This is a genomic window from Riemerella anatipestifer (assembly GCF_009932355.1).
Classification (GTDB): Bacteria; Bacteroidota; Bacteroidia; order Flavobacteriales; family Weeksellaceae; genus Riemerella; species Riemerella anatipestifer_E.
The window spans coordinates 1-57,671 of the sequence record NZ_LEKU01000022.1 but is presented as its reverse complement, the minus strand read 5'-3'; the positions used below and the strand labels follow the sequence as shown (position 1 = coordinate 57,671).

Sequence of the window (57,671 nt, the reverse complement as noted above, 5' to 3'; positions counted from 1 at the left end):
ATTTTCACCAATGTTAAGTTCATAATCTGCCTTAGCAATAATGGTTTTATTTTTTGAAGATTGAGAATTATCATTAGTTTGAAAACTAAGATGTGGATTAGCTAAGTCTGCCAAAAACAAGGCATCAAAAATATTATTAGATTCTTGACTAATGATGGTATAAGCATCGTTTTTACTTTTCTGATAACTCAACGATAAGGAAAGGTTATCTTTATCGCTAAACTTATGGTCTAAACCTAAATCTCCTTGAAACGCCAAATTATCACTAGTCCCTTTACTATTTCTCACCGTGTAAGGTGTTGGCAAAGTAATATTGTCGTAAAGATAGCGGAAATTGGTAAAAGCGTCTTCCGTGCCTTTAAAAGTTCTTATCGCCCCCGAAGCATTGATAGAAGTATTTTTACCTAAATCATAAACCATACCTACAGTAGCATTGTAGGTATCCATTGCGGTATTTCTCTCTCCGTTTTGCCTAGACTCTAACAACTGATTAACTTGAGCATCGTTTTTCTTATAAAAGTTGTTATTTCTCGTAGTTCCTTTAGATTCTCTATAACCGCCGCCACCATTGATAAACCAAGTAAAATTACCTTTTCTCCAGCTCAAATTAGCATTAAGGTTAGTCTGTGGTAGATAACCAATAGACCCAATAACACTACCATTAAACCCTGTTTTTTTATTTTTTTTCAGAATAATATTGAGAATCCCAGAAGTTCCCGAAGCCTCAAATTTGGAAGATGGATTGGTGATAACTTCTATTTTTTCTATTTGTTCCGCAGGGATTGATTGTAATGCATTAGCACCATCATCTATACCCAACATAGACGACGGCTTACCATTGATTAAAAACCTCACATTAGAGCTTCCTCTCATAGAAACTGTCCCATCTGTATCTATATCTACCGAGGGTACATTTTGCAATACATCTTGCAAACTCCCACCCTTGCTTACCAAGTCGGAAGAAACATCATAAGTCTTCTTGTCTAGCTCTACTTTATAAGGCTTAGGAGCATTCACGGTAATGGTAACGCCTTCTATTTCCTTAGTCTTAGCGTGAGTTACAGTCGTTTCTTTTTCTATTTTAAAATCACCTAAACTTCCTCCTGAAAGAATTTCTTTAGTGAGGATTTTTTGTTTAAAATCTATAGCTTCGATAGTAATTTTATAAACTCCCGCGTTAAGTGGTAATTTATAATTTCCTTTTTCATCTGTTAAAGTAGCATCACTATAAAGTTTATTAGACTGGTGCTCAAAACTTACAGAAGCATAAGGTATTGGCTGGTTATAGGCATCTACTACCCTACCCAAAACCATATTTTTTTGTTGAGCAAAAGCAAAACTCGCCACTCCTACCGTAAGGGTAAGAGCCAAAGTTTTCTTTCTAATTATACTAACGATTTCTATATTATGAGTGTTCATTTTCTAAAATTTAATTATTATAAGAACTTAACTTACTTTATTTGTTTTTCGTTAAGCCAATCTTGATATGCTTTTGCGTTTTTTGCATGCTCTACATCGCTACTTGTAAACTTATGAAAACCTATTTTCTGTGGGTCTGCACACATATAGATATAATCATGATTTTCAGCATTTAACACTGCATCTACTGAGTTTTTATCTGTTACACAAATAGGTCCAGGAGGAATTCCGACATTAGCATAAGTATTGTAGGGTGAAGGCGTTTTTAAATCTTTGTAATATACCCTTTTAATAACCTTATTAAAACCACTTGATTGGTTAATAGCGTAAATTACCGTAGGGTCAGACTGTAGTTTCATACCTTTTCTATAACGGTTAAGATATAGCCCTGCAATGGTTTTTTGTTCATTTATCCTGCCACCAGATTCTTTATACACAATAGAAGCCAAAGCATATATTTGATTTCTATCTAAACCTAATTTCTTTTCTTTCTCTAGGCGTTCAGCATTCCAAAAATCATTGTATTGTTTCTCAAAAACGCCAAAAAATTCTTTCGGACTTACCGTCCAAAAAAACTGATAAGTATCTATAAAGAAATACTTTTTTAAGTCTTCCGCCTCTGATAAACCTTTAGCTTGGGCAATTTGGTTAAACTCTTTTATAAAGGCTAAAGAATCTACCTCCGTTTTTTTGGCTACACGCCCCATCATTTGGTAAACATTATCAAAAGCGATAATCCTAAAATTATCAGGCGACTGATTTCCTGCTTTTATCATATTTACCAAAGCGGTATTATCCATACCTTCGGTAATTTTATAGCGTCCCGTATGGAAAAAACGATTCATATTTTTGCTCAATGCTACCTTTTTGAAACTTTCTTTATCTTTAAGGTAAGGAGCAATAGAATCTAATATTTGTTCAAAATGAGCCTCTTTTGGGATATAAAAAACACCTTCTTTTGAAATATTATTCCCGTAGTATTTCTTATAAAAACTATATCCGAAATAACCGCCCACCACAAGGACAATAGCAAATATAAATCCGATTATTTTTTTCATTTTTTAATTTCAAATAGTTCCTTTAAAAACCTGTACTGCAGGACCTTCTAACCACACATTACAAAAACCTGCATCTTTCTTTTTAGCATAAACTTTGAGATTACCTCCTAAAGTTTTAATATTTACAGAATTTCTATTCTTATCCTGAATAAAAGATAATGCAGATGCCGTTACTCCTGTACCACAACTATAAGTTTCATCTTCCACGCCTCGTTCATAAGTACGCACAAAAAGATTCTCATCATCTATTTTTTCAACAAAATTAACATTGATACCTTCCTTCTGATATTTTTCAGAGTATCTCACTTGTTTACCTTCGTTATAAACATCTAACTTCTCTACCTCCGAAACAAATCTCACATAATGAGGCGAACCTGTATTAAGCACAAAATCAGATGTATCTCTACTGATATTAGAAACATCTATCATTTTAAGTTTTACTACATTTCCATTTACTTCAGCCTCGTGCAACCCATCTATGGCATTGAAGGTACATCTCTTTTCAAAAACACCTAGAAAATATGCAAAAGCCACCAAACAACGCCCTCCATTACCACACATTGTACTTTCTGCCCCGTCAGCGTTATAATACACCATTCTAAAATCAGTATCAGGACAATTTTCTAGCAAAATAAGACCGTCTGCTCCCACTCCAAAACGCCTATGGCAAAGATGTGCTATATTTTCTTTGCTTTTATTAAAATCCATTTGGCGGTTATCCACCATAATAAAATCATTACCAGTCCCTTGATATTTATAAAAAGTAAGCATAAAGATATTTTAATACTGCAAATGTAACCTTTTTATAGCAATCAACATAAAATAAGATAAGGCTGACTTCTATTAAAATAATAGATGAACAGCCTAATCTTTCTTCAGCATTTGTGTTTTGAAAAAACTATTTATGATGAAGTTCAATATACACAATCTATGCCAAAACTATACACAAATAAGAAAAAACAAAGTTTTTAACTCACAAAAAATTTCTAAATTTGCATCTTAAGTTATTACAACCCTTATGGAAGAAAAGAAATCACTCAATTTTATTGAACAAATTATAGAAAACGATTTAGAAAACGGACTCCCTAAAGAGAAACTAAGATTTCGTTTTCCGCCAGAACCTAACGGTTATTTACATATTGGGCATACTAAAGCCATCTGCATCAATTTTGGTTTAGGCGAAAAATACAACGCTCCCGTAAACCTAAGATTTGATGATACCAATCCAGAAAAAGAAGAGCAAGAATTTGTGGATTCTATAAAGAAAGATGTAGAATGGCTAGGCTTTAAATGGGATAAGGAACTGTATGCGTCTGACTACTTCCAACAACTCTATGAATGGGCAGTAGAAATGATAAAACAAGGCAAGGCTTATGTAGATGAGCAATCTTCGGAGGAAATTACAGCTCAAAGAAAAACCCCTTTTGAAGACGGAGTAGAATCCCCTTACAGAAATAGACCAATAGAAGAGTCGTTAGACTTATTTGAAAGAATGAAAAACGGAGAGTTCCCAGAAGGTAGCATGAGTCTTCGTGCTAAAATAGATATGACTTCTCCAAATATGAACATGAGAGACCCTGTGATGTACCGTATCTTGAAAAGACCACACCACAGAACAGGCGAGCAGTGGAAAATCTACCCTATGTATGACTGGGCTCATGGTGAAAGTGATTATTTGGAGCAAATCTCTCACTCGCTATGTTCATTAGAGTTTGAAAATCATCGCCCATTGTACGAATGGTATTTATCTAATGTCTATGAAGAAGGAAAAAATGCTCCTAAGCAAAGAGAATTCGCTAGAATGAATGTCTCTTATATGATTACTTCTAAAAGGAAATTACAGCGTCTAGTAGCTGAAAAAGTAGTTACTGGTTGGGACGACCCTAGAATGCCTACCATCTCTGGTATGAGACGATTAGGCTATCCACCTATTGCCATTAAAAACTTTATTGAGCGAGTAGGCGTTACCAAAAGAGAAAATTTAATTGATGTACAACTACTAGAATTTTTTGTACGAGAAGAGCTCAACAAAAAAGCCAAAAGAGTGATGGCAGTGGTAGATCCTGTAAAACTCATCATAGAAAACTACCCTGAAAACGAGGAAGAATGGCTAGAAACAGAAAACAACCCTGAAGATGAAAATGCAGGAACTAGAACCGTTCCTTTCGCTAGAGAACTTTACATAGAAAGAGAAGACTTTAAAGAAGAAGCCAATAAGAAGTTCTTTAGACTAAAATTAGGAGGCGAGGTGCGTTTAAAATCAGCTTATATAATTAAGGCAGAGCGTGTAGAGAAAGATGAAAATGGAGAAATCACTACGATATACGCTACTTACGACCCTAAATCAAAATCTGGAAGTGGCACAGAAGAAAGCCTTAGAAAGGTAAAAGGAACACTACATTGGGTTTCCGCAAAACATGCATTGCCTATTGAAGTGAGAATTTACGACCGCTTATTTACTACGGCACAGCCAGATGCAGAAAAAGAAACCGATTTCTTAGAATACCTTAATCCTGATTCTCTAAAAGTAGCACAAGGTTATGGCGAACCATCACTAAAAGAAGTAGATACGGAAGCTCCACTTCAGTTCCAAAGGATAGGATACTTCACTAAAGACCAAGATTCCACAGAGGAGAAACTGGTTTTCAATAGAACGGTTACTCTTAAAGATTCTTATAAGCCCGAGTAAAATAAATATTTTTAAATCATAAAAAAGGTCAAATGCATATAATTGTAATTGACCTTTTTATATAAAATTTAAAACAAATTGTTTATAAAATTGTGTTTTTAAGCAATAAATGCTTGTTTAAATTATGAACGAAAAAGAAACAAAACAAGAGCTTGAAAGAGTATTGCGAGAAGACTCTAACAATTATAGTAAAATTCTAGAATTATCTACAAGGCTATCAAGTTTTGATAATGATAACATTCGTTTTAGTGTAGATGCTGGTGTGATTGATAGATTAGGTAGTGAATTAGTAGCAAGACAAGAAACAGCGGTCTCTGAATTAGTTAAAAATTCTTACGATGCGGATGCAACTCAAGTTAATATAAGATTTGAAAACTCAGATAACATTGGAGGTACCTTGTATATAGAGGATAATGGAACGGGGATGACAAGAGAGCAGCTAGCAAATGGTTTTATGAGAATATCTTCTACAGACAAGTTACATAATCCTGTTTCTAAAAAATTTAAACGAACACGAGCGGGACAAAAAGGAATTGGGCGATTTGCTGTTCAGAGGTTAGGAGAAAAACTCACTATTATAACTCAAACAGAAGAAAATACAGAGGCACTTGTCGTAAATATTAATTGGAACGATTATTCAAGTGACACTGATTTACTATCTATAAACAATAGAATTGAAACACTATCTCCAAAAAAACAATCTCACGGTACAATTTTAAAAATTGAAGGCTTAAAAGACAAGTGGTCAGAGGCATCAATCCGGAGAATATATAAGTATGTTGGTGATATATTGCAACCCTTTCCATTATCGGAAATAAACGAAAATGTAGAAAATACAAATATTGATCCTGGATTTAAAGTTTATTTCTCAAAAGTAATTAATAATAAACAAATCAATATTGCAGATGATAAAACAATGGTTTATAATCATGCTACTGCAATTATTGAAGGTTCTGTAGATGAAAATGGCTTTGGTTTATATTCTGTAGAGAGTAAAAAGTTAGAGGTTAATGAGATTGGAGAAATAAGCAGCGATCCAGATAATGAAAATATTCCTTTTTCTGAGTTAAAAAATATAAAGTTTAGAGCCTATTATTTCATTTATAATTCGGGACTTATTCCTAAAATGCAAGAATCTAGTATCAGAAAATTAGCCAGAACACAAGGCGGAATTAGACTATATAGGAACGGATTTAGAGTATTACCCTATGGAGAGCCTAATAATGATTGGATCAATTTAGATGCATCTACTAGAAAAAGGTCAATATTACCTGTTCATGCGAATATTAATTTTTTTGGATTTGTAGAATTAGCAGATAAAAATCATGAATTTAATGAAACATCAAGTAGAGAAGGATTAGTAGAAAATGAGGCTTTTATACAACTTCAGAATTTTGTATACAGAACAATTATAACTGCAATTATAAAAATCGCTGAAATAAGAAATATAAAAATCGTTTCTGGGCAAAAAGAAATAGATGGAATCTACGAAGCTGTAGATGTAAGAATTAAAAATATTGCATTTACAATTGAAGAGTTGGATAGGGAATTAGAAAATGATTCTAGCAGCATAGAAGTCAAAAGGAAAAGAAAGAAAACAATACAAAAAGTAAAAAAAGAGTTAGAAGAACTGCAAAAAGCTCAGGAAGAGGAGAAAGAGCTGAATCTAAAAGAAAAAGCAATGCTTCGTGTACTGAGTAGTGTTGGTTTAACTATCGCCTTATTTATTCATGAAGTTAAGTTTTATATTTTGAATATGAATACTGATATTACTTTTCTATTAAATAAAATAGAATCAGATAGAGAAGTAATAAATCGATTATTAATACTTCAATCCAATGTTGAAACTTTTCAGTCCTACACTTCTTATTTTGATACTATTATTTCCCAAAATGTAGTTCGTAATCTAACTCCAATAGAGTTACAAAATAAGGTAGAAGAATTTTGGGAAAGTATAAAAAATGATATAAAAAGGAGTAATATAGAGTTTAATAAGCCTATAAGAAATGGCTATTATCTATTTACCATTCCTATGCATCCATCTGAATGGTCCTCAATTTTATTTAATTTATATACAAATGCAAAAAAAGCAATTAAAAGAACAACGGCTAAAGGAAAAATTGATATTGAGTGTAAAAAAATAGATAATAAAATATATCTAAGATTTTCTGATACTGGCGATGGTATCAATGATGAAATTAAAGATCGTATTTTTGAAGAATTTTTCACTACATCTTCCCCGAGCACTTTAGATGACTTAAATTCAGGAAATGAAATAACAGGAACTGGATTAGGGTTGAAAATAGTAAAAGATATTCTTTCTAGTTATAGAGGAAAAATATATGTTGATACTCCTAAAGAAGGTTTTTCAACAACTATAAGTATAGAGATACCAAAAGCAACAGATAAAGAGTTAGATAAATATGGACTATAAGATTTTTTATATAGAGGATTTAGACCCCACAAGTATCATAGAAACACTAAAGAGTGAAAATTTTAACATAACTCAATATAGGCCTGATATTAGTATTGATAATATTATTAATAAAATTAATAAAGAAAATCCTGATATAATTTTAATGGATTACAAACTAACAGAAGAAACAAAGTTAATATATTGTAATGCTCCCACAATAGCATCAACTTTAAGAACAAAATATAAGGATATAAAAGAAAGACCAATTATATTAATGTCTACAGATAATAATATAATTAATTTATATAAAAAAGATTATACTAATCAAGACTTATTTGATTATGTCATAAGTAAAGAAAAAGCCTTAGGAAATCCTGATTATTTCAGAAAAAAATGTCTATCATTTTACAAAGCATATAGAAAAATTTCAGATAGTGATTTTAACCTGAATAAGATTTTAGGGTTAGATGATAATGAAGCAGATTTAATTCATTCAAAAATTAAAATATATTTAAATAAAGATATTAGAGTCATTTATGAGTATAGTAGATTTATATATGAACACTTAATCAGACATTCAGGGTTATTAATTGGAGAGGATATTTTATCTGCTAGATTAGGTGTAAATAAAGAATGTTCTAGTTGGAATACTCTAAAATCTAAGCTTTTACATTGTAAATATACTGGAATTTTTTCAGATATTTATGACAGATGGTGGATGTCCAAAATTAACTTATGGTGGGAGAAAGAATTAAATATTCAGTATCCTCTGAGGCAATATGAAGCATTAGAAAGAGTACAATTGCTAAAAAATAAATTAGAAATAAATGATTTAGTTTTAGCAAAAGGTAGTTCTGAAAATATTAGTTCTAATTATTGGACAATATGTAAAGAAACAAAACTTCCTTTAGATCCTTTCGATGGGATAGAATTATTAGATAAAGAATATAAGTCTTGGCAGGATAAAGAATATATATCAATAGAAGGAGCATTGCTTAATCTTGATAAATATAAAAAAATAATAAGTGAATCAGATAGAAAAGAATTGCGTAATTTCAACAGTTAATGGAAATTTGGGATAAAAACCGATATAAAAAAGATCTATCTTTATTTAAAGAAATTTTAGATTCAGAAAAAGAGATAGAAGGAGATTTCAAGTCAATTAGTGATACAATTGATGAGATGGATAGAAAAGATATAGTTGAATATGATATAAAAAACTTATGCTTTTATATAAATGGCAGAATAGCTGGATCAGTTCCTGATAATTTAAATTATTGTCAAATATTTTTTGATAATAAGATAGCTTTAAAAGATTGCCTGAATGAGAATTATGATCCGTTTCATATATATGCTTTAAATATTAATATTCACTTGTATAAAGGAAAGAAAGATACAAGAAAAGCATATTGCAGTTCTTGGCATCTAGATAAAGAAGACAAAGAGGTAACTTTTAAATATAGTCACCCTTATTATCACTTTCAATTTGGAGGCAAGAAATTTGAATATTTGGATTCAGAAATGGGGCTTTTAAGTTGTCCTAGAATCCCCCACCCTCCAATGGATATTTTTTTAGGTTTTCATTTTATATTAAATAATTTCTATAATAAAAAGCAATTTAAGTTTATTAATAGAATTATAGAAAATCCAGATTATAAAATAATTATAAAAAGAGCTCAAGAACGACTTTGGACACCTTATTTTAAAGCCTTTGATTCGTCAAATAATCACAATGATTTTAAAATTGAAAAAATATTTCCATTATACATATTATGAATCCAAATATTTTAAAATATCTTAGGAAATATTCTTATAAAGAGAAAGATATAAATCGGTTGTTGGTTTCTTCATTTGTATATCTAAATAATATTGATGAAATACAGAATGAATTCATAAACAGTTTTCTTATCAAAGATCAAGATAAAGAAGAAAAAAAACAATTAGATAAGTTTATTGCTTTCTTTGATTCAAAATTTGATATTGAACTGCTGTTGGAACTTTTTGAGTTTGTTATTTCTCCTAAAGATAAAGAGATAAATGGAGCAGTGTTTACTCCTAAATACATTAGAGAATATATTGTAAAACAAATTTTAAAAGATTTTAGAAATAAAGGAAAGGATATTAACCTACTAAGATTGGGAGATATTGCTTGTGGATGTGGTGGCTTTTTCAAAACTATTGCAGAAGAATATCGAATTAATACAGAGAAAAGTTACTTTGATATCTATAAAGATAATATCTTTGGTTTAGATATTCAAAATTATAGTATTACAAGAACAAAAATATTATTAATACTTCATGCTCTAGTTAATGGCGAGGATAGGCGGAGCTTTAATTTTAATTTATTTAAAGGAGATGCATTAGAATTCAACTGGGAACAAGTTCCACTTATATTAGCTAACAATGGTTTTGATGCCATTGTTGGTAACCCACCATATGTAGGATCTTCAAGTTTAGATGAAAAGACTAAAGTTTTAATGAAAAAATGGTCAGTTTCTTCAACTGGAAAGTTAGACTTATATATTCCATTTTTTCAAATAGGATTAAACTGGTTAAATGAAAATGGTATATTAGGGTATATTACCGTAAATAATTTTTATCGTAGTTTAAATGGGCGAGCTTTAAGAAGTTTTTTTGCAGATAAAAATTATAAATTTAAACTAATTGATTTTGGAAGCGAACAAGTATTTAAGTCAAGACTAACCTATACATGTATTTGTTTAATAGAAAAGTCAGTAGGAACTCTTGTATATACTAATACCACTCCTCGTAAAATCAACAATTTAAGAGATAATGATTTTATTGAATTTAGTTATAATAATTTGGATGATTTTAATGGGTGGCAATTAGAAGATGCGAAAAACAGGTTAAATTTAAAAAAACTTGAAAATGCAGGTAAAAAATTGGGGGACTTATTTAGTATTAGAAATGGATTCGCAACATTAAGAAATAATATTTATTTATTTACACCTTCTAGGGAAGATACGAAATTTTTCTACTTTGAAAAAAAGGGTCGAAAATTTAAAGTGGAAAAAAATATTTGTCGCGATGCGATTAAACCTAATATACTTAAGAAAGAATCTGATTTAGAAAGACTAATGGAAAAAATAATCTTTCCATATACCACTGTAGTTAATAATGAAAGTGACTTATTTAAAAATCAGCCTAGTGTCAGCTCTGTAAAGATTATTGAAGAGAATGTATTTCGAAATAAGTATCCAAAAGCATACGACTATCTATCCTCTCATAAAAATGAATTATCAAAAAGAGATAAAGGACAAAGAGAATACGAGAAATGGTATTCTTATGGAAGAAGTCAAGCTCTTAATATATATGGACTTAAGCTACTTTTTCCTTACATTTCCGATACTCCTTATTTTGTATATACTGATGATAAAGAGTTGTTGTTTTATAATGGATATGCAATAGTTTCTAACTCAGAAAACGATTTAAAATTTATTCAAAAAATTTTAAAAACTAAAGTATTCTGGTACTATATACAGAAAACTAGCAAACCCTATGCAAATAACTATTTTGCCTTAGCAAAGAATTATATAAAAAATTTTACTATTCCGATTTTTACTCAAAAAGAAAAACAAAAATTTATGAAATTAAAAAATGAGAAATCCATCACTAATTTTCTTCTTGATAAATATAATATAACTGATATTGAATTTTAGATACTCCATAATAATCTTTAATTTCTCATATATTTTTAGAGTTATAGTTTTCGGGAAGTAGTCTGCCCACGCTCTGCTCTCTTGCGAGGTTGTTTTGAAATTTTTGGTATCATTAGCTTAAGACTAGGAAACAATGATTAACTTTGTTGCCAAGTCTTAAGCCTTTATGAACTTACACTATCCTTTCAAAAATACCATTGAATAACATAAAAACCACGCCTATAAAAATCCACACTCTAAGCACATTTATGAGTCTAGACATTTTAGAATATCTAAAAAAATACAGCGAAATTCCAGCTAATAAATAAACCAAAATAGATGCTGAAAAATAATAAGCAACTAGATTAAAATATTTTAACTCGTTTACTATTAAATAAGAAGTCAATGAATTAATTATCAATAATAAATATAACAAATATACTGTTTTAGTTTTCCCAAATAATACAGGTATAGTAGCATACTCAAAGAGTTTATCAGCCGCTCTAGTTACAATATCTTTAATAACATCTATTATCAAAAGTAACACAAACAAAAAAACCGACATCAAAAACAGCAAATCTGAAAAATGCTGATAGTAAACCAATAATCCAAAAAAAGGATACAACGATAATGATACATAAGTTAAATTATTCACTACCGCTATTCGACTTAATTTGTGGCTATAGAACCATATTAGAAATTGATAAGTAAGGAAGAAAATCAAAATTCGGTAAGAAAAAACCAACGCAATCCCCAACGACAATACATTAAGCAATAAGTAAGAGTAAAGAATATATTTCTCTTTAACAAAAGACTGAAAATAACTTCTAAAAGGTTTGGTAATTTGGTCTTTTTCCTTATCGTAAAACTGATTGATAAGCCCTCCTGCCGCTATAGAAAGCAGAGAACAAGCAATAATCCCGTGTACTTTATAATCAAAGACAAAGGCTCTAAGACTTTCTTCTTGATTAAATAAAAAACAGGTGGATACATAAAGTGTAAACACATAAAAAGCCAAAACAAACACTCTAACCCCAAGCATTAGGCTAACCATCTGAGAGGCTCTATAAAACCATCTGCGGCGCTCTAGTTTAGATCTTAATTTTTGAAAATCAGAGTTGGATAGCTGCATTTAATTACCATTACTCATCAAAAACGATAAATTACTTCTTTTTTGAAACCTTCCAACATTTTCTCCGCCTTATCATAATCTTGAGTAAACCCTAATATATAGCCACCACCGCCACTACCACAAAGTTTGAGATAGTAAGTATTGGTATCCAAACCTTTTTTCCATACATTAAATATACCTTCTGGAATCATTGGTCTAAAGTGTTCGTAAGCCCATAAGGACAACTTCCTTAAATTCTTAAAAAACGGATTCATATCCTTTTTTAGAAAGGCTTCTATACAAGCATTATTATAACGGATAAACTCTTCTTTTAAAGTCTTCCTAAATCCTTCTTGCTTTAACTTTTCAAAGAAAATCTGAACCATTGGTCCCGTTTCACCCACCACACCAGAATCTATAAGAAAAATAGCTCCTTTACCTTGCTGTTCTTTAGGAATAGAAACTCTGTCTACATTTTCTTTGTTTTCTATGAGGATAGGCAGATTCATATAACAGATTAGTGGGTCTATCCCCGAACTTTTACCATGAAAATAGCTTTCTAGTTCTCCAAAGACTTTTTTCAACTGCTTTAAATCCTTTTTGCTAATGTATTCTGGATTGTATTTTTTAAGAGAATAACGCTCAAAAATAGCCGCCACCAAAGCTCCTGAACTCCCCACACCATACCCCTGCGGAATATTAGAATCAAAGAATAGACCTTTATTTATATCTTTTTTAAGCTCAGATACATTTAGTTCAAAGTCTTTTGGCAAAGTTAAACTCTGAAGATAATCAGCATATTTTAATAACGATTGGTTAGATTGGCGTTCAAAATCAGAAGATAAATCAGAAAACTTTAAAGTCCCCTTATAAAAACTGTAAGGTAGCGTAAGCCCCTGAGAATTTTCTATAATGCCATATTCCCCAAAAAGTAAGATTTTAGCATAAAAAAGTGGGTTAGCCATTCGTTATCATATTTTGTGATGCAAAGATATAAATTTATTAAAAGTTTTTAAATAAATCTTAAAATATTATTAGCGTTTGCCATTTAATCTATCCCTAAAATAAAATAAGCCACTGCTTGTACCCTTGCCAAAAACTCCCGAGTATGATTTCTATAAAAACTTTCTGGTTTAGTAACATCTTGAGCACCGAAGGCCAACGCATTCATATTCAAGTTTCTTGCGATGAATAAAGCCCTCAAATTATGAAACCCTTGAGATATAATAATAACCTCATTTTTCTTATAATTATTCTTACATCTTACAATACTTTCCTTTGTACTAAAGCCTTTAGGATCTTGTATGATAACACTTTCTGGGATACCTTCGGTTCTAATAAGATAGTTAGCCATCGCTTGAGGCTCGTCGTAATACGGACTTTTTTCGCCACTTACTATAATTTTCTTTATTTTCCCATAGTGATAAAGTGCAGAAACAGCCTCCATTCGTTTTGTAAAATAAGGGTTAGCAATTCCCGACCTCATCTTAGGCGAAGTCCCCAAAACCAAAGCTACCTCTCTAGCTGGGATTTTACTAACCTTAGTATAAGTTCTACCGTTGGTAAGAGCATACACCCACAGATTAGCAAGCATCATAGCCAACACCATTAGCTCTGCCAATCCCAAAATAGTTTTAAATATGCCCTTTAGTAGCCTCAAGACTAATCAAAATTAAGTTTTATTTTATCTGACAGAACAACCGAAGTACAAGTTAATATCTTTCCTTGTGAAAGTTCTTTATCGGTAAGATATTCATTTTCGGTCATTTCTACTTCGCCTTCTTCCAGCATACATCTACACGCCCCACATCTACCCGACTTGCAAGAATATGGCAAACGATAACCTTTATCTAAAATCTGTTGCAATAGCTTCCCATCATTATTTTCTAGCACCACTTCAGAGAAAGAATTTCCATCTATTTTCCATTCCACCTTAATATTTTCTACTTTAGGGAAAGTTTCTTCTTCGGGGAAGATTGTTCCTTCATAAGTATTGAAAAATTCAAAATGAATATTCTTCTTACGAATGCCATTTTCATAACTTCCTGTAGCCACCTCCTTTATCATTTCCGCAGGACCGCAAATCAAAATTTCGTCCACAGCGTCCCAAATAGTAGATTCTTCATCATCTTCGTCCAAATGTAATATTTGATTGATGATAAGATTCATTTTATGTCTATCTATTCTGCCAGAAAATAAGGCATTGGCATCTTCTTCTTGGGTATAGAAATAGTAAACTTTCAATCTATCTCCGTAGAATTGCTCCAGAGCCTCCAATTCTTTCTTAAGAATAACCTCCGACTTGGTTTTATTAGAATAGAAAAGGTAAAAACGAGTGCCTTTCTCTGTATGTAAAATATGCTTTAAATGCGAAATAATAGGCGTAATGCCTACCCCACCTGCATAGCCTAATATAGTACGCTTTTCACTGGGTTTATCTGCCAAAGTAAAGCGTCCTTTGGGTGCAGAAACCTCAATAATATCCCCAACCGAGTAATGGTTAAATATCTTCCGTGCAAAAGATTGAGGTGTATTGATTTTCAGCACTAATTCCAACTTATTTTCATAAGGAGCGTTAATGATGCTATAATCATTTTCTTCGCCTTCGTGCCTTAGCTTTACATACTGCCCAGATTTAAAGCGGAAATGCTCTTTGTCCCCATATTCTAACGCCAAAAGAAAGGCATTTTTGGTAATTTCTTCTTTTTTAATTACCTTTAGCCCTTTAAAATCGGGGGTTTTAGTCTTCGAATTTAATTCATTCATAATAGTGGACAAATTTATAAAAAAATTATGAGAAAAATCTTAGTAACACTCGCACTTACGGCTCTAGTAATAAGCTGCAACGACAAAAAAACAGAAACTGTAACCACCTCTTCTTCTAGCGATAGCACCAAGGTAGAACAAACTCTTAAAGAAGTTTCTAAAGACGAACTTAGCCAACTAATAAAGGCTAAAGAAAACGACACTATCTATGTAACTAATTTCTTTGCAACTTGGTGCGGACCGTGTATGATGGAAATTCCTCATTTCAAAGAAAAAATGAAGGAGCTAGATGGCAAGCCCGTTAAATTTACTTTTGTGAGTATAGACGATAAAAAAGATTGGAACACAGAAGTTAAAAAATTCGGGGAAGAACAACAACTTTCTAAACATATCCTTTTGTTTGACGGACAACAATTTGATGATGCTTTTTTCAGTCAGAATTTTAAAATTTGGCGTGGAGAAGGCATTCCGTTTACTCTAGTTAGAAAAGGTAACAAAACCGAAGAAATAGAAGGCAGTATGTCTAAAGAAGACCTAGACCAGCTCCTTGCTACATTCTTAAAATAAACTGATGCTTAGAGGCAAATTCGGTATTTTAATGGTTAGTATTCTATTGGCGATAATCGTTTTGGTTATCGTCAATTTGAATGTAGGCTATCTAGATTTAAGCCTAAAAGATTTTTTCCAAAACACACCTCAATCAGATATTGCTTCGTTGAGAATCAATAGGACTTTAGCCGTCCTCCTCGCTGGTATGGCGATACCTACTTCTGGCTTTCTGCTGCAAGAATATTTCCAAAATCCGTTGGCAGGACCATCGGTATTGGGCATTACTTCCATCGCTAGTTTGAGTGTGGCATTTTATATCTTTTTTTCGCATCAACTTCTCATTCCCGAGTTTTTACAAAACGGATTTATCAGCCTCGTAGCCATTATAGGCAGTTTGGGATTGATGTTCTTCCTCATACTCCTCTCTAATAGATTTCGAGACAACACCTTTCTTGTGATTTTTGGATTTTTAATCTCCGCTTTGGCAGGAGCCATTATTTCCATTTTGCAAGTGTACGCCGAAAATCAAAGCCTAAAAAACTACATTCTTTGGAGCTTTGGTGCAAATAACCAACTCAACCATAACCAAATTATAATCCTCGTTACCCTTATCGGTATTGGGCTAATCTTTAGCTTCCGAAGTATAAAACCGCTCATCGGTAGCACTCTAGGAACTGCTTATGCCAAAAGTTTCGGCATCAATACCAATGCTCTTAAAGTATCGGTGATTTTAGCCTCATCTCTACTTTCTGCTAGTGTAACGGCTTTCCTTGGACCTATCCTCTTTATAGGTATTGTAGTGCCTCATTTTTGTAGAATGATTTTCAGTCCTGCTCTACTTTGGCATCAGTGGGTGCTTAACCTCACGCTAGGCATTGCTATTATGGAGTTGTTTTCTATCCTGTCCGAAATCAGTAAATTGCCTTTAAATATCATCACTTCCTTATTCGGAATCCCAGTGATTTTAGTAATGATGATGAAGCAACACTCTAAGTATTAAACTATGTTTTTGGAACTTCGCAACCTCAATATTGGCTACCAGCAGCCACTCATCCAAGACATCAACGCCCAAGCTCACCTAGGCGAAGTGGTTCTCATTATGGGAAACAATGGCATTGGTAAAACCACTTTAATAAAATCTATACTCAACCAGCTCAAGCCTTTAGCGGGGCAGATTTTCATCAATCATAGTGCTATTGCCACTTTAGCTCCAAAGGAAATGGCACAGCTAGTTTCCATTGTTTTTTCTAAATACACCCTTCCCGAAAATTATACTGTAACCGATTTGGTGGCTTTAGGCAAACTCATTCACTACCCATATTATTTTCAACTGACCTCGCAAGACCAAGCCGAAATACAAAACATCATTACCCACCTTGGGCTGGAGCGTTATAAAAATCAAAAACTAACCACCCTATCCGATGGCAACCTGCAGAAGGCTTTTATAGGCAGAGCTTTGGCTCAAAACACACCTGTAATGATACTAGACGAACCCACCACCCATCTGGACGAATACAACAAAACGGCTATCCTGACGCTCCTACGAGAGTTGGCTCAACAGCACCGTAAACTTGTTTTATTCTCGTCCCACGATTGGCGATTGGCAAAGGATTTCTCTGACCAAATTTGGTTTCTAGAACACGGCAAACTAACGGCAGGTATGGCAGAAGATGTCTTGTTAAAGCTACCACTACACACTCCACTAGCCGAAACTTACGCAATGCCACTCATCAACGCCCCAGAAAGAGAAAAAGAACTGCTATTGAGTTTCATTAAAAAACACACCAAAGCCAACCTTTCTTGCTATGAGTTTACCTATACCTCTACCGAATGGCTCATCACTACCCCACTTGCCACGCACCGCTGCGGCTCCTTTGCAGAAATGTTACCACTATTTAAAGCCTAGATTGAGGGCTTTAATCCTAAACTTCGCTTAAAATCAAAAGAATTTATAGGGTCTAATTTACGGTCTAAAGGGTCTAATTTAATACCTAAAACCTCTACTTTAATACCTAGAGGGTCTAATGTAAAACCTAAAGGGTCTAATTTAATACCTAAAACCTCTACTTTAATACCTAGAGGCTCAAATGTAAGACCTAAAGGGTCTAATTTAATACCTAAAACCTCTACTTTAATACCTAGAGGGTCTAATGTAAGACCTAAAGGGTCTAATTTAATACCTAGAGGATTGATTTTAATATCTAGTAGAAATTGTCAAATAGCCCAAGGGATTTATTCTAAAATCTAATTGAATTAAACTAAAAAAGCGAGGAAATTCTCCTCGCTTTTGGTTCATTTACATTGCCTGCATCTTAAAACTCATAGACTCAATCACCTTTAGGATAGCTTCCACCGTATCCATAGAAGTGAGGCAAGGCACCCCATTTTCTACCGACATACGGCGAATCTGGAACCCATCTCGCTCCGTTTTCTTACCTATGGTAGTGGTATTAACCACATATTGCACTTTTCCTTTTTGGATAAGGTCTATCAAATTCACTTCCTCCTCGCCTATCTTGTAGCCTATTTTGGCTGGTATGCCTTTAGCTTCAAAGTATTTCGCCGTTCCTTCCGTTGCCCAGATTCTAAAGCCTACCTCGTGGAACCTCCTCGCAAAAACAGCCGCTTCCTCTTTGTGCTTATCTGCTACCGTAAAGAGTATCGCTCCGTGGGTTGGCACTTTTCTACCTGCAGCTATCATTCCCTTATAAAGGGCTTTTTCTAAGGTAACATCTTTCCCCATCACTTCACCTGTGGATTTCATCTCTGGTCCTAAAGAAATATCCACTTTAGTCAGTTTAGAGAACGAGAATACTGGTACTTTCACAAAAACGCCGTCCTTATTCGGCACGAGCCCATTAGTATAACCTTGCGAGGCTAAAGATTTGCCCAATATCGCCTTAGTGGCAAGGTTTGCCATAGGCACATCGGTAATTTTAGAGAGGAAAGGCACCGTTCTGGAGGAACGAGGATTAACTTCAATCACAAACACCTCTCCGCTTTGGTCTATCACATACTGAATGTTCATCAATCCCACAACATTAAGCCCCTTCGCTAATCGTATAGTATAGTCTTCTAAATCGTGGATTTGTTTTTCCGTAAGATTTTGTGGTGGATACACCGCAATAGAGTCGCCAGAGTGTACCCCTGCCCTTTCGATATGCTCCATAATCCCTGGTATTACCACCGTTTCGCCATCAGAAATGGCATCTACCTCTACCTCTTTGCCCGTTACATAGCGGTCTATAAGTACCGGGTGTTCCGGGCTGGCATCTACGGCGTGTTCCATATAATGGGTAAGCTCTTGCTCGGTATAGACAATCTCCATCGCCCTACCCCCCAAGACATAGCTCGGACGCACCAAAACAGGATAGCCAATCTCATTCGCAATGGCAATCGCCTCCTCTTTAGAAGTAGAAGTTTTACCCAAAGGTTGAGGAATACCCAATTCTTGAAGGGCTTTTTCAAACTTATCTCGGTTTTCTGCACGGTCTAAATCTTCCAAAGAGGTTCCTAAAATTTTAACCCCGTGAGCCGATAGTTTGTCCGCTAAGTTAATTGCGGTTTGTCCACCGAACTGAACCACCACTCCTTTAGGCTTTTCAAGTTCTATAATGTTCATCACATCTTCCTCTGTGAGGGGTTCAAAGTAAAGTTTATCCGAAATAGAGAAATCGGTGGATACGGTTTCGGGATTGTTGTTGATGATAATGGCTTCGTAGCCCATCTCTTTAATCGCCCAAACGGAATGCACGGTGGCATAGTCAAACTCCACCCCTTGCCCAATACGGATAGGTCCTGAACCTAAGACCACAATACTCTCTTTTTCCGTTACTACGCTTTCGTTTTCCTCCTCGTAAGTACCATAGAAGTAAGGCGTTTCGCTCTCAAACTCTGCCGCACAAGTATCTACCATTTTATAGACTGGCATAATGGCGTTTTCTTTTCGGAAATTGAAAACTTCCCTTTGGGTAACGCCCCAAAGGTGTGCAATGTTTAAATCCGAGAAGCCTAACTTTTTAGCTTCTTTAAGCGTTTCGGCATTGAATTTATTTTCGGCAATGACTTTCTCAAAGTCCACCAGTTTTTTAAGTTTCCAAATGAAGAATTTATCAATCTTGCTCCATTCTACAATTTGCTCCCAATCGTAGCCTCTCCTCAAAGCATCACCAATGATGAACAATCGCTCGTCATCGCAAACTCTGATGCGTCTTTCTATTTCTTCTGGCGTAAGCTGTGCCGCTTGTTTGGTTTTTAATCCTAAGTGTCTGATGCCTGTCTCCAACGAGCGAATAGCCTTCTGTAAAGACTCCTCGAAGTTTCGCCCAATCGCCATTACTTCGCCTGTGGCTTTCATTTGAGTGGAAAGGCGGCGGTCTGCCGTTTCAAATTTATCAAATGGAAATCTTGGGATTTTGGTAACCACATAGTCTAATGCCGGTTCAAAACACGCATAAGTTTTGCCCGTAACGGGGTTCATAATTTCGTCTAAGGTAAGCCCCACCGCTATTTTAGCCGCTATCTTGGCAATTGGATAGCCCGTTGCCTTACTCGCCAACGCCGAAGAACGGGATACTCTCGGATTAACCTCGATGATATAATAATTGAACGAATGTGGGTCTAAAGCCAACTGGACATTACAGCCGCCCTCAATCCCCAAAGCTCTAATAATCTTTAGCGAGGCGTTTCTTAACAGTTGATACTCTCTATCCGAAAGCGTCTGCGAAGGTGCGACCACAATAGAATCACCTGTATGTACACCTACTGGGTCTATGTTCTCCATGTTACAAACCACAATGGCGTTATCGTTGGCATCACGCATCACTTCGTACTCTATCTCTTTAAATCCTGCAATGGATTTCTCAATCAAACATTGGGTTACAGGGCTGTATTTAAGCCCATTCGCCACAATTTCTTTAAGCTCTGTTTCATCGGAAGCGATACCACCCCCCGTTCCGCCCATCGTGAAGGCAGGGCGAACAATGACTGGATAGCCAATCGTATTAGCAAAGTTAAGGGCTTGTTCTACCGTATTCACAATATCCGATTCTGGGACTGGCTCTCCGAGTTCTCGCATCAGTTCACGGAATAAGTCTCGGTCTTCGGCTTGGTTAATTGCTGAAAGTTTCGTTCCTAAAACTTCTACTTTGCACTCTTCTAATATCCCTGATTTTTCTAATTCTACCGCCATATTAAGCCCTGTTTGTCCGCCCAATGTAGGCAACAAAGCATCTGGTCTTTCTTTGCGAATAATCTGGCTGACAAACTCCAAGGAAATAGGCTCAATATAGACTTTATCGGCTATTTCTACATCGGTCATTATGGTTGCAGGATTAGAGTTGATGAGTATCACGCGGTAGCCTTCCTCTTTTAGGGAAAGACACGCCTGTGTTCCCGAATAATCAAACTCGGCGGCTTGTCCGATGATGATTGGTCCTGAACCAATCACTAATATTGTTTTTATATCTGTTCTTTTCATTTTTATTTTTTTAGATTAAAATTATATTTTTTCTATCTTCTACCCCTGCGAGAGACTATTCTATTCATTTTTTACCCAGTCACATTACGAATAGGTTACTTTCGGTTGTTTTTTGAAGCTTTCGCCATCTGAGAAAGGGCTTTTTTTCTTTTTTTGCTCCCATCGCCTTTTGCGAAAGAATCTAAAACTAAACTTTAGCTCTCCACTTCTATTGCGACAGAATGATTTTAATTTTTTGAAGTTATTACCATTTTCAGGAAACTATTGTAATTTCTACTATCTATAATTTTAAACCTCTATCTTACTAATATCTAATAAGCGTTTTACTTTTTTAAAAATCAAAAATGGCGTTAATATCATACCCACAAAACTTGCCAACACATATTTTACACAAAAATAAATTAGCCACCCAATAAGTGGAAGCACCAAAAACATATTAGGTGTGATATTACTTAAAAATTTCCAACCATTATAGATAGACAATCCTGCATAAAATGCAGTAAACCACAGAGAAATATAAACATTACCTGTAGAAGGCATAGATGATGTAAGGACATAAGCTAATACCAAAGCAAACATAAACATCCATACAAAATCTTTAATAATTTCTCTTTTTTCTTTCTTTATTCTATTCGCATTACAATACCTACATATAGGGATTGTATAAAGATTGGAGCAATCTACACATAGCCCTCTATTACAATCTATACAAGCTGCTACACTTGTAATTTCAGAATGATTATAACAATTCATATCATATACTTTATTTGCTCAACTATATTTACTTTTTCCATTCTTTCATCATCTCCACAAACTCATCGAACAGATAGTTGGCATCTTCTGGTCCCGGACTGGCTTCGGGGTGATACTGCACCGAAAAACAAGGGTATTTTTTATGACGCACGCCTTCGTTGGTTCTATCATTAAGGGCGATATGGGTTTCTTCTAAATCGGTATCTTTAAGGCTTTCTTGGTCAATAGCGTAGCCGTGATTTTGGGAAGTCATCGCCACCTTATTGGTTCTCAAATCCAAAACAGGGTGGTTGCCTCCCCTATGCCCAAATTTCAGTTTGAACGTTTTAGCCCCACAAGCCAAGCCAACCACCTGATGCCCCATACATATCCCAAAAATAGGCACTTTACCCAAAAGTTTTCGCACCGTTTCGTGGGCGTGAGGCACATCTTGCGGGTCGCCCGGACCATTGGAAAGCATAATGCCGTCCGGTGCCATTAGTAGGATTTCTTCCGCCGTAGTATCGTGAGAAACCACCGTAATATCGCAGTTTCTTTGGGATAGCTCTCTAATAATTCCCAACTTGGCTCCGAAGTCGATTAGTACTACTTTAAACCCTCGCCCCGGTGCAGAAAAAGGTGTTTTGGTGGATACCGTTTCGATTTGGTTGGTCGGAAGCGATTGGGCTTTTAATTCGGCTATTATTTGGTTTTCGTCGGCCTCCACATCTACAATTCTGCCTTTGAGTACGCCGTGATTGCGGATAATTCGGGTCAGTTTTCGGGTATCAATCCCCGAAATACCTGCAATGCCTTTTTTACTGAAAAACTCCTCTAAAGCCATTTGAGAACGAAAGTTGGAAGGCAAATCACACACCTCCTTCACAATAAGTCCTTTAATAGAAGGCTCTATGCACTCGTAGTCATCACGATTGATGCCGTAATTTCCGATAAGCGGATAGGTCATACACACTATTTGTCCGCAATAAGACGGGTCGGAAATTAGCTCCTGATAGCCCGTCATTCCTGTATTGAAAACCACTTCGCCCTCGGTGTTAAGGTTTGCACCAAATCCCCAGCCGTGAAGCACTTCCCCTGATTCTAAAATTAGTTTCTTTTTCATTTTCAACTTTTAGATTTATATAGTTTCAAAAACCAATTCCATTAGTTTTTAGATTGATTATATTGTTTTAAACATCACTCCTTTGTCTTCCAAAGCCTGTTTTAGGATCGCCATTCGGGCGTAAACGCCATTTTCCATTTGCTTAAATATTCTGGATTGAGGGCTTTCCACCAAATCCGACTCTATTTCCACTCCTCTATTGATAGGAGCTGGGTGCATAATGATAGAAGTTGGTTTCATTTTAGCAGCTCTCTCTTTAGTAAGACCATATTTTTGGTGGTATTTGTCCAAAGAGAGTTTCATTCTCTCTCCGTGTCTTTCGTGCTGAATGCGAAGAAGCATCACCACATCTACCTCCTTGACCAAAGTATCTATAGGCAGATAAGTTCCGTTGATAAATTCGGCCTCGTCGAACCAATCTTCCGGTCCCGAAAAGTAGACTTTAGCTCCGAGTCTTCTGAGTGCTTCTGCATTTGAGTTAGCCACCCTACTGTGTTTAACATCGCCTACAATCCCCACTTTTAATCCTTCAAACTTTTTAAATTCTTGATAAATCGTCATCAAATCCAACAAAGATTGCGAAGGGTGATTGCCCGTGCCGTCTCCTCCGTTAATTATAGGAATGTTAATAGTCTCCAACTCCCTAAAATAAAAGTCTTGACTATGGCGAATGACCACTAAATCAACTCCAATACTTTCCAAAGTTTTCACCGTATCGTAAAGCGTTTCGCCTTTGTTTACCGAACTTGTAGAGACATCAAAAGGCACCACATTGAGTCCTAATTTCCTTTCGGCTACATCAAAACTTGTTTTGGTTCTCGTACTGTTTTCAAAGAAAAGATTAGATACATAAACTTCTTGTTGGCATTTAACTATTCTACCATTAGCAAACCCTTGCGCCTCCTCTAAAAGAGACCTAATTTTCTCTGTGGATAAATCTGAAATTGTAAGCATAACTTAAAAAAATTATAAAAAAAAACGAAGCCAATGGCTTCGTTCTAATAATAACAATATCTTTGTGAAGGACCTTGCCCTTCGGTTTTCAAATTAAATATGTTCTCTAAGTGACACATTAAACGCAAATATATAATATTTTTTCTATTCTCCAAATAGAGGAAAAGAAGAAAAACTTTATATATCTGATAAACAAAACTATAATAATTATCCACATCTAAGATATTGGTTTAAAATTTATCTAATTATATTTGCACGAGCGTTTTAATTAGTTATGAGAAGAAAAATATCACTCATCTATACTGGAGGGACAATAGGTATGGAAAAAAATTATACCACTGGTAGCCTCCATCCCTTTAATTTTAATCATATTTTTGACAAAATTCCTGAAATTAATTTATTGGAATGTGAGGTGTTTGTAACTTCTTTTGATACTCCAGTAGATTCTTCTGATATGGGTATAAAAGAATGGAAAACTATCGCTAAATATATAGAAGAACAGTATTCTGAATTTGATGGTTTTTTGATTCTACACGGTACAGATACTATGTCTTACACAGCGTCTGCCCTTAGTTTTATGCTTAAAAATCTTGACAAACCTGTTATTTTAACTGGTTCACAACTGCCCATAGGAGACCTTAGAACAGATGCCAAAGAAAACTTACTAACTAGCCTCTACTACGCTAATTTGTACGAAAATGACAAAGCGGTAATACAAGAAGTAGCTATCTATTTTGAATATAAACTCCTACGAGGTAATAGAACTCTTAAATATTCCGCCGAATACTTTGATGCTTACCATAGCCCTAACTACCCAATACTTGGACAGTCTGGCGTACATCTTAATGTGGATAAAGAAGTGCTTTTAAGACCGAAATCTGAAATTTTTAGTGTAGATTATCATCTATCAGAAGAGGTGTTTTTCCTTAGGATTTTCCCTGGTATGAACTGGAACTATTTGCCTAATCTAGATAATGTTAAAGTGCTTATTCTCCAAGTTTTTGGCTCTGGAACTATCTTCAACAATAAACAAACGATAGAGACTCTCAAAAGAATTAGAAATAATAATACCGAAATCGTGATTATTAGCCAATGTATTTCGGGTGAAATCTCCTTCGGTAAGTACGAAAACAGTAATATCTTTAGTGAAATAGGGGCTATTAGTGGTAAGGATATGACCGCTGAAACTGCAATTACTAAAGCAATGCATATTGTAGGTAATCCTATGTATTCTAATGAAAGTTTTAGCAATGTTTTTTCTAAAAATATTTGTGGAGAAATGGCGGAATAGATTATTTTTTCTATATTTGCAACTCAATTTTAGAGAGGTGTCCGAGTGGTTGAAGGAGCTACCCTGGAAAGGTAGTATACGGGTAACTGTATCGAGGGTTCGAATCCCTTCCTCTCTGCAATTTCATCTATAAATCAATAGATTATATAAATCAAAAACTAAAAAAGGGGCTTCTCAGAGCCCCTTTTTTAGTTATATCTACTTAGCATTATACCCTGTATGCTCTAATCCAAATGGATAATAATTAGACTCTGGGCTATTACTAAACCTCCAATCGCATTATTTTTTATTTTCCCAACCAATATGGTTTTGTAAAATTACTGAATTATATATTTTATCAAGCCCCACAGGTTTATAAAACATTAAGGTAATTATCAAAGGTTTTTTAAGGTTATTACTATCATTCTCCTTTTTATAGGTGTACTGAACATATTTCATACTAACACTTGGAAGAAAGACATCCACAGTATCCTTTATCTTAACATCATTTAATAAGTCTTTTTTAGCATTAATCTCATTATAGTGCTTATTCAAAAAAAACAATTCAGATGAAGTGCCACCAGGATACTTATCAGCATCATAAATTAAACTATTATACATCGGTAAATTATTTTCTCTTACCGCTTTCCAATATTTTAAAACGGTTTTCTTGATTTGCTCTTCATCTTTTTGTTCTTGAGATATGCAACCTGTACAGATTAATAGTAATAGTAAGACTAAGTATAATACTCTTAATTTCATTATTTTAAAATTATGGCTCTAGCCTATCAAATATTTTCTATAAATCTTTATTAACTTTTTCTAACTCTTCAATTTTTAATAACAAATTTTCCTCATTAAATATGTATTCTTTTTTATCAATAGAGCCTGAATACTCATTGCTGATTAATCTAAACTCGCTTTCATTTTTTCCATAGAATGTACCTGAAATATCCAATTCAACTTGTGATAAAATTGGGTTGTTAGGAAGATTCTTTATTATAGTGGTTGTCTGAACAGCTTTAATAAGTCTAAATTGTTTTTTATCTTTAGTTGCAAAGATTGAAATATCATTTATACCTAATTCTTTTTTGAAAGATTCCATTATTTGTAGAAATCTAAAAAAGGAAATGTCCATTGCTGTTCCCCATAATCTTTGAAAAGTTTGGGTTTTATCTTTTTTCAACCATATCATTTCAGTAAAATCATTAATTCCTCCCAAAATATAAACTGCCAATTGTAATTCAAATGCCATCATTATACCTAATTCATATTTCATCCAATGCAACAGTTCTTGAATGTTTTTTAAAGCGTTCCTTTCATTTACACCATTTTTGAATACAATTTCTCTTATTTTCAATAATACTACATAAGACCTATTGCAAATATTCACTCTCATATCTCCATAATCCATAGGAGGTATTTCATGTCTTTTTTTTGAAAAATTTTCATCGTAATAAAAACTTCTATTCAATATTTGTTTTCTTGAGAGGTTCAATGAAAAAAGAAATTTATTAGCATAATCACTATACATTTCTATATTATATTTTTTAGAATTCCTATCTAACACTAATTCTTGTACAGCCAGTGCTGCTGAAACATCAACTTTGTGAGTTTGTTGATATTCAATAAAGTTTATCGCTCTTTCTATATTATTTTTTGGAAGATTGCGATTATTAACAATACCAATTAAATCTAAAAAAATTGAGCTATCAATTTGAATCAAAAAAGTATTTCCTCGTATCGCTTCCAATAGTATTTGTTCGTGGGTTGGTAAATTGCACCCCCCATATAGATTAATAAAATAGTACAAAATGAAAAGTTATTTATTTGGATTATTTGCTAATTTCTTAATATAATCACTTTCAAATTCTGCTTCCCATTCCTCATTTTGTTCCGAAAATTTTGCATAAGCAGGAAACTCATATTTTTCATTAAGTGTTTGTTCTCTTAGAAAGTCTAACATTTTATCTAATGATTTTTCAAAAAGTTCATCACTCAAATCTCCACTTAGTTCAAAATTAAAAGATGTATTTTTATCTAAACTAGCTCTTAATCCAAATTTTATCTGCTTTTGGGTTATTTCCTGACTGGTTACTCTATTAAGTTTTTTATCCTTAATTTTGTTTTTAGTGAAAATAAAAATTGCTTTTAAACTTTCCCATACAGTATTTTCTCCTACATGTTTCAATAAATCATAAATAAATGGGGCAGCAACAACATAAAATGTATCTAGTGAATAAGCATCTAAACTATTTTGTGTGCTTCCACTACTATTTCTTGCCATAAATTCAATATTAACCTCCTTTAGTTTTTCTTTAATAAAGTCTATATCTGTTGAATTTATTTCTCCTAAATAATGTAGAAAAATTTTATCACTTGTTGCAATTTCTGACATGTTAAATATTTTTAGTTTTTTACAGTTATACAAAAATGCAAAATATTCCATCAAAATATTTGTTTTGACAATAATATTATTAAAAAGGAGGGAGATTTTCCAGATTGTCCCGAAAATAATGTTCTGTACTTAAAATTGTTCTATATCTTGTCATTATCTGGATTTTCCTTAAACTGTACTGTTTTAACCAATTTCCAATAACTGATGCCCTAACGTGATGTAAGCTCTGGACTTTGTAGTTTATCAATTTCAATTCCTCGTATAATAGCTTTGTGATACTCGAAAACTTTGTTTTTTCTCCTAGAGGGAATAATTTATGTTCATTTGCTTTAATGTGCTGTACAATCGTTTCATGATGGAACTGTAAATAATCCTGCATGATTAAAATTTGTGAAGATTGAAGTTTTAAAGTCCTTGCATTTAAAGTTGTACCACTTGGAACATAGATTTCTCCTTTCTTAATATCCAAATGCTCTAATTCTATATTTTTCAAACTGCTTATTCCTAACGATTGATAAACTACTTGCGCCGTAATCGTACATGCCTATCTCGGTTTGGAGTTCTTTGCCGTTGTACTTGTAATTATAACTCTGGTTACCCAACAAACCATTATACCCTGTATGCTCTAATCCAAAGGGATAATAATTAGACTCTTTGTCTATTACCAAATTATTAGAACCTTTGTAATAAGACAACCTCACATTACCCAAATGGTCTGTGTAATGATACACATAACGCTTATGGAGATAATCATAATACCCCTCAGCTGTTGGGAAAAAAGAGAGCTTAACTTCTTTAACTAACCTTGTATTATTTGTTTTTTCAGGAATACTAGGGGTAGTATCTTCTAAAAGCTTTGGCTCTGAAATCACTGGATTTGACAAGTAATAAGTCTCCGTATAAGTATTGTACTGAAAACCGTCTAAATAGTATGTAACATCCGTATCTATAACTTTTTTAAGTTTAGCTCCATCTGCTCTATAGGTATAAGATAAGTCCCCTGCTGCGGACTGCACTTGGTTAGGCAAGTTAAGCGTATTGTAGCCTATTCGGCTTATTTTCTTATCTAGCAAGCTAGTCATATTACCATTAGTGTCGTAGGTTATCGCATTACTATAGGTTTCAGATTCTTTTTCTCTTATTAGGCATACCGGCTTTATTCTTTGTACCAATATGTATTTCAAAACATTACAATTAAGAAATTATTACTATCCAAAGCTAATAAAATTTCTTCCAAGAGTTCAATTATCCCTAATTCACTATCTATTAAATCACTTTCAAATAATCTCTGAAAAATCTCACTTGTTTTCATTCTAATACCTAAATCTATTTTGTTTTTCACTTTATAACTTCCCCATTAGCTTTAAATTTTATAGAAAATGTATTTTCTCGAATTGCTATTATTTTTTTTATACTTTCCTCCGTACCCAATTTCTTCAATACAATTTCTCCTTTTTCTGCAAATGAAAAATATTCATCTGTATAAAAATAAAGAGGAACTAAATTTTTGTCTACAAAAACAGACCGATTACTATTATCTATCCAAAAACTTTCTGAAGAATTAGAAAGGCTATTCAAATATAAAACATAAGTATCCACATTTTCTTTATCTAAAACTATATAGACTTTATTATTTATACCTCTTTTTTGAATTTCTTGGTTAAGAATTTCGGTGACAGAACTAGGTAGGAAATATATTATATCTGAAGTTTTCTTTTGTGAAAAACAACTAAACAAGTAAAAATTCAATAGTAAGATTAATAGGATTTTTTTCATTTATGGATATTTTTGTCTATTTATAAAATGGATTAATGATTCTTGACCGATATTATTTGCATTAGTAGTACCAATATTCTTAGTTTCAGCACCATTTGGCATAACTCTATGTATTGCATTTCCATTCGCTTGCACTCCTGTATAAGAGTCTATAGCATATATTGGAATATTAAATCCAGTGGACGAACTTGAGGTACTTTTATCTAAAGCAGATGTTCCTGGTAAATTTATAAGATTAGGATCTTGCGTAGTATTATGTGTATGTACCTGAGCAATTGGAATCAATTTAGTACCTGTAAATGTTTGTTTCACAATATTCCCTAGCGCATCTCTTCGTTGATCCATTGTTATAGTCGTTTTTCCATCTACTCCATCAGGACCTCTAACAGAAGTAACTTGTGCTGTTGGCACTTCCCCTCTCATAACTTCAATACCAACCCAAACTTGTCGCTCTTTGGTTTGATCTGCAATAGTTTCATTATTAGCATTATTTATATCCGAATTTATTTGAGTATTATTAACGGTAACTATTGAACTTCTAGATTGTAGAGCCTGTGTTGCTATTGTTGACAAGGAGCCTCCATTCTCAGATGTTATATCATTCCAATCATTTTTATATATTACTCGAATATTTTTAGTTACAGCTCCATCACTCCCTAAATATTTACCTGTTGAAGCATCAATATAATCGTCTGGAGGCGTAGCAAACATTCCATCATAATCTACAAACATAACTGGATTATCCCAAGCATAATTATAAGGACTATAGCGAGCCATCTTCTCCGCCAACGGATCTACAACACCCCATCTGCCTAGGTCTGGCATATAGAACCTTGCTCCGTAATCGTACATGCCTATTTCGGTTTGGAGTTCTTTGCCGTTGTACTTGTAATTATAACTCTGGTTACCCAACAAACCATTATAACCTGTATGCTCTAATCCAAAGGGATAATAATTAGTTTCTTTGGCTATTCTAAAACAAACTCTCTCCATATTTTTGAACAAAAGAGATTTAAACTTAAATATTTTAAACTATTAACCATTTCTTAACAACTGAAAACTAAAAAAGATAATTTTTTATTACATTCCGAACATATCTTCAATCTCCTTGATACTTTTCGCAATCCATAATATTAAACTACTCAAAGAAACACTTGGATGTTCTATTCCTCTATTAGAATTTTAGGGTAATCATAATAATGTATATAAATTTTCTCTGTTTTTTTATTGTAACATATTGTTATATAGTCATATCCCTTCTTCTGTAATATTGAAAAATTTTGTCCATCAGATAACTTTATCTTAATTTTACCTAAATCTTTATTATAATTTATGATTTTTTGTCCATAATGAATTTTATCTGGATCCTTAGGAAAATCCTCTTTGTAGATATTATTTACTGTAACCACATACTCAAAAAAGCAATTATATTGAAACATTAAAATAATTTCATTTTCCTTTTTGGAAATCATTTTTTCAGCTTCTAAAATATATTTATTGATTTCTTGTTTATCTCCTTGAGTTATATTTTTATACTTAGTAAAATTGATAACTTTTTTGCTTTGACAAGATACAATGGTCAATAAAAATATTAAAGAAAATATTATTCTAAAGGGATTCATTTGCATTCTATTTTTGAAGTTCTTGTTCTTTCCTTTCTCTATTTTCACTAGTAATTTTAATATGATTTTTCATATCCATAGTTTGAGATGGTACTAAATTAGTTCCACTACTATCCTGCAATGTTTCTATAGTATTTGCCCCTGAATTCATCAGATTTTTTTTATTTTCCTCCGTATTAGAAACTTTACTTTCAGCATCAAAAATATGCGGCAATCCCGCTTTATGCCCCAATTCATGAGCAAGTGTTCTCGGGTTATCTTTAGAGACTACAGTACCATCATAAACATTTCCATCCATTTGTGTATAACCATTTATTACAACTAGACCATCTTTTGTATTCTGTATTATGGCAGGAGATAAGTTAACTGTAAACTTCGCATTAGAATCTTCAATAACCTTAACAGTTAATCCATTTTGACTTAAAATACCTCCTGCATCTTTTAGAAGAGTTTCACTATAGTAATAACCAAGATTGTTTTCAACTTTAACTCTCCATTCAACAGTATTGTCATTAATTAGAACCGCTTCCAATCCTTCAAGTTCTCTTGCATTAACAACTCTGTTTTCTGAAAAATTATAATGAGATTGATACGCATATTTTTCAGAAAGAGGATCTATATTAAAAAATCTTCCCATATCATCAAGATGGAAATTTTACGCAAGACCGATGTAACAAACAAGAGATAAGCATCACCAAAAAATTTAAAGATTTCTTTAATAAAAATATAGCTCAATAAAAACCTCGCTTTGAGAGGGTTCCTTTTATCTATCTGCTACGAAGTAGAGAGACTTTGCAATTTTGCATTTGTTTTATTGTATTATTTTACCATCTTTATTAAAAAAGAAGGAATTTATCTCAAGTTTCTTATTTTTTATAAAATCATAAATATAATACGGAGTGCTCTCAGAACAACTGAAAGAATCTTGAAGAGATAGCAAATATGCTTCATTACCATTAAGGTAATTATCCAATATATGTAAAAGTTCTTTAAAATGGTTATCAGATAAATCCTCTGTAGCAATTACTACTTCTGGTTTTTTTTCTGTAGTCCTAAATAGCCCTATTTTTTTGTTTGAAGAGTCATATAACAAAGCCGAATAATATAAAGAGCCATCTTTTTTCAAAATATTCTTTTTCCAATTAATTATTAAGATAACAGGTTTTTTCTGCTTTGAAAGAATAGGTCTTAAAATTTTAAGTTGCTCTTTATACAATTTACTTTTAGATATTTCTTTATTTAAATTCTTATACTCTTCATACAAAGGATTACAATTAAAACACAATGATAAGAGTAATAAATAAATACATTTTTTCATTTCCTTATTTTTTACTATTCATTATTTTGTTATATATCACTTGAACTTGATTTGGCATTGTAAATACTCGGGTATTTAAATTGATCTTAAAATTATCAGGTCCTGTACTTCGTACGGTAGGTTGCCATTTAATACTTTTGATATCAACCAAAGTACTAGCACTTTGTGCATCTGGGCTATAACTTGTTCGAATAGGCAAACCCTGTTCGGAACGAAGTAGATTCTCCATATATGATGCTGCTATTTCAGCCTGAGATATATCTTTAGGAAGTCCATTTTTTATACCATCCACCCAAGACTTTCCAAGTTCTGAGCGTGAAAATGTTTGATTTAAAAATGAATGTCCAATCTCGTGAAATAATGTTACATGGAATGGACTTTGAGTTTGTTTGCTTTTTTCCCCAAACATTGATGTATAAGGTTTAACTTCCTGGTTAAAAGCAGTTACAATTCCAGAGCCATCCGTAAATGCTCCATTTTTGCCCTCAAAATTTGTTCCTTCGCTAGATTGTATAGTTGTATTAATGTTATCATTTGCAAAAAGTCCTAAAAATATACTTCCAAAAGAATCTTTATCCCCTCCTGTAATTGAATTAAGGGCAGATAATATTTGACCTGCATAACTATCTCCTGTTACAGTTACTTCTATATCCCATTTTTTTGTTTCTGCATTTTGAGAATAAAGTTTTCCGTTGTTATAGCGATATGTATTATCTCCATCTTTTATATCAATCCACATTCCCGTAGGATCGATAAATCGAATCGGATTATTTGCAACATAACCATAAGGGCTATGACTATAATACATCTCTCCTAAAGCGTCTTGAGTTCCGAAGCGAGCGATATCAGGCATATAGAACCTTGCTCCGTAGTCGTACATGCTTATCTCGGTTTGGAGTTCTTTGCCGTTGTACTTGTAATTATAACTCTGGTTACCCAACAAACCATTATACCCTGTATGCTCTAATCCAAAGGGATAATAATTAGACTCTTTGTATATAATTTCCTTTCTATATTTTTTATCATGAATCATTTTTTCTAATCTCCTTTTTTAAAATCATCAGAACCAAATAATATAAAGACAATATTATAAAAGGAATTGATGAAAAAAAATATTTATTTTGATCTATAACAAAATCTAACAAAATAAAATTTTTCAACCATACAATCATTAAAAGGATTACTGACATTATTTTTATTTTTTTTCCATTTAATATAACTGAATAAATAAAGAATGAGAAAACTAAAAATATCTCTATTATTATCAAACTGAAATCCATTGGATAGTCTTTAAAATTAATGAAAAAACCATTCAATAAATTATTTTCGATAGTTTTAACTAAAAAAATAAAAATACTGTGTGTTGGAGAATTATTATAACTTATCCCAATTGACAAGAAAGAAATTAAAATAGCAATAGGTAATATCATTCTATGTAACATAATAATAAATTTAAGAGCCCGATGTTCCTTTTTTCTTATTAGGATCCAAATCACCATTGTTTAAAATTCTCATCCCATTGAAATTGATATTATTTATCAAGTCAACAGGATTCATTCCCTTATTCATATAATTTAAAATAGGGGCAATATACGGAGCCAAACGAGTTATCCATATTTGTATGATCTGTTCCCTGCGGAAGGTTTATCGTTGTCGAATTTTGAAAAGAATTAGTAGTTAATCCACCTCCATTTTTCATTGAAGAATTATAGGAATTAATGTTAATTATATTTTGTGCATTCCCATTCAATTTCAAAGAAAATGCACTTCCTCTACCATCAATTGAAGCCGCTTCTAATGCCATAACCAAATTTACCTGATTATTTACCTCCGAATTATTAGACAACAAATTGGAAGCTACTAAAACATCTTTTCCTCCTAAACTATGACCAATTAAAGCGACTTTACCTTCTGGATTAACAGAACGATAATTAACAATTGTTTGTGCGATATGATGAGCTGTAATCCCAGTATCCGAGCCAGCATAAGTGATTACACGACCGTTTACTTGATACTTAGAACCTATAAAGGCAAGACCATCATCGTTTTTTAAATGAGATGGCAAATTACTATAAAGCGTTTTCCCATCTTTAATCCCATCCCCATAGATTCCATCAGCACGACCAATAGCAGAAATAACCAGCATTTGATCTGATTTTTTGAAATTATCTGCTGGAATAGCTTCCAATCCTTCAAGTTCTCTTGCATTAACAACTCTGTTTTCTGAAAAATTATAATGAGATTGATACGCATATTTTTCAGAAAGAGGATCTATATTAAAAAATCTTCCCATATCAGACAGGTAATTTCTCCACTTAAAACTAAGCCAACCTGTCTCATCCTGCCTCTCTTGCCCTTGGAAAGTGTACTTATAACTTTGGTTACCCAACAAACCATTATACCCTGTATGCTCTAAGCCAAATGGATAATAATTAGATTCTTTGTCTATTACCAAATTATTAGAACCTTTGTAATAAGACAACCTCACATTTCCCAAATGGTCTGTATAATGATACACATAACGCTTATGGAGATAATCATAATACCCCTCAGAAGTTGGGAGAAACTGCCACTCTGACAGTCTTTTTTTATTATGTACCGTTCCGTCATCGCTCCGTCGTGTCTGCGTCGTAGATACGACGAAACCCCGAAACTTATTTCTCATTTTTATGACAGTTTGACAGTGCATTTTTTAATTTATTTTAGCATCACTAACTTTGATACACGACCGATAAAAGCCAAAAGCTAAATATTAACAATAATAAAATTCCTACAATTACAACTATGCTAATTAAAAACCATTTAATTCTAGTAGACCTCGATTCTTTTTCAAATTTTTTAAAATAATCAAGATATTTCTCATTTTTCCATAAAGAATAATAATTAATTATGCCCGGAATAACTAAAGATCCAAACACAAATAATAACTTGTAAACAATATTCTCCCAAATATATTGTATTAACATTCTACCTAAAATAGCCTGTAAAAAATTAAACAAACTATATTCTATCAAAACCAACAATCCTCCCATTTGAATACCAGCCCACGTAACTATCCAACCCGCCTCCTTGTCTCTGAAAATAATATTATCAATCTGTTTACTTGGATTTTTTATTCCTCTTTTCTCGTATGCTCTAACTATAAAAGGTATTCTTAATATAAGATTAATCGGATCTATTTTCGAAAACAAATTGAAAAATGAGATAGCAAACTTAAAAACACTGACATGTATATAATTCCAAAATCTTTCCATAATAATTTATTTTTTAATATACTCTTTCGTAAGTTGTTCTCCATATTCTCCACCATAATATCCTCCAGCAACTCCTCCAACTATTCCACCTAAAACACCTCCTATAGCACCTCCTGGAGGTCCTCCTATAAATAGTCCTATAGCTCCAAAAAACTTTGCTCCTCCCCAAGCACCTCCAATACCGCCTATAGTTCCTCCAGCAACACCTCCAGTAGCAATTTTAGCATTATTACCAAAATCCCCTCCATCTTTATAAATACCATAGCCTATTTGCCCTACACTTATAGTATGTCCTATAGGACCAGTTATTCTAGTCATTTTTGAACCATATTTAGCAACGGATATAGTAGACACATATTGATTACCTTTAAACACACCTCCATTTAACGTTTCAAAATATAATTTCCGATTTGATCCTAATCTGGTTAATCCAGAATTAGCTTGTAATGAGCTTCCTGTATTATCAATAACATCATTTACATTTCCTACTTTATCCAAAGTATTCTTAACAAAATCGCCCGAATTACTTTTTGTAATAATCACCTCTGGTATTATAGTTTCTTTAGAACCATCATTTCTTGTTGCATTCCAAGAGCCATCCTTTCCTCCTACAAAGGTACCCGTACCATCTTTATAAATCTGTCCTATATACTTTGATTTTTTTGGAGGGTCTTCTGGATCTTCCGCTTCCATTCCTGTTGGATCTATAAGCATGATAGGGTTATTCTTCACATAAGAATATAGCTCCATAGTCTCCTCTGCTAACGGATCTACAACACCCCATCTGCCTAAGTCTGGCATATAGAACCTTGCACCGTAATCGTACATGCCTATCTCGGTTTGGAGTTCTTTGCCGTTGTACTTGTAATTATAACTCTGGTTACCCAACAAACCATTATACCCTGTATGCTCTAAACCAAATGGATAATAATTAGACTCTTTGTCTATAGTAAGATTACCATTGTTACTTCTGTAATAAGACAATCTCACATTTCCCAAATGGTCTGTGTAATAATACACATAACGCTTATGCAGATAATCATAATACCCCTCAGAGGTTGGGAGAAACTGCCACTCTGACAGTCTTTTTTTATTATGTACCGTTCCGTCATCGCTCCGTCGTGTCTCCGTCGTAGGTCTAAAGAAACCCCGAAACTTATTTCTCCTTTTTATGACAGTTTGATAGTACATTTTTTAGTTTATTTTAGCATCAGTAACTCTCATAAACGACACGACACGACCAATTTTCTTATTGACTTAAAACAAAATAAGTTTGCTTGTTTTCTACTTCCTTTTTCTCAATTTTGAATATTGCACTATCTGGACTAAATGATTTGAAAGTTAGTCCATTTGATAAATCAAAGACTAATGAAGTATATACATCGTCATCGAAAGTTGGGTAATAATCATCGTGGTATACAACTTTATTATTCTTTACAAATATTACTCTTTCTGCAACATCTTCATAATACGGATAAGCAAACCCTAATGCTTCATTTATGATTTCAAGGCTTGCAGAAGTTTTAAAGACAAACATTTTATCCCAACTAAAAGAAGTGGTTTCTTTAATGTTTATAGTACAACTATCAGAACCCTTGCAGACAGATTCATATTTCAGTTCAATTCCTTTTTCAAACTCTGACTTTTTATATTTAGAGCAACTGAAAAATAATAATAAACTACTGCATATTAATAAATACTTTCTCATTTCTTATGATTTTAATATCCTGCACCTTCTGCCATACTCTTCATATTTTCTTGTGCTTTTTTAATTTTATTATCGTATATTTTTTGTTCATCGGCTGTACGTCCATTTGCATTCAAGCCACCTATTATTTTTTTAGCATTGTCGTACTGCTCTTGTGTTAACTTGGTTTGTCCAATAGTATAGCCTGCTATTTTACCCTTATCATTTGTTATAGGTGTTGCTGTCCATAAACCGTTTTCTTTAAAATATTCTAATGTAACTAATGCCCTAAATTGCATATCTTTTCCCTTTGTTGCATTACCTATAGCCCTACCAATTACGTTATTCATCAAATCAATTGTTTCATCAGCTGCTAATAATGTGCTAAAAGTAGTTTTAAAGTTACTGCCTGTTGCTGCATTTGGATTTTCTTCGTGTGCATCACCTGCTTGCTTTGCTATACCTGCACCATATTGAGCTGTTATCTGAGATTGCCACAATACGTGCCTAAAGGCATTTACAGCATTACCTTCAACTGCGATTTGATTGTCAGGTGTAAAACCAAGCCTTCCTGCAAATCTTTGAGCATTTGTAGAAATATTTTGAGAACCTTTCTCATAATATCCAATATTTTGAGCAATGATTGGATTTCGCAGTACAAATTTTGTTGTTCTCCACCAAGAAGGTGGATCTTCAGGTGCTGCTCCATCTGGGTCTATAAACCTAATTGGATTATTAAATGTATAATTATAAGGACTATGGCGACGCATCTTCTCTGCCAAAGGATCCACAACACCCCATCTGCCTAGGTCTGGCATATAGAACCTTGCACCGTAATCGTACATGCCTATCTCGGTTTGGAGTTCTTTGCCGTTGTACTTGTAATTATAACTCTGGTTACCCAACAAACCATTATACCCTGTATGCTCTAATCCAAATGGATAATAATTAGACTCTTTGTCTATAGTAAGATTACCATTGCTACTTCTATAATAAGACAACCTCACATTTCCCAAATGGTCTGTATAATGATACACATAACGCTTATGGAGATAATCATAATACCCCTCAGCTGTTGGGAAAAACAATAGACGCTGCGTAATATTCGTTTGGGTGCCATAAGAAGGTGGTGTAGGCTTTTTCTCAAAACTATCCCCTAATAATATAGGTTCTTGTGGCTCTACAGGAATCCCTATATACATAGTCTCCTCTTTGGTCTCATGATGAAAGCCATCTATATAGTCTTTACGGATAAATCCATTAGATATAGTCCTCTGTTGGCTAACTTTGACCCCATCTGCTCTATAGGTATAAGATAAGTTCCCTACTGCGGACTGCACTTGGTTAGGCAAGTTAAGCGTATTGTAGCCTATTCGGCTTATTTTCTTATCTAGCAAGCTAGTCATATTACCATTGGCGTCGTAGGTTATCGTATTCTGTAGATTTCAGATTCTTTTTCTCTTATTGGGCATACCACTTCTTTGAGGCTTCCGCATCTCCGAGTTTCTCTATTTGTAAAAAATTGTATTTCAAAATATTACAATTAAAAAATTATTACTATCCAAAGCTAACAAAATTTCTTCTCCGTTCCAAACTTTTTCCTCCTAGATGGAGTAAAATTTCTATCGAGATGGAAATTTTACGCAAGACCGATGCAACAAACAAGATATAAGTCTAACTCTAATACACAAAAATATATTACTCTTTCCACATTTAAAATAATTGAGGAACTTTAAAGCTTTCATCCATTACTCTATCACTATAATATAATTCTTTTCCCTTTGGAGTAGCACTTACGGTAATCCATAAATCATTTTGGGTAGGTACTTCCCAAGATGAGTTTTCTATCAATAATTTTAACGATTTATCCTTCGGAACTTCAAAATAATTATTGGGATATCTCCAATCCTCATAGAACAAAGCAACATAATTATTTTCTACAAAAAATAATAATATCTTTTTTGCTACTTTTAAGTCAGAATCATATTGTTCACTAATATCGTTATATATACTAGGCAAAAGATGTAATAACTTAGTATAATCTTCTATTGTATCCCATAATACATTTTTGAATATTCTTCTTTCTATATCCATCATCTTCCTATATTTAGAACTGGGTTACCTTGTAATGGAACTCTCTCTATATAAGAACCACCTTGATTAACTTTTATGTATGGTCCTCTGTGTAAAACATCTCTTGAAGCAGGATTACCAAATTCTATTAAAATTTGATTACTTCCTCTCGTTGCAGGATCCGCAAACTTAAATCCATCACCTTTATTTAATCCACCTATATAAGAAAAGTTTGACGGTACCATTTCTATGGCTTGTCCCATACTAACTCCTCCTGATGAAAAAGAAGTTTGTACTCCTAAACTACCCAAACCATCACCTGCAATAGAACCAATTGTAGATAGAGATGGTTTAGTTGCTAAACCAATTTTTGACAGGACTAATTCTGCACCAATTCCCATAAGCCCTCCTTGTAACCCATATAATCCTGCAACTGCCAATTGTCCTGATGGACTACTCATTGCTCCTTCTAGAGAATTCAAAGACGGTGTTTCTCTGATATAAGAGCCGTCCCCAGAAGTACCAAAAGCTAGAATACTTTGGTAGGGTCCATTTTCTCCCGCTTGTATTAAAGGATCTAGATTGTTCATTATTCCCAGTCCTCCAAGCAAAGAATTATTGACATGAGACCTATCAGAATACAATGCAGTTGTAGAGCCGTCTTCCGCTGTATATGTTCCAGATTTACCAAGATAAGTCTCATTCACTCCAGCTGTTGCTTGGCTCGTTGCATTATCATTCCAATATATCTCGTTTCTATCATAGTTATAAACCCAATCCTCCCAAAGACCCGTTGCATCTATTGAATTTACAGGGTTATTGAAACTAAAACGATAAGGAGACATATTTGGTCTTCCTTCACTTAATCCATCCACAACACCCCATCTGCCTAGATCTGGCATATAGAACCTTGCGCCGTAATCGTACATGCCTATCTCTGTTTGGAGTTCTTTGCTGTTGTACTTGTAACTATAACTCTGGTTACCCAACAAACCATTATACCCTGTATGCTCTAATCCAAAGGGGTAATAATTAGACTCTTTGTCTATTACCAAATTATTAGAACCTTTGTAATAAGACAACCTCACATTACCCAAATGGTCTGTGTAATGATACACATAACGCTTATGGAGATAATCATAATACCCCTCAGAGGTTGGGAAAAACTGCAATACAAACTCACCTTTAGTTTTCTTTATCGTTTGTCCTGTTTCTAAATCTATCTCTAAAATAGGTTCTTCTCTAGTGCCTAAATATTTAAAAAAACGATATTGAAAACCGTCTAAATAATCCCATTTTTCTGAGTAACTACCACCTACATACTCACTACTATAATTTAAAACCTTACCTATTTTAGCTCCATCGGCTCTATATCCATAGCTTATATAATGTCCATATTCAAGTGCCAAGCGTCCCGTTGAGGGATTCATCATATCCACTGCCTTAGGTAGATTTAAAATATTATAAGTAATTCTTCTTATTTTCTTATCTAGTAGGCTAATCATATTACCATTGGCGTCGTAGGTTATCGTATTACTATAGATTTCAGATTCTTTTTCTCTTATTGGGCGTACCAATTCTTTGAGGCTTCCGCATCTCCGAGTTTTTATCTTTGTACCAAATTGTATTTCATAATATTACAATTAAAAAATTATTACTATCCAAAGCTAACAAAATTTCTTCCCCGTTCCAAACTTTTTTCCTCCTCAATGGAAAAAAATCTCCATCCCGATAGAGGAAAATTTCTATCGGGATGGAAGTTTTACGCAAGACCGATGCAACAAACAAGAGATAAGCATACCGAAAATTTAAAGACTTCTTTAATAAAAATACAGCCGTTTTGTAAAGTAATAGTCCCTCGCAAAAGCGAGGATATTTTATGATTTTTGAGTGTCAAAAACTAATAAATTGTCATCAAACCAAACATCTTCATATCCTTGATTATCCACTAAAAATCTATTTCCCGGCGGAAGACCTAAATATTTTATTATTTCAGGAAAACTTTTAAATAAATGAAAAATGTGCATTGGTTTAAAAAAATTGTCAGATGTAGAATATTCTCCTGCCCAAATATACCAACCTGAAGTATCTCCTTCAGGAAAATGTCTCAACCCATTTAAAGGCATTTCTCCACTATCAAAATTATCAGATATTCCAATCTTTAATTCAAGGCTAGTATTAAAAAAATCTTGACCGTATTTTTTGCAAATTGCCCGTTGTTCTTCTAAATACTTATTGTCCATTTGTTCTTTGTTCTATTATTTTTTTCATTTCTTTAGAATATTTACTCATTTCCGCTCCTTGCTTTGCAGAGCAAGTGGGACATTGTGGCTGAACAGCATCAACTGATTTCATTTTAGATTTATCTATTGTTCCTGTTTGATAATGCTCCTTTACTAATGGTGTTTTGTGATCTGCAACCATTTTTGGTGCTGTTTCTCCACACGAGACACAAGGCTCTCCTTGAACACTTGCACGTTGTGCTGAAGTCGTCGCATTATTAGGTCGCTTATAAATTGTATTTGTAACTGGTTCTGCAATTTTACTTGCCTTTCCTTCGCTTGAGAATAGAGACTTAATAGGATTAACAATATTCCTAGAAAACCAACTTGATTTTGTTAAGACAATTGCAGGAATTTCAATAATTGGGGTAAAGAATTCTGAAAAAACATCTAATCTGCTCCTATTTTCAATGGCAGGTAAATCCTGTACTTGTCCATTTACAGTTATTGTTGGACGGAATTTCAAATCCTCAGTATAACTTCCCTTTACTTGGATATTTGATGGGATATTCGTACCAGTATATATATTACCGCCCACCATTGAAATCATATTATCCCAATATGTGTTGAATAAATTCCAATCTGCATCAGTTTTACAACTTGGACAATACACCTCGTTTCCGTCAGGATCTATAAATAATATAGGGTTGTTAAGAGCATAAGCATACGGCGATGTCGTGGAGTATTTTTCCGCCTTATTGTCTACAACTCCCCATCTGCCTAAGTCTGGCATATAGAACCTTGCTCCATAATCATACATGCCTATCTCGGTTTGGAGTTCTTTGCTGTTGTACTTGTAATTATAACTTTGGTTACCCAACAAACCATTATACCCTGTATGCTCTAATCCAAAGGGATAATAATTAGACTCTTTGTCTATGACCAAATTACTAGAACCTTTGTAATAAGACAACCTCACATTTCCCAAATGGTCTGTGTAATGATACACATAACGCTTATGAAGATAATCATAATACCCCTCAGCTGTTGGAAAGAAAGAGAGCTTAACTTCTTTAACTAACCTTGTATTATTTGTTTTTTCAGGAATACTAGGGGTAGTATTTTCTAAAAGCTTTGGCTCTGAAATCACTGGATTTGACAAGTTATAAGTCTCCGTATAAGTATTGTACTGAAAACCGTCTAAATAGTATGTAACATCCGTATCTATAGCTTTTTTAAGTTTAGTTCCATCTGCTCTATAGGTATAAGATAAGTTCCCTGCTGCGGACTGCACTTGGTTAGGCAAGTTAAGCGTATTGTAGCCTATTCGGCTTATTTTCTTATCTAGCAGGCTAGTCATATTACCATTGGCATCGTAGGTTATTGCATTACCTCCCAACGGGTAGCCACTGATGTTTCGCGTTGCATCTACTACCTTGGTCAGTTGGTTACCATTATAGGTATAAGTGAGCTCATCTATTTTTACCGCCATATTTTGGTCAGAACCTCCAAAACGGTGCAGAGTGGTAATATTGCCATTAGCATCATACGCAAGGTACTCATTGTAAGCATTGGTAATGGGTACCGTAGCGTTAGGTTTAGAGTAGTAGGCATTCCGCAACCTATTGAGCGGGTCGTACTGATAGGTGTATCGCCTAAGTTGTCCATCTTGGCGACTCACCCAATCCATCTGAGCTATATTACCATTATAGCGGGGCTGTTGTTTAGCATCAGAAGCTACAGGATTCTGATACCTTAATTCAAAACCAAACAAGTCTGTTCCCAAGTCTTCAGGGCGGTTGAGCTTGGTAAGCCAACCTCTGATGTTGTAGCTATAGTCTAGCTGTTGGAGTGGTGCTTCTATGCTCCCTCCCACTTTCTTCACCGCTACTCTACTCAGCTCGTCGTAGGTATGGTTTGCTAATAGCTCTTCTACTCCGCTATCTACCTTATGGTAGTGTTGCAAAAGCCTATTCTGGTGGTCGTAAGTTAGCCGTTCTGCTACTTTCACCTCTGAGCTTCCCGCATCTCTTTTATGTATAGTATTTTGGCTTAGTGCTACGCCAGAAAAATCTAACAAAGATTCGATTTTGGTATAGCCTCCTAGATGGTTAATGCTATGAGTTGCTATAGGGCGGGCTTTGGTATCGTAATAGGTATAGGTTTTCGTCCAAGCATCGTCTTCTAAGTTTTTCAAATAAATAGCGGTAGGCAAGCCTTTAGTACTCCTATTATTGGTTATGGTAGGTTTTAAGGTTTCCTGCCCCATAATATCAGTAGGCACTGCTGGAGCATCTGCTGGATAGGTATCGTAATAATTAACGGATAACAGTTTAAAACTGCTCTTAGGAAATGCCTCTCTAGTGTAATAGACTGTAACCCCATTAAGCGTAAAGGGAGCGTCTGTACGCCTTTCGTTATTGGCTCTATTCACATTCATATTACTAAGGGCGGTCTGCATACTTACCCTAGAAGCGGTATTGCTAAACAGCCCTGTGTAAACCACCCTACCCAAGGCATCATATTTGGTAAAGAACCACTCTTTCCCTCTCTGTAGTGCGTCTTGTGATAATACCAAGCGGTCTTGCTGGTCGTACACCATCCACTCCCAACCTTTCCCTGGCAGCTTTTTTTCTACCAATCGGTTTTTGCCATCGTAGCGGTATTGGTAGCAGAGTGCGTCTAGGTCTGAGGTGCTAAGACTTGGTTTTGCAGCTGCTAAAGGTGGAATAACAAATGCCAACTGGTTGTACTCGTTATACACATAATAGGTGTCTATATTTTGAGTTCCATCCGTTTTTCTAACAAGGAGGGTTTGACCTTCTCCATTTTTAAATTCTATAGTCGTGTTGCCATCTTCGTCGGTTACGGTATTTTTATACAGTTGAGCATTATCATAAACACCACTCAAAGTAAGTATCGATACCGTAGCACCATCAGCCCATGTGGTACTCGTGGTATATTTTTTTACTGCATCGGCAGTGGTATTAGCATCATATCCAAAGTTAATGGGCCTGTTGCTCCAATCGTTACCCACCTGCACTTGTGCCAAAACACGGTCTAATGGCGAATTTTCAAATATTTTCTCAGCGTAGATTTTCTCGCTTCCATAAGTCGCCGAAGCGTTGGACTGCGGGTTAGCATAAATGTTGCCTCCCAATGTCCCCGATTGTGGAATGGGTAAATAGTCTTTGGCTTGTCTGCCAAAAGCATCGTACTCAATAGGAGTTACGATATCTCGTCCTTTCGGCGTTGCTTTTATACCTACTATTTGCTTAGGTCGGCCCAGTCCATCGTAGTATTGTACCGTCTCCGACTTCTTTACACAATCTGCAGATAAACAGATTTTAGTGTAAATGTAATTCTCCGTGGAGGGTAAACTCTGTGCCCAACTCCCTAAAGAGAACAGCCAAAACAATAAAAATAAATGCTTTTTCATGAGAGTCTAGTTTTTATTGTTTGTAATTGTATTTATATTCTTTCAGCACCTTGTTATCTGCATCTACTACTTTCTCTAGGCGGTTAGCTGCATCGTACTTATAATACTCGGTAATACCGCTAGGGGGCGTAATGCTCGTAACGCCTACAAGTGGATCGTAAGTATAGGTGGTTACCTGAAAGTTTTTCAGTTCGTCTCTGTTTCTAAACGCATTTAGTGCTTGTAAAAGCGTTTTCTCTGTTGCAGTATCTTTATCTTGATTAGATTTCTGAACGATATCCAATATCCAATCTTTAATATAGTCGTAACCCACTCCTTCTATCTTAGCGATAGGTTGGGTTTGGTTGTATCCCCAAACAATGGCTACTGGAGTGATCCCGTTGATTTTATATTCTAGCAGATTACCCTTATTATCATATTTGGTATAAGTGATATTCTGATGATTCTTACTAGAAATGCCTAAATCTAATGTTCTTGTTTCTTTAGGCAGTGGAAGCCCTTCTGTATAAGTATTGGCATCAGCCTGTGACAACGGATAAACCGTCTCTACTTTTGAAATGAGCTTCCCGTTTTTGCTTACCCTAGTTTCTAAAGGAATACCTACCATGTTTTTATCAATCAGATACTGATTGCCTTTCTCGTGGGCGTAATCATACTCCGTAGTTTGTGTTGTACCGTCTGGGAAAGTGGTGGTTTGGGAAGTGGGTTGGTAGTGAGAAGGGTTGTCATAGTTATATTGAGTCGTAGTCATAAGCCTATTTTCATTTAAGTAATCTATAATTGTTAAAGATTTCTTTCTAAATCTACCTAAATGTCTTCGATATTCAGAAATGGATATATTATCAATATATAAATGAGGATTTAATGTTCTTGGAGGAGTGGGATAATCTTGTCTAAAATAGAAGTTTTTCAAAGAATTATTTCCAAAATTTTCAAACCCATGCTTAACCTCTTTGATTATTTTATATCTTTTGACTCCGTTATCAAACATATAATATTTTTCTCCTTCCAATATACCAAAAGAATTCCTTATATCTGAGTATGGGATGTTTGGAATTACGGTTCCTTGTATAACAACAGGAGCAATAGCATTGGGAAGTATAAACTTCTTCTCAGTTGCCGAATTATTCTCGATAACTTCTGTTACTACAGAGTAGAAAGGTTTATTATAAGTATTATTATAAAAATTCTGTAAATTATATGATGTATATATATAATTTTTCTTCTGTAAAGATGGGTTCTTCTGCAATACATCATTTATACATATATTTTTATCAATCTCTCTAGCTTTATTAAGGCATCCACATTCATCAATACAATTTTTTTGAATAAAATACTTTCTATAAAAATAGGGAATATTGAGATTTTGAATGGTAGTTTTTAATGAATCTTTATCTTTTATTTCGTTGTAATAGAATTTAGTTTCAACGCTGTTGCTCACATCATCTTTTATTAGTACTTTATTCACTCTATATCCTGAATGATTTACCACTTCCTCTTTCTGCGTTTGCCTTTTATTATAATCCAAAGAAACCCCTGCATAAACTTCACTAAATTTAGAAGAAACTTCTAAAGTAATTTCATATTCATTATTAGCTACAGTTTTTATAGGACACTCTTCACCAACATAACCAAAACATTTTTCATTGGAACTAGTGATATTTTCTCCTATTCTTCTACTAATAGACCTAATTATTTGTCCTGTTGTAAGGTTTGTAAAAGTAAGATAATATTTATCATGCAAAGGATCAGGTGAGCCACAATTATAATTATCTATGCTAGAGCCTGTTGAAAAATTAATATCAGAGCCATTAGATACAATCTTTAACGATTTCGATTTTATAGTTTCTTCTCTACACATCCTCTTTACTTTTAGCTCTTTTTTATCAGACTCTTCCACATTAAATTCTCCTGTGCTCTGATTAGATTCATAATAAACTGATATTCTTCCTTTATTTGGCAATATTACCTCACTGATAGCTCCATAAAAAACAGTTTGCGGATTAACTTCTTTATTTGCTGAAAATTGATTCCCTGGGATATATCTATGAGCCAAAACTGAAAAAGAAACATAATCTTCTACATTTTTATTATTTATTTTAGAAAATGGGGTTGTATTACTATATCCATTATAATAGCCATAATAATCACTTGATAGACTAAATCTACTAGGTAAATCCTCTGGCTTATAGTAATTAAAAGAATATAGCTCATTACTTAATTTTTCCTGTACTTTTGATAAGAAATATCTAGTTTCATAGTTCCCACCAGAATAGTAGCCTTCTACAGGAGTGGTATAAGACTTATACTCAAAAGTATAATGTTTAATTTTATGATTTGCTAATCTATTCTCAAAAATGATATCCGTTAATAATCCTCCTTCAGACGATATTAAATCTTCTCGTTTTTTATCATACAAGAAACTAACAACAAATGTACTATACTTTATATATTTTATTTGTGGTCTATTTTGCTCTACATAACCTACTTCTTTTGATTCACTGTATAAATAATTTTCTCCTACAGAATCTCCCTCACAATTACATTTTTCGGAAAGAAATATATTAGCATTTTTATTAGAATAATATTCTATTCTTCTTTTATCATATTCATAAGATATGCTAATATTATTTTTAGATGACACATTAGTTAAATACCAAGCTGTTTGCCCTCTTTTTTTCAAAGGAGTATGGCTACCTTGATTTGAAGATGATGAATACACAGTATATTCCGTACTATTCAATGTACCACCAAAAATATATTGATTCCCCTTATTATCAAGTAATACAAATTTCAGTAAGTAACTTAACTCTCCTATAATACTATTATCTATTATTTTATATATCTTTATATCATAACCATCAGAAGAATTATGTAATATGTTCATATTTTCATCAATATAAAAAGTACCACTATCTCCATTAGGCAGTTTAAAATAAAAAGGGTCATATTCGGTATCTAACTTTTGCCCTGACGCTGCACTATTTATTTTAATTAAATCATTTCGCTTAAAGTCTATATATTCAGGTAACCATCTGGGGGAATTTTCATCCGCCTCATCCCTAATTACTCTAGTTATTACTCCTCCTGCATAAAGTTCCCAAGAAACTCCCAAATCTCCACCGATATCGTTTAAACTTAAGCCACTTACATAGTTAACAGTAATAGGAAAATTAAAGCCATTATATTCTATATTAAATAATGGTAGGTTGTAATTAAATTCTCCAGTAGACGTTGCGTCATAAACTTTATTATGTAAACTAAATTTATAAGCACTTGGAGAAGGTGGTAACAAATCGTAGTTACTTAAATTTTGTCCTTTAAATAAATTAAAAAAGAAAAGTAATACGATGGCTATTAATAAGTAAATTTTTCCCATATATCTCATTTCTTCAAAATTTTAGTGCTAAGGTTATTATTTTCAGTTTTAACATTCAAGAGGTAAACGCCTTGTGGAAGAGCGTGGGTATCTAATTTATGAATAGAGTTTATGGTTTTTATTTTTTGGATTTGCTTGCCACTCATATCATAAAGACTTATCTCTGCTTCTTTAAAATCTAGCCCTATCTCCACATAGCAATAGTCTCCCACAGGATTAGGATATACCTTTAAATCTTGTTTTTCTATCAGTTCTTTTATCTGAGTATCTTCTAATTTTACAATTTTCCAGTTCTCTTTACCCAGTTCTTCAGCACTAGTTCCTGCTAGAATATAAGCCCCTTCGGTACTAAAAAGTGCCTGCTTAAGCCTTTCCTGAGGTCTTTTAGAAGTCCCTGAAATATACCTATGCCAAACCTCTTGACCTTTATCGTCAAGATGAAGCATCCAGAAAGTTTCCGCTTTTGAATCTGCCTTTTCCTCTGCCTGAGTATAACCTCCTAACAAAAACCCTTTAACCTTTGTATGCTCTGCATTCCATAGGGCGTTAAGACTCATAGAGACATCCCTTTTTCCAAAGCTAAAAGATTTTTGCCACTGCTCATCGCCATAGCTATCCAATGCTACTACCCACAAATCTGTACCTTCCTTTATTTTGGTCGTCTTATTTCCTGTGTTATCGCTTCGACTTTCTCCCGCTATCAGATAGCCACTATCTGTAAGAACTATATTCTTAATACGGTCGTCATCTTTGCCTCCAAAACTTTTTTGCCACTCCACTTCCCCTGCTTTATTCAGTTTCACAACCCAATAATCACCTTCTCCATAGTTTTCGGTGGTTTTAGCATACAGAAGCGTTGGTATTTTAAAGAAATCAGCTGCTGTTTCCTTAGAATTATTTTTATTTTTTTGCCCTAATTCTGCATTGATGAAGTGTTCGTAATTAGATTTGATTTCTTTTTGTAATCCAGTACAGTCTCCGCTTCTACTATAAACTGCTACAAGACAACCTCCATCTTTCGTTGGTATCATCTGCTCTATTTCATCTAACCCTATTCCGCCTAAGACCGTTTGAGAAACGATAGCTCCTTTTGGGGTTAATTTTAAAACCCACACATCTTTAGAACCAAATCCTTTATCTTGAAGCTCTACATTACCTCCTACAAAATAGCTTAAATCTGTGGTTTGTATTGCCGAACTCACTTCCTCATTATAAGGTGTTCCCACAGAGGCTTGCCATTCTTCTTCTCCATTTTCAGAAAGTTTGATAACCCATGCATCTGCTCCACCAATATTTTGCATTGTTTTTCCCTTACCAAAACTAGAATAGGAAGCCCCCGCTATTAAAAACCCACCCTCTTGAGTCGCTATTGTTGTAGAAAGATAATCGTGTTGATCTCCGCCATAATATTTTTCCCATACGGGACGCCCTTGTTGGTTGAGTTTAATTAAATGAAAATTATAGCTAGGGTTTTCATCTCCAAAAGTACTTATGGTACTTCCCGAAATAAGGTACTGACGATCCAAAGTTATGGTAACTCCAGAAAGAAAATCTTGAGACGAAATAGGGAAATCTTTTTGCCAAGCAACTTGCTGACCAAAGACCAGTAAAGCATTTGAAAGAAAAACAATACTTAGATAAAACTTTCTCATAAGCAGGCTTTTAGTTTTTGTGAAATTAACTATTTTTTCCAAATACACAAAAGAAAGTTTTCAGTTTTACATAAACCTGTATAGATATTAAGCTAAACCTTAATTTATAAAACAAAAAAAACCGTCTCAAAAAATGAAACGGTTCTTACTAGCTATATTTTATTTAATCCTGTTTGTGTTGCTATTTTTTCAGGATAAAAAGAAGATGATACTATGCTAATTTTACATTAACAGCGTTAATCCCTTTTTTACCTTGTTGTAATTCGTAAACTACTTTATCATTTTCATGAACTTTAGTTTTTAAACCACTTGTGTGTACAAACACATCTTCTCCTCCGTTAGATGGAGTAATAAATCCGAAACCTTTTGTTTCGTTGAAAAATTTTACGGTGCCTTCTTGCATTGTAATTGAATTTAAGTTAATTATATTATTTTTTATTTTATCTTGATAACATTGATGGCAATGTAGCCTTTTGGTCCTTTTTCTTTTTCGTAGCTTACTTTATCGTCTTTCTTTAAGACTTCGGATAGTTGGTTAGCGTGTACGAAAATACTTTCTTTGGAGCGGTGGTCGTTGATAAATCCATAGCCTTTTTCTTCGTTATAGAAAGTTACCGTACCTTTGTTAAAGGTTTCATCTACATCGTGAGGGGCTGCTCCTAGCTGAATATCCTCTAACGAAATTTCTACTTTTTCTGATAAATCTGGTGGTGTATTTGTAATTTGCCCGTTGGCATCTACATATACTAACATATCATCTAGGCTTTTACCTTTATTGTTATTATGTTTTCTTTCTTCTCTTCTAAGTGCTTTCTCTTTAAGCTTCTGAAGTTTTTTCTTATCGTTCTCTTTTTTAGAATAAGTATCTCCCATAGTTTTATTTTTTTATTAGATTGCAGGTGCGGTGGTCATAGTGAAACCTATTAGCCTTTGTATATTTTTCAAATCTTTTCTTTCTTCTGCTCCACAAAACGAAATGGCGTTTCCTGAAGTTCCTGCTCTACCTGTTCTACCTATTCTATGCACATAAGTTTCTGGCACATTGGGAAGCTCGTAGTTAATTACCTGTGGTAGCTCATCTATATCTATCCCTCTGGCAGCGATGTCTGTAGCGATTAAGACACTGATACGGTTATCTTTAAAATCTTTAAGTGCTTTTTGACGGGCGTTTTGAGATTTGTTGCCGTGTATTGCTACTGCAAAAATTCCTGTTCTACCTAATTGTTTTACTAATCTATCTGCCCCGTGTTTGGTTCTTGTAAAAATAAGCGACCTTAGCTCTGATGTATCTTTTAAAATATTTATCAGTAGGTTGGTTTTATCATTTTTTTCTACAAAATAAACGGATTGTTCTATTGTTTTAGCCGTAGAAGATACTGGAGTTACTGTAACTTCAGCAGGGTTATCTAAGATAGTTTCTGCAAATTGTCTTATAGAATTAGGCATCGTAGCCGAGAAAAATAAGGTTTGTCTTTTCTTAGGCACTTTGGTAAGGATTTTTTTAACATCGTTTACAAATCCCATATCTAGCATACGGTCGGCTTCGTCTAAAACTAAAATTTCTATTTGAGATAGGCTAAGCAATCCTTGTTGCATTAGGTCTAATAACCGCCCTGGAGTTGCTATTAAAATATCTACGCCTTGGTTCAAGGCTCTTTCTTGTTTCCCTTGAGGTACGCCTCCAAAAATTGATAAATGTTTTATATTTAAAAACTTGCTATACTGTTCTATATTTTCTTGAATTTGAATAGCCAGTTCTCTTGTTGGTGTTAAAATCAACGCTCTAATAGATTTGCCTTTTTTAGGTGTTTCTGACAATATTTGCAATAATGGAATTGAGAAAGCAGCTGTTTTACCAGTTCCCGTTTGAGCACACCCTATAAGGTCTCTACCTTCTAAAATGGTTGGAATTGCTTTTTCTTGAATTGCAGTAGGGGTTGTGTAACCAGCGTCAGATATTGCCTTTAAAATAGGACTTGATAATGATAATTGTGTAAAATTCATAAATAATTTTGCCAAAGAACTATTGGCGTAAAGTAAACACTACCTTCGCATAATAATAAGGTGGTGTTAAATGTTTTTTTAGATTGTTATTTGTTTTAATATGCTATTATTTATTATTGATAATGGCAACTAAAAACACAAAAACTGAGGGAGTATTAAGAATAATTTTTCTAAAAAACTTTAATCAGAAAGTGGCATAAGGAGCCGTTTTCATTAAATGATGGTACAAAGGTAAAGCAAATAATATAGAATATACCATAATTTGGCAAATAAAAAAAATAATCACCTTAAACTACTGGTTATTAAGGTGATTATTTTTTTTAAATATTTTTCTACTACTCCTGTGTGGACTTATTAGCTAATTGCCCACAAGCGGCATCTATATCTCCTCCTCTGCTTCTTCTAATCATAACCGTGATGCCGTGTCGTTCTAATTGTTCTACATAGTTTTGAATAGCTTTAGGATTACTCCTATCGTATTTGCCATCGCCTATTGAGTTGTATTCTATCAGATTAACCTTGGTAGGTACTTTTTTACAGAATTTTATAAGTGCTTTTATATCTTCATCGGTATCGTTAATCCCTTTCCAAATACAGTATTCTAAGGTAATGATAGAGCCTGTTTTTTCGTACCAATACTGTAAAGATTCCATAATATCCGTCAGTGGAAATTTGGTAGAAAAAGGCATTATTTCGTTTCGTTTAGATTCTATTGCTGAATGTAGAGAAAGGGCTAGTTTAACCTTAAGATTCTCATCTGCCAACATTTTTATCATCTTAGGTATCCCAGAGGTAGATACCGTAATTCTTCGTGGCGACATACCCAAACCTTCAGGCTCTGTAATTTTTCTGATGGCTTCCACTACATTTTTATAGTTCATCATAGGCTCTCCCATCCCCATAAACACAATGTTAGACAGCGGTCTATCAAAATACGCCTTACTCTGCTGGTCTATAAGTGCCACCTGATCTACAATCTCTGCAACTTCTAAATTTCGCATTCGTTTTAGCCTTGCTGTGGCACAAAACTCACAATTAAGCGAACACCCTACTTGGGACGAAACACAAGCTGTGGTACGTGTATCGGTAGGGATAAGCACACTCTCTACCATAAGCCCATCGTGTAATTTAACACCATTTTTTATAGTTCCATCTTTACTTTTCTGGAGCAAATCTACTTTTACGGGTTTAATTACAAAGTCTTGAGCTATCCTTTCTCTAAGATTTTTGGAGAGGTTTGTCATTTCCTCAATAGAATGCCCATTTTTGCTCCACAACCAATCATAAACCTGTTTGGCACGAAACGGCTTCTCCCCAATGGAAGTAAAATAATCTTTAAGCTCATCTAAACTAAGGGTACGAATATCTTTCATCTATCAGAAATGAGTGATAATAAAAAAGTAACAAGCCTCCGAAAAGGCTTATTACCTTATTTCAAGTTAATTATATTTACATTTTAAAGAATTAGCATTGCATCTCCGTAGGAGTAGAACTTGTACTTTTCTTTAACTGCCTCTTCGTAGGCGTGCATTACAAAATCTTTACCTGCAAATGCCGCAATCATCATAATAAGAGTAGATTTTGGCGTGTGGAAATTGGTAATCATAGAGTTAGCCACCGCAAAATCGTATGGTGGATAGATAAACTTATTCGTCCAACCGTGGTAAGCACTTAACTTTCTGTTAGATGAAACCGAAGTTTCTATGGTTCTCATCGTAGTAGTTCCTACTGCACAGATGCGTCTATCTTCATCTATAGCTTTGTTGATAATACCCGCATTTTTTTGGTCGATGAACGCCTCTTCACACTCCATTTTATGCTTTGATAAATCTTCCACTTCTATTGGGTTAAAAGTTCCTAAGCCCACATGTAGTGTTACTTCAGCAAAGTTAATCCCTTTTATCTCTAACCTTTTCATAAGGTGTTTAGAGAAATGAAGCCCCGCAGTAGGCGCTGCTACCGCTCCCTCCTTTTTAGCATAGATTGTTTGGTATCTTTCTGCGTCTTCTGGTTCCACTTCTCTTTTAATATACTTTGGTAGAGGTGTTTCTCCTAGCTCCTTTAATTTAGCACGAAACTCCTCGTAACTTCCATCGTATAAGAATCTTAGTGTTCTTCCTCTAGAGGTTGTATTATCTATAACCTCGGCTACTAAAGACTCATCTTCGTCAAAGAATAATTTATTCCCAATTCTTATTTTTCTAGCAGGATCTACCAATACATCCCAAACACGAGTTTCCTTATCTAGTTCTCTTAAAAGGAAAACCTCTATTTTAGCTCCAGTTTTTTCTTTATTTCCGTATAGTCTCGCTGGGAAAACTTTAGTATTATTAAAGATAAACAAATCATTTTCATCAAAATAATCTATAACATCTTTAAAAAGTTTATGCTCTATGGTTTGATTTTTTCTATTAAGAACCATAAGTCTTGCCTCGTCTCTGTGCTCCGAAGGATGTTCCGCAAGAAGCTCTGGTGGTAGATTGAAATTAAAATCAGAAGTTTTCATTATATAAATATGTTTAAATTTTAAATACAAAAACGGAAAATGATTTTCCGTTTGCGGTTGCAAATATACAACTTACGAAACCCCTTTGTCAAGTCAAGCAGACCACACTAAACATAACCCACTAAATAACAACACTTTAAATATCAATTATTTTTAACAATTCACTAATGATGATAAAAACTGTAATTATTCTTTTCACTATAAATAAATAGATTAGTATCTTTGAAGTACTTAAATTTTGGTTATGATAAACGCTGGACTAGTAGGTGCAGGACACCTTGGGAAGATACATCTAAGATTATTACAACAGTCAGAAAAATATAATTTAGTTGGATTTCATGATGCTGATGCAGAAAATGGCAAACGACTAGAAGCCGAATTTGGTTATAAATACTATCCGAATTTTGAGGATTTACTCAACGATATTGAGATGTTGGACATTGTAACGCCTACTCTATTTCATTACGATTATGCCCAAAAAGCAATAGACCACGGCAAGCATTTTTTTATAGAGAAACCCGTAACTCAAACTTTAGAACAAGCCGAAGACATTATTCGTAGATGTACCGAAAAAGGTATTAAAGCACAGGTAGGACACGTGGAACGCTACAATCCTGCTTTTATTGCGACCAAACCCTACATACAAAGCCCTATGTTTATAGAAATACATAGGTTGGCAGAGTTTAATCCTAGAGGTACCGATGTTTCCGTCGTATTAGACTTGATGATTCACGATTTGGACATTCTCTTAAGTCTTGTAAAATCTAAGGTTAAAAATATTCACGCTAGTGGTGTATGTATTGTAAGCAAAACCCCTGATATTACTAACGCTAGAATAGAATTTGAAAATGGTTGTGTTGCTAATTTAACCACCTCCAGAATCTCTATGAAAGCGATGAGAAAAAGCAGATTTTTCCAAAAAGATGCCTATATTTCCGTGGATTTTCTAGAGAAAAAAGCCGAAGTCATTAGAATGAAAGACGCTCCTAAAAACCCTTCTGACTTTGATATGATTATTGAAAATGCCGAAGGCGAAAAATCCCAAATTATTTTTGAATATCCTAACATACAGCCTAACAATGCCATCTTAGACGAACTAGAAAGTTTTGCAGAAGCCATCACCAATGACAAAGAGGTGGAAGTCTCTCTACAAGACGGTACAGAAGCTCTAAGAGTAGCTCTGGAGATTATGAGGCTTATTAGCTAGATATTCTTTAATTTGTATATTTGTTTATTAAATGTAACCAATTTAAAACAAATTACCAAGAAAACAAAATGATAAATTTAAAAGAAAAGGGTCATAATATTAAATTATCAAACATTGTAATTCATAAAATCAATAAAATAGCTGGGAATAAAAAATCAACAATAAAGCTAGCCGAAAAAGAAATAGAAATTGGAAAGTCAGAGGTTAGATTTATTGCTGATGTCAGAGATTCATTTAACAAAAGATCAGTACCAACTCATGGTGTTTTTGAAGATAATTTTGAGTTTAATGGATTTCAAAAAGCTATTAAAGAATATTCGGAAAAGAAAATTGACTTTATGCAATTTACAATTGATTCAATGACTTATTATAAAAAAGTTATTGAAAACTCAGCACCAGCAACTGGTGGATTTTTAATTTTTGCAGACTTTACAATAACAGATAATAATGAAAGATATATTTTAGTTTTATCAATTGATAATAAAAAAGGCTACAATTTAAGTGAAATAGAACTTGCAATTCAAGAAATTCAGAATTTAGAATTGAATAAAATGGACTTGGCTAGTATTATTAATCTAACTAGATGGAAACTTTCTGAAAATTCATTTAACGAGATAAAAACTTATCTAACATTTATACGGGGAAAGAAAAAAATATCAGATTATTTCCAAAATTTCATTGGATGTTTAGATAAAACTACAGCAACAGAATCTTCAACTCTGTTGTTGAATACTATTAACAGCTACTTAAAAGAAAATGATTATGAAGAAAAAATAGCTAAAGAAATAAAAAGCAAAATACTTGATTATTGTCAAAACGCTAATAGAAATAAAAAAGAAATCTTGCTTTCGCAAATTTCCTTTTTATTTGATGAAGAAAATCCTCATCATTTTTTAGAATATGCATCAGATGAAAGATTTGGAAATAGTGAAGTTATCAAGTATGATAGTAGAACATTACGCTCATTAAAATATATTGATTATCAAACACCCGATTTTACTTTAAAATTTAATAAGCAACTTTTAGGAAAGTCTATAAGAATAAATAGTGATAAAACAAAAATTACAATTACTGATATTCCGGAAGAACTAAAATCTCAATTTTAAATCTAATGGATAATATCTTAGATAAAATTATTGAATTAAATAAAAATACATCTAAAATAGATTCGGATGTATTTATCGTAGAGTTAAAGTTAGAATCCGAGTTAATTCCTGTTATAAATAAAATATATGACGAAGGATTAATTCAGTATATTAAAATAGACTCTACTATAATACTTGCTTCTGATTTACACAAAAACCTTGACAAAACGATTAAAATTGATTTCATTGTTTCAGAACTAAAAAAAATAGGGTATTATGCCACTTTTGATGAATTTGTAATCGAAAATAGATTCAAAATCCCTGAAAAAGATTTTTATATAAAAAGTATTTCATTTGATAGTAAAGATAATTTAGAAAGTGAGGAAATTTTAAAATATAAAGCAATCACCAACTTAATTAATCAATTAACAATTGTTTCAAAATTTAAAATAGATGAACATATTAAAACAATATGTTTAATTCAAGACAATTCTTTTTTAGAATTAGAAATTGACAATATTGTTTATGAAGAATTTTTAGAAGTCAAAAATATAACTTTTATAAATCAATACATATCTGATATAACTTCATATAAAGAAAAAAAATCTTTATTTATAAAAGAGTTAATTAACTTCTTAAGAGTAGTATCTCACAAAGTGTGTAAAGTTTAAACTATCGAGGGTTGCAACCCTCGATAGTTTTTTTATTAACTTTAAATTTTTATACACGATGAACAAAGCAGATTTTTTAAACGACGATTTTTTTAAACAATTCCAAAGCGGTGAAGAACTTACCGATTTTTTGAAGTCCATTCAAAAGCGAGG

51 protein-coding genes and 1 tRNA gene (1 of these 52 running past the window's edge) are annotated in these 57,671 nt (G+C 33.6%); 13 read left to right on the top strand and 39 right to left on the bottom strand.

Annotation, left to right across the window (positions count from 1 at the left end; translation table 11 throughout):
* The 3 genes in view from GXW81_RS08330 to dapF are tightly spaced (at most 32 nt apart) and all read right to left on the bottom strand, a layout consistent with a single transcriptional unit that may run on beyond the window.
* Positions 1-1,419: the 5' portion of a TonB-dependent receptor domain-containing protein gene (locus GXW81_RS08330; RefSeq protein WP_161531944.1), read on the bottom strand. It extends 1,170 nt beyond the left edge of the window; the window shows 1,419 of its 2,589 coding nt (coding positions 1-1,419); it begins with the start codon at positions 1,417-1,419; its stop codon lies beyond the left edge, outside the window.
* A gap of 32 nt (positions 1,420-1,451) precedes the next feature.
* Complete coding sequence (mltG, locus tag GXW81_RS08325) at positions 1,452-2,477, bottom strand: endolytic transglycosylase MltG (RefSeq protein WP_161531943.1); 1,026 nt, start codon at positions 2,475-2,477, stop codon at positions 1,452-1,454.
* Between the two features lie 9 nt (positions 2,478-2,486).
* Positions 2,487-3,248, bottom strand: a complete 762-nt coding sequence (gene dapF / locus GXW81_RS08320; protein WP_161531942.1) for a diaminopimelate epimerase — start codon at positions 3,246-3,248, stop codon at positions 2,487-2,489.
* A gap of 247 nt (positions 3,249-3,495) precedes the next feature.
* Between dapF and GXW81_RS08315 the strand changes: the two genes are divergently transcribed.
* From GXW81_RS08315 to GXW81_RS08295, 5 genes are all read left to right on the top strand, one after another.
* Complete coding sequence (locus GXW81_RS08315; RefSeq protein ID WP_161531941.1) at positions 3,496-5,166, top strand: glutamine--tRNA ligase/YqeY domain fusion protein; 1,671 nt, start codon at positions 3,496-3,498, stop codon at positions 5,164-5,166.
* Positions 5,167-5,290: 124 nt separating this feature from the next.
* Positions 5,291-7,600: an ATP-binding protein gene (locus GXW81_RS08310; RefSeq protein ID WP_161531940.1), complete on the top strand. Its 2,310-nt coding sequence runs from the start codon at positions 5,291-5,293 to the stop codon at positions 7,598-7,600.
* Complete coding sequence (locus GXW81_RS08305) at positions 7,590-8,648, top strand: hypothetical protein (RefSeq protein WP_161531939.1); 1,059 nt, start codon at positions 7,590-7,592, stop codon at positions 8,646-8,648. The genes GXW81_RS08310 and GXW81_RS08305 overlap by 11 nt, the downstream gene beginning before the upstream one ends.
* Positions 8,648-9,358 carry a hypothetical protein gene (locus GXW81_RS08300; RefSeq protein ID WP_161531938.1) on the top strand — a complete coding sequence of 237 codons (711 nt, stop codon included), beginning with the start codon at positions 8,648-8,650 and terminating at the stop codon, positions 9,356-9,358. The genes GXW81_RS08305 and GXW81_RS08300 overlap by 1 nt, the downstream gene beginning before the upstream one ends.
* Complete coding sequence (locus GXW81_RS08295) at positions 9,355-11,262, top strand: Eco57I restriction-modification methylase domain-containing protein (protein ID WP_161531937.1); 1,908 nt, start codon at positions 9,355-9,357, stop codon at positions 11,260-11,262. Before GXW81_RS08300 ends, GXW81_RS08295 begins: the two co-directional genes overlap by 4 nt.
* A gap of 172 nt (positions 11,263-11,434) precedes the next feature.
* On the opposite strand, the gene GXW81_RS08290 is transcribed toward GXW81_RS08295, so the two are convergent.
* The 4 genes from GXW81_RS08290 to GXW81_RS08275 form a co-directional block, all read right to left on the bottom strand.
* A complete protein-coding gene (locus GXW81_RS08290; protein WP_161531936.1) occupies positions 11,435-12,373 on the bottom strand; it encodes a geranylgeranylglycerol-phosphate geranylgeranyltransferase in 939 nt (312 codons plus the stop codon).
* 17 nt (positions 12,374-12,390) lie between these two features.
* Positions 12,391-13,317 carry a mevalonate kinase gene (locus tag GXW81_RS08285; RefSeq protein ID WP_014938478.1) on the bottom strand — a complete coding sequence of 309 codons (927 nt, stop codon included), beginning with the start codon at positions 13,315-13,317 and terminating at the stop codon, positions 12,391-12,393.
* An 83-nt stretch (positions 13,318-13,400) separates the two neighbouring features.
* Positions 13,401-14,012 (bottom strand): vancomycin high temperature exclusion protein, encoded by a 612-nt coding sequence (locus GXW81_RS08280; RefSeq protein WP_079207773.1) that lies wholly within the window; start codon positions 14,010-14,012, stop codon positions 13,401-13,403.
* A gap of 2 nt (positions 14,013-14,014) precedes the next feature.
* On the bottom strand, positions 14,015-15,118 hold the full coding sequence (locus GXW81_RS08275; RefSeq protein ID WP_161531935.1) for a 2Fe-2S iron-sulfur cluster-binding protein: 1,104 nt from the start codon (positions 15,116-15,118) through the stop codon (positions 14,015-14,017).
* Between the two features lie 27 nt (positions 15,119-15,145).
* On the opposite strand from GXW81_RS08275, the gene GXW81_RS08270 reads away from it, so the two are divergent.
* From GXW81_RS08270 to GXW81_RS08260, 3 genes are read left to right on the top strand one after another with little or no spacing between them, the layout of a single operon-like run.
* Positions 15,146-15,685 (top strand): TlpA disulfide reductase family protein, encoded by a 540-nt coding sequence (locus GXW81_RS08270; protein WP_014938475.1) that lies wholly within the window; start codon positions 15,146-15,148, stop codon positions 15,683-15,685.
* A gap of 4 nt (positions 15,686-15,689) precedes the next feature.
* A complete protein-coding gene (locus tag GXW81_RS08265) occupies positions 15,690-16,667 on the top strand; it encodes an iron ABC transporter permease (protein WP_161531934.1) in 978 nt (325 codons plus the stop codon).
* A gap of 3 nt (positions 16,668-16,670) precedes the next feature.
* Positions 16,671-17,573 (top strand): ABC transporter ATP-binding protein, encoded by a 903-nt coding sequence (locus tag GXW81_RS08260; RefSeq protein WP_161531933.1) that lies wholly within the window; start codon positions 16,671-16,673, stop codon positions 17,571-17,573.
* A 390-nt stretch (positions 17,574-17,963) separates the two neighbouring features.
* On the opposite strand, the gene carB is transcribed toward GXW81_RS08260, so the two are convergent.
* The 4 genes from carB to GXW81_RS08235 form a co-directional block, all read right to left on the bottom strand.
* Complete coding sequence (carB, locus tag GXW81_RS08250; protein ID WP_052910713.1) at positions 17,964-21,146, bottom strand: carbamoyl-phosphate synthase large subunit; 3,183 nt, start codon at positions 21,144-21,146, stop codon at positions 17,964-17,966.
* Positions 21,147-21,434: 288 nt separating this feature from the next.
* Positions 21,435-21,899 carry a hypothetical protein gene (locus tag GXW81_RS08245; RefSeq protein ID WP_161531932.1) on the bottom strand — a complete coding sequence of 155 codons (465 nt, stop codon included), beginning with the start codon at positions 21,897-21,899 and terminating at the stop codon, positions 21,435-21,437.
* Between the two features lie 28 nt (positions 21,900-21,927).
* Entirely contained in the window at positions 21,928-23,001 is a 1,074-nt protein-coding gene (gene carA / locus GXW81_RS08240; protein WP_161531931.1) for a glutamine-hydrolyzing carbamoyl-phosphate synthase small subunit, read from the bottom strand.
* Between the two features lie 57 nt (positions 23,002-23,058).
* Positions 23,059-23,955, bottom strand: a complete 897-nt coding sequence (locus tag GXW81_RS08235) for an aspartate carbamoyltransferase catalytic subunit (RefSeq protein ID WP_161531930.1) — start codon at positions 23,953-23,955, stop codon at positions 23,059-23,061.
* A gap of 274 nt (positions 23,956-24,229) precedes the next feature.
* On the opposite strand from GXW81_RS08235, the gene GXW81_RS08230 reads away from it, so the two are divergent.
* Both GXW81_RS08230 and GXW81_RS08225 read left to right on the top strand, forming a co-directional pair.
* A complete protein-coding gene (locus tag GXW81_RS08230) occupies positions 24,230-25,246 on the top strand; it encodes an asparaginase (protein WP_161531929.1) in 1,017 nt (338 codons plus the stop codon).
* A gap of 31 nt (positions 25,247-25,277) precedes the next feature.
* A tRNA-Ser gene (locus GXW81_RS08225) sits at positions 25,278-25,364 on the top strand.
* 161 nt (positions 25,365-25,525) lie between these two features.
* Here the strand turns inward: GXW81_RS08225 and GXW81_RS08220 are convergent.
* From GXW81_RS08220 to queA, 28 genes are all read right to left on the bottom strand, one after another.
* Entirely contained in the window at positions 25,526-25,987 is a 462-nt protein-coding gene (locus GXW81_RS08220; protein ID WP_079207755.1) for a hypothetical protein, read from the bottom strand.
* A gap of 37 nt (positions 25,988-26,024) precedes the next feature.
* The gene (locus GXW81_RS08215) at positions 26,025-26,978 is read right to left on the bottom strand and encodes a hypothetical protein (RefSeq protein ID WP_161531928.1); all 954 of its coding nucleotides are present in this window, start codon (positions 26,976-26,978) and stop codon (positions 26,025-26,027) included.
* A 69-nt stretch (positions 26,979-27,047) separates the two neighbouring features.
* Positions 27,048-27,674, bottom strand: coding sequence for a hypothetical protein (locus GXW81_RS08210; protein ID WP_161531927.1), 627 nt, complete (start codon positions 27,672-27,674; stop codon positions 27,048-27,050).
* Between the two features lie 28 nt (positions 27,675-27,702).
* Complete coding sequence (locus tag GXW81_RS08205) at positions 27,703-28,116, bottom strand: hypothetical protein (RefSeq protein ID WP_079207748.1); 414 nt, start codon at positions 28,114-28,116, stop codon at positions 27,703-27,705.
* Entirely contained in the window at positions 28,082-28,807 is a 726-nt protein-coding gene (locus tag GXW81_RS08200) for a hypothetical protein (protein ID WP_161531926.1), read from the bottom strand. Before GXW81_RS08200 ends, GXW81_RS08205 begins: the two co-directional genes overlap by 35 nt.
* Positions 28,808-28,961: 154 nt before the next feature.
* Positions 28,962-29,399, bottom strand: a complete 438-nt coding sequence (locus tag GXW81_RS08195) for a hypothetical protein (RefSeq protein ID WP_161531925.1) — start codon at positions 29,397-29,399, stop codon at positions 28,962-28,964.
* Positions 29,400-30,392 carry an RHS repeat-associated core domain-containing protein gene (locus tag GXW81_RS08190; RefSeq protein ID WP_161531924.1) on the bottom strand — a complete coding sequence of 331 codons (993 nt, stop codon included), beginning with the start codon at positions 30,390-30,392 and terminating at the stop codon, positions 29,400-29,402.
* A gap of 170 nt (positions 30,393-30,562) precedes the next feature.
* Positions 30,563-31,021 (bottom strand): hypothetical protein, encoded by a 459-nt coding sequence (locus GXW81_RS08185; protein WP_161531923.1) that lies wholly within the window; start codon positions 31,019-31,021, stop codon positions 30,563-30,565.
* Positions 31,022-31,028: 7 nt separating this feature from the next.
* Positions 31,029-31,658, bottom strand: a complete 630-nt coding sequence (locus GXW81_RS10360; RefSeq protein WP_185153019.1) for a reprolysin-like metallopeptidase — start codon at positions 31,656-31,658, stop codon at positions 31,029-31,031.
* A 174-nt stretch (positions 31,659-31,832) separates the two neighbouring features.
* Entirely contained in the window at positions 31,833-32,339 is a 507-nt protein-coding gene (locus tag GXW81_RS08180; protein ID WP_161531922.1) for a hypothetical protein, read from the bottom strand.
* 4 nt (positions 32,340-32,343) lie between these two features.
* Complete coding sequence (locus GXW81_RS08175) at positions 32,344-33,372, bottom strand: RHS repeat-associated core domain-containing protein (protein WP_161531921.1); 1,029 nt, start codon at positions 33,370-33,372, stop codon at positions 32,344-32,346.
* Positions 33,362-33,781, bottom strand: a complete 420-nt coding sequence (locus tag GXW81_RS08170) for a hypothetical protein (protein ID WP_161531920.1) — start codon at positions 33,779-33,781, stop codon at positions 33,362-33,364. The genes GXW81_RS08175 and GXW81_RS08170 overlap by 11 nt, the downstream gene beginning before the upstream one ends.
* 119 nt (positions 33,782-33,900) lie before the next feature.
* The gene (locus GXW81_RS08165; RefSeq protein ID WP_260393579.1) at positions 33,901-35,004 is read right to left on the bottom strand and encodes an RHS repeat-associated core domain-containing protein; all 1,104 of its coding nucleotides are present in this window, start codon (positions 35,002-35,004) and stop codon (positions 33,901-33,903) included.
* 46 nt (positions 35,005-35,050) lie between these two features.
* Positions 35,051-35,593, bottom strand: coding sequence for a hypothetical protein (locus GXW81_RS08160; protein ID WP_161531918.1), 543 nt, complete (start codon positions 35,591-35,593; stop codon positions 35,051-35,053).
* Between the two features lie 6 nt (positions 35,594-35,599).
* On the bottom strand, positions 35,600-36,784 hold the full coding sequence (locus tag GXW81_RS10635; protein ID WP_161531917.1) for an RHS repeat-associated core domain-containing protein: 1,185 nt from the start codon (positions 36,782-36,784) through the stop codon (positions 35,600-35,602).
* 58 nt (positions 36,785-36,842) lie between these two features.
* Positions 36,843-37,301, bottom strand: coding sequence for a hypothetical protein (locus GXW81_RS08150; protein ID WP_161531916.1), 459 nt, complete (start codon positions 37,299-37,301; stop codon positions 36,843-36,845).
* Positions 37,302-37,312: 11 nt separating this feature from the next.
* Complete coding sequence (locus GXW81_RS10655) at positions 37,313-38,686, bottom strand: RHS repeat-associated core domain-containing protein (RefSeq protein WP_161531915.1); 1,374 nt, start codon at positions 38,684-38,686, stop codon at positions 37,313-37,315.
* Positions 38,687-38,993: 307 nt separating this feature from the next.
* Complete coding sequence (locus tag GXW81_RS08140) at positions 38,994-39,377, bottom strand: hypothetical protein (RefSeq protein ID WP_161531914.1); 384 nt, start codon at positions 39,375-39,377, stop codon at positions 38,994-38,996.
* Positions 39,374-40,930, bottom strand: a complete 1,557-nt coding sequence (locus GXW81_RS10630) for an RHS repeat-associated core domain-containing protein (RefSeq protein WP_311711311.1) — start codon at positions 40,928-40,930, stop codon at positions 39,374-39,376. Before GXW81_RS10630 ends, GXW81_RS08140 begins: the two co-directional genes overlap by 4 nt.
* A 300-nt stretch (positions 40,931-41,230) precedes the next feature.
* Positions 41,231-41,596 carry a hypothetical protein gene (locus tag GXW81_RS08130; RefSeq protein WP_161531913.1) on the bottom strand — a complete coding sequence of 122 codons (366 nt, stop codon included), beginning with the start codon at positions 41,594-41,596 and terminating at the stop codon, positions 41,231-41,233.
* Positions 41,586-45,014 carry a DUF6443 domain-containing protein gene (locus GXW81_RS08125; protein ID WP_161531912.1) on the bottom strand — a complete coding sequence of 1,143 codons (3,429 nt, stop codon included), beginning with the start codon at positions 45,012-45,014 and terminating at the stop codon, positions 41,586-41,588. The genes GXW81_RS08130 and GXW81_RS08125 overlap by 11 nt, the downstream gene beginning before the upstream one ends.
* A gap of 13 nt (positions 45,015-45,027) precedes the next feature.
* Complete coding sequence (locus GXW81_RS08120) at positions 45,028-48,393, bottom strand: RHS repeat protein (protein WP_161531911.1); 3,366 nt, start codon at positions 48,391-48,393, stop codon at positions 45,028-45,030.
* Between the two features lie 5 nt (positions 48,394-48,398).
* Positions 48,399-50,045, bottom strand: coding sequence for a T9SS type A sorting domain-containing protein (locus GXW81_RS08115; protein ID WP_161531910.1), 1,647 nt, complete (start codon positions 50,043-50,045; stop codon positions 48,399-48,401).
* 211 nt (positions 50,046-50,256) lie between these two features.
* Entirely contained in the window at positions 50,257-50,448 is a 192-nt protein-coding gene (locus GXW81_RS08110; protein WP_004920047.1) for a cold-shock protein, read from the bottom strand.
* A gap of 32 nt (positions 50,449-50,480) precedes the next feature.
* Positions 50,481-50,918 carry a cold-shock protein gene (locus GXW81_RS08105; protein WP_014938464.1) on the bottom strand — a complete coding sequence of 146 codons (438 nt, stop codon included), beginning with the start codon at positions 50,916-50,918 and terminating at the stop codon, positions 50,481-50,483.
* A gap of 15 nt (positions 50,919-50,933) precedes the next feature.
* Entirely contained in the window at positions 50,934-52,049 is a 1,116-nt protein-coding gene (locus GXW81_RS08100; RefSeq protein WP_161531909.1) for a DEAD/DEAH box helicase, read from the bottom strand.
* 335 nt (positions 52,050-52,384) lie between these two features.
* Positions 52,385-53,422 carry a 23S rRNA (adenine(2503)-C(2))-methyltransferase RlmN gene (gene rlmN, locus GXW81_RS08095; protein WP_161531908.1) on the bottom strand — a complete coding sequence of 346 codons (1,038 nt, stop codon included), beginning with the start codon at positions 53,420-53,422 and terminating at the stop codon, positions 52,385-52,387.
* Positions 53,423-53,505: 83 nt separating this feature from the next.
* Positions 53,506-54,555: a tRNA preQ1(34) S-adenosylmethionine ribosyltransferase-isomerase QueA gene (queA, locus tag GXW81_RS08090; protein ID WP_161531907.1), complete on the bottom strand. Its 1,050-nt coding sequence runs from the start codon at positions 54,553-54,555 to the stop codon at positions 53,506-53,508.
* A 244-nt stretch (positions 54,556-54,799) separates the two neighbouring features.
* Between queA and GXW81_RS08085 the strand changes: the two genes are divergently transcribed.
* From GXW81_RS08085 to GXW81_RS08075, 3 genes are all read left to right on the top strand, one after another.
* On the top strand, positions 54,800-55,762 hold the full coding sequence (locus GXW81_RS08085) for a Gfo/Idh/MocA family protein (protein ID WP_161531906.1): 963 nt from the start codon (positions 54,800-54,802) through the stop codon (positions 55,760-55,762).
* Between the two features lie 68 nt (positions 55,763-55,830).
* The gene (locus tag GXW81_RS08080; protein WP_154468744.1) at positions 55,831-56,868 is read left to right on the top strand and encodes a nucleoid-associated protein; all 1,038 of its coding nucleotides are present in this window, start codon (positions 55,831-55,833) and stop codon (positions 56,866-56,868) included.
* Positions 56,869-56,873: 5 nt separating this feature from the next.
* Positions 56,874-57,518, top strand: coding sequence for a hypothetical protein (locus GXW81_RS08075; RefSeq protein ID WP_161531905.1), 645 nt, complete (start codon positions 56,874-56,876; stop codon positions 57,516-57,518).
* Positions 57,519-57,671: the final 153 nt, after the last annotated feature.

What these genes read in the sequence shown, in the direction of transcription:
- GXW81_RS08305 (WP_161531939.1), top strand. Translation starts at nt 7,590, where the DNA reads ATGGACTATAAGATTTTTTATATAGAGGATTTAGACCCCACAAGTATC.
- GXW81_RS08125 (WP_161531912.1), bottom strand. Translation starts at nt 45,014, where the DNA reads ATGAAAAAGCATTTATTTTTATTGTTTTGGCTGTTCTCTTTAGGGAGT.
- GXW81_RS08195 (WP_161531925.1), bottom strand. Translation starts at nt 29,399, where the DNA reads ATGAAAAAAATCCTATTAATCTTACTATTGAATTTTTACTTGTTTAGT.
- GXW81_RS08235 (WP_161531930.1), bottom strand. Translation starts at nt 23,955, where the DNA reads ATGCTTACAATTTCAGATTTATCCACAGAGAAAATTAGGTCTCTTTTA.
- dapF (WP_161531942.1), bottom strand. Translation starts at nt 3,248, where the DNA reads ATGCTTACTTTTTATAAATATCAAGGGACTGGTAATGATTTTATTATG.
- GXW81_RS08245 (WP_161531932.1), bottom strand. Translation starts at nt 21,899, where the DNA reads ATGAATTGTTATAATCATTCTGAAATTACAAGTGTAGCAGCTTGTATA.
- GXW81_RS08310 (WP_161531940.1), top strand. Translation starts at nt 5,291, where the DNA reads ATGAACGAAAAAGAAACAAAACAAGAGCTTGAAAGAGTATTGCGAGAA.
- GXW81_RS08285 (WP_014938478.1), bottom strand. Translation starts at nt 13,317, where the DNA reads ATGGCTAACCCACTTTTTTATGCTAAAATCTTACTTTTTGGGGAATAT.
- GXW81_RS08265 (WP_161531934.1), top strand. Translation starts at nt 15,690, where the DNA reads ATGCTTAGAGGCAAATTCGGTATTTTAATGGTTAGTATTCTATTGGCG.
- queA (WP_161531907.1), bottom strand. Translation starts at nt 54,555, where the DNA reads ATGAAAACTTCTGATTTTAATTTCAATCTACCACCAGAGCTTCTTGCG.
- GXW81_RS08220 (WP_079207755.1), bottom strand. Translation starts at nt 25,987, where the DNA reads ATGAAATTAAGAGTATTATACTTAGTCTTACTATTACTATTAATCTGT.
- mltG (WP_161531943.1), bottom strand. Translation starts at nt 2,477, where the DNA reads ATGAAAAAAATAATCGGATTTATATTTGCTATTGTCCTTGTGGTGGGC.
- GXW81_RS08140 (WP_161531914.1), bottom strand. Translation starts at nt 39,377, where the DNA reads ATGATGGATATAGAAAGAAGAATATTCAAAAATGTATTATGGGATACA.
- rlmN (WP_161531908.1), bottom strand. Translation starts at nt 53,422, where the DNA reads ATGAAAGATATTCGTACCCTTAGTTTAGATGAGCTTAAAGATTATTTT.
- GXW81_RS08275 (WP_161531935.1), bottom strand. Translation starts at nt 15,118, where the DNA reads ATGAATGAATTAAATTCGAAGACTAAAACCCCCGATTTTAAAGGGCTA.
- GXW81_RS08085 (WP_161531906.1), top strand. Translation starts at nt 54,800, where the DNA reads ATGATAAACGCTGGACTAGTAGGTGCAGGACACCTTGGGAAGATACAT.
- GXW81_RS08170 (WP_161531920.1), bottom strand. Translation starts at nt 33,781, where the DNA reads ATGTTACATAGAATGATATTACCTATTGCTATTTTAATTTCTTTCTTG.
- GXW81_RS10635 (WP_161531917.1), bottom strand. Translation starts at nt 36,784, where the DNA reads ATGTACTATCAAACTGTCATAAAAAGGAGAAATAAGTTTCGGGGTTTC.
- GXW81_RS08270 (WP_014938475.1), top strand. Translation starts at nt 15,146, where the DNA reads ATGAGAAAAATCTTAGTAACACTCGCACTTACGGCTCTAGTAATAAGC.
- GXW81_RS08300 (WP_161531938.1), top strand. Translation starts at nt 8,648, where the DNA reads ATGGAAATTTGGGATAAAAACCGATATAAAAAAGATCTATCTTTATTT.
- GXW81_RS10360 (WP_185153019.1), bottom strand. Translation starts at nt 31,658, where the DNA reads ATGGGAAGATTTTTTAATATAGATCCTCTTTCTGAAAAATATGCGTAT.
- GXW81_RS08150 (WP_161531916.1), bottom strand. Translation starts at nt 37,301, where the DNA reads ATGAGAAAGTATTTATTAATATGCAGTAGTTTATTATTATTTTTCAGT.
- GXW81_RS08185 (WP_161531923.1), bottom strand. Translation starts at nt 31,021, where the DNA reads ATGAATCCCTTTAGAATAATATTTTCTTTAATATTTTTATTGACCATT.
- GXW81_RS10655 (WP_161531915.1), bottom strand. Translation starts at nt 38,686, where the DNA reads ATGACTAGCTTGCTAGATAAGAAAATAAGCCGAATAGGCTACAATACG.
- GXW81_RS08295 (WP_161531937.1), top strand. Translation starts at nt 9,355, where the DNA reads ATGAATCCAAATATTTTAAAATATCTTAGGAAATATTCTTATAAAGAG.
- GXW81_RS08175 (WP_161531921.1), bottom strand. Translation starts at nt 33,372, where the DNA reads ATGATTCATGATAAAAAATATAGAAAGGAAATTATATACAAAGAGTCT.
- carB (WP_052910713.1), bottom strand. Translation starts at nt 21,146, where the DNA reads ATGAAAAGAACAGATATAAAAACAATATTAGTGATTGGTTCAGGACCA.
- GXW81_RS08115 (WP_161531910.1), bottom strand. Translation starts at nt 50,045, where the DNA reads ATGAGAAAGTTTTATCTAAGTATTGTTTTTCTTTCAAATGCTTTACTG.
- GXW81_RS08165 (WP_260393579.1), bottom strand. Translation starts at nt 35,004, where the DNA reads ATGAGAAATAAGTTTCGGGGTTTCGTCGTATCTACGACGCAGACACGA.
- GXW81_RS08130 (WP_161531913.1), bottom strand. Translation starts at nt 41,596, where the DNA reads ATGGACAATAAGTATTTAGAAGAACAACGGGCAATTTGCAAAAAATAC.
- GXW81_RS08080 (WP_154468744.1), top strand. Translation starts at nt 55,831, where the DNA reads ATGATAAATTTAAAAGAAAAGGGTCATAATATTAAATTATCAAACATT.
- GXW81_RS08210 (WP_161531927.1), bottom strand. Translation starts at nt 27,674, where the DNA reads ATGGAATATTTTGCATTTTTGTATAACTGTAAAAAACTAAAAATATTT.
- GXW81_RS08180 (WP_161531922.1), bottom strand. Translation starts at nt 32,339, where the DNA reads ATGAAAAAATGTATTTATTTATTACTCTTATCATTGTGTTTTAATTGT.
- GXW81_RS08110 (WP_004920047.1), bottom strand. Translation starts at nt 50,448, where the DNA reads ATGCAAGAAGGCACCGTAAAATTTTTCAACGAAACAAAAGGTTTCGGA.
- GXW81_RS08315 (WP_161531941.1), top strand. Translation starts at nt 3,496, where the DNA reads ATGGAAGAAAAGAAATCACTCAATTTTATTGAACAAATTATAGAAAAC.
- GXW81_RS08230 (WP_161531929.1), top strand. Translation starts at nt 24,230, where the DNA reads ATGAGAAGAAAAATATCACTCATCTATACTGGAGGGACAATAGGTATG.
- GXW81_RS08105 (WP_014938464.1), bottom strand. Translation starts at nt 50,918, where the DNA reads ATGGGAGATACTTATTCTAAAAAAGAGAACGATAAGAAAAAACTTCAG.
- GXW81_RS08100 (WP_161531909.1), bottom strand. Translation starts at nt 52,049, where the DNA reads ATGAATTTTACACAATTATCATTATCAAGTCCTATTTTAAAGGCAATA.
- GXW81_RS08160 (WP_161531918.1), bottom strand. Translation starts at nt 35,593, where the DNA reads ATGGAAAGATTTTGGAATTATATACATGTCAGTGTTTTTAAGTTTGCT.
- carA (WP_161531931.1), bottom strand. Translation starts at nt 23,001, where the DNA reads ATGAAAAAGAAACTAATTTTAGAATCAGGGGAAGTGCTTCACGGCTGG.
- GXW81_RS08260 (WP_161531933.1), top strand. Translation starts at nt 16,671, where the DNA reads ATGTTTTTGGAACTTCGCAACCTCAATATTGGCTACCAGCAGCCACTC.
- GXW81_RS08190 (WP_161531924.1), bottom strand. Translation starts at nt 30,392, where the DNA reads ATGGAGAGAGTTTGTTTTAGAATAGCCAAAGAAACTAATTATTATCCC.
- GXW81_RS08290 (WP_161531936.1), bottom strand. Translation starts at nt 12,373, where the DNA reads ATGCAGCTATCCAACTCTGATTTTCAAAAATTAAGATCTAAACTAGAG.
- GXW81_RS08120 (WP_161531911.1), bottom strand. Translation starts at nt 48,393, where the DNA reads ATGGGAAAAATTTACTTATTAATAGCCATCGTATTACTTTTCTTTTTT.
- GXW81_RS08075 (WP_161531905.1), top strand. Translation starts at nt 56,874, where the DNA reads ATGGATAATATCTTAGATAAAATTATTGAATTAAATAAAAATACATCT.